The organism is Ruegeria sp. HKCCD6426, assembly GCF_057221115.1.
The window spans coordinates 115,344-173,014 of the sequence record NZ_JBWVBF010000005.1 but is presented as its reverse complement, the minus strand read 5'-3'; the positions used below and the strand labels follow the sequence as shown (position 1 = coordinate 173,014).

Genomic DNA, 57,671 nt, shown 5'->3' with positions numbered 1-57,671 from the left:
CAACCGAAGTCCGGAACCGCCTGACATTTGAATTGTCAAAGAACAGACGCTTTGTGAGCGCTTCAAAGTCTTCCATGTCGATGGCGGTGCAGATCAGACAAAAATCCGCTTCTCCCGTCACGTAGTAGCATTGCTGTACCATCGGTTCAGACTGGATGCGTCGGCTGAACGCATCAATCTGCTCCTGACGCTCTCGTTCAAGCTCGACCATCACAATGAACGCCATGGGTACGCCGATTTTCTTCGCATCGATGACGGCCACTTCACGTGAGATTGTGCCAGTTTCGCGCAGAGCCTTCAGCCGCCTTTGAACAGACGCCACCGACAGTCCTGTCTCGGCCGCCAACCCCTCTAGCCCACGCCTCGTGTCTGTTTGCATAAGGTTCAAAAGTTGTGCGTCATACTTGTCCATTTCAGGAAACTCCGATTTACAGCCGGTTAGTGAGAAAGTTTCTCGCAATATGGCACTCTGGCGATCGATTGCGATCAGATCATTTCGGTAGTCTCGCTGCTATGGAACAGAGAATCGTACTAAACCCGGAAAAACCGCGCTCGCTGTGGCGTACAAGCTCACTATATAAACCGACTCCGCTGGATAGTGTCGAATTTCGCGGCAGATCTTTGCTGATCAAAGATGAGACCGCGCGCATGGGCTTGGGTGCGTTCAAAGCGCTTGGTGGTATTTACGCAGTAGCGCAGATGATCGCCAATAAGGCCGGAGTCGGGTCCGATCAAAAATCTTATGACAGTGACGCCTATCGTCGGACGGCGAATGAGATGACATTTGTTTGTGCCAGTGCGGGCAATCATGGAATGGCCGTCGCGGCGGGTGCGAAACTGTTCGGAGCCAATGCTCGCATCCATTTGTCAGAAACCGTCCCGAAAGCGTTTGCCGCGATGTTAAGCGAACAGGGCGCCGAAATCATCCGATCCGGTCATGATTACGAGGCCAGTGTTGCGGCTGCAATATTGGACGCGGAAGACAGCGGTGCGGTTCATTTGGCCGATGGTTCCTGGCCTGGTTACAGCGAACCTCCGCGTCTGGTTATGGAGGGATATACCATCATGGCCGAAGAGATGCGCCAAACGTTCGAGGCGACAGGAGAATGGCCAAGTCACGTGTATTTGCAGGCAGGTGTTGGAGGGCTCGCAGCTGCGGTTGCCTACATGATCCGCAATTCGTGGTCCGTGCAGCCCCGCATTCTTGTGGTAGAGCCAGAGGCAGCGCCGTGTCTTCGCGATAGCGCCAAGGCCGGGCACACGGTGACGGTTGCCGGTCCGCAATCAAATATGGGTCGACTTGATTGCAAAACACCGTCGATGCTTGCCTTTGAAATTTTGCGTGAAGCCGCTGACGAATGGCTGATTGTAACCGATACCATGGCGACAGAAGCGGTGGGCGCAGCCAAAGAGATGGGTTACTCTACGACTCCATCCGGTGCTGCGGGATTGGCAGCTTGCCTGTCGGCCGACGCTTCTACACCGTTGGTTATTTTGTCTGAACAGGGACTGGAAGATGGTTGATCTGAAGGCGTTCCGCCGTGATCTGCATATGCACCCGGAGATTGGTTTTGATCTGGACCGGACTTCTAACCTAATCGCTGATCATCTTGAAGCTGCCGGTCTGGAGGTGGTTCGGGGTATCGGTAAATCCGGCTTGGTTGCCACGTTGCGCCGCGGGTCTTCCGAGAATGGCATAGGCCTTCGCGCTGACATGGACGCGTTGCCCATTGAAGAGGCGAATGAGTTTGGGCATCGCTCGACTGTTTCGGGCAAGTTTCACGGCTGTGGGCACGACGGACACAGCACAATGCTGATGGGTGCCGCTTTGGCTTTGGCAAAGGAAACCGCCCTGAATCGAACCGTTCACTTCATATTCCAGCCAAACGAGGAAAACGGTCTGGGTGCGGCTGCGATGATCAATGACGGCCTTTTTGACCGGTTCCCGATGAGTGCGATCTATGGCCTTCACAACATGCCGGGCATGGAGGTTGGATCTTTCGCGACGCAGTCCGGACCATTTTGCGCTTTTGAAGATAATTTTGAGATTGTCATTCAAGGACGCGGAGGACACGCCTCGATGCCCGAGAAAGGTGTTGATCCGATTGTCGTTGGTAGCGCTGTTGTGTTGCAATTGCAGACAATTGTGTCTCGCAACTTGCCACCAAGCGAGCATGCGGTGGTGTCGATAACCGAGTTTGTCACAGACGGCGCCCGAAACATCCTGCCGAGCAAAGTGACGATCAAGGGCGATTGCCGGGGTTTTTTAACGGACGTATCGGGAGTGATCGAAGCCCGCATGCGCGCTATTGTCGAAGGCGTCTGCCAGGCGCAGGGCGCAACAGGTCATGTCAGCTATTCAACGTCTTTCCAGCCGCTGGTGAATGAGGCCAAGGAGACCGATGCGATAGCAAAAGCAGCGCAGTTGGTCGGGTCGGTTGACGCAAACTATGGGCGTGTCGGGTTTTCTGAAGATTTCGCCGAGTTCCTGAAACACCGGCCGGGTGCATTTGTCCTTATGGGAAATGGAACCCAAGGGCACAATGCTGCACCTCTGCATAATCCATCTTATGATTTCAACGATGAAGCAATTGAGGCTGGGGTGGATTTCTGGTGCCACATTGCCAGATCTGCTGAGTAGTCAGTAACGTGGCCCAGGTCCGCTAGACACAGTGAACATGTGCGGGGGCTTGGGTGCCTGAGCGCGAAGCGGCATGCCTAAAGGCGTCGGGGCAAATTTATGCTAAACTCTCGGGATTGAAATCATCAGGAGGGTGAAGAATTGGCGTGGATCATGGCATATGCCGGGGCGGTACCAACGGAAAAGAAAGCGGAGCACCAGGCGCACGCCGCGCGAATGGCGAAGATTTTCCGAAAGCACGGTGCACAGCGAGTCGTCGAAACGTGGGGTGGTGCAGTTCCCCCCGGCGAGGTTACTTCGTTCCCGCTGGCCGTGCAGGCCGGCCCAGATGAGACGGTCGTGATGGGATGGCAGGAATGGCCCGATCAGGCGACACAGGAAGCGAGATTTGCAGAAGCCATGCAGGACCCAGAGATGGGCGACATGAAGGATGTTCCTATCAACGGAAAGACAATTATTTTTGCGGGGTTCGAGGTTCTGACCGACGTCTGAAATCTCTAAACGCTCCAGACAAGTAGACTAGCGTTTTTTATAAAGGTGGTTTCCAGTCAGTATCCTGCGCAGCCTTTTCCGGCCTACCATGTAGAATGAGACAGTCTGTCATAAGGGTCGATTACACGGCGTGCGGGAATAGTCTCAGGTCAACGCGCATTCGTCGAAGGGAAACAACGTTTACGGTCATCGCTGCAGTTCTGTTCCGAATTGGAACCACCTGGATTGCAATTGGGTTAGGAGTGGCTCAGGGCAGGTTTGCCCCGCGCCATTTTCTGTCAGGCGATCCGACTTAGCCCCCGTTTGAGTTGGCCAGTGGTGGCTGTGCGAAATCATTGGCTGGCGGCGTCAGGTCATGCCCGCTGGTGCCCGGCATCAGCTCAAAGCCCAAATCAAACTGATCCAGAGTTGAGGCCAACTGCGCCAAGACCTCGGCGTTCCCCTCCGCCTGTACGGTACCATCGGCCAACATGTCGGTCAGCTTGCGCTCACCGGTCATGGCTTTCTCCAGATCGGCACGGTTCAAGCTGATTGACAGGTCGGTTTTTTTGGGACACACCTTTGGCGCGCCGCGCTGAATGGCAAACTTGGAAACCATCCAAGCGCTCAGTTGGCTCTGGAAAAATTGTTGACGCTTCACCCGGGCTTTAAAGCGAAAGCACCTGATATCCTGTCTGTCTGGCAATTGGACGCAGAGTTTCAACGGAATCTGATGGCTGGTCTGCAAATGGCTGGGCTGTCTGAGCGCTGACCAATCCTCCAGAATCCGACGATGAGGTTTTCTGTATCGTGGTGGCAACGCCAAAGGCCAATGAAATTAGCGGCCTCACGCGGATTCAATTTTTTTCTAGGTTGGGAAGATTGACCCTGCGGCCTGCGCTATGCTGGCTGTCGGCAGTGTGCCAATGTCCGCTATATGAATCATGATCAAGGCAGATCCGTGAATGTTAACGCTTTTCCATAACGTTCAAGCAAGTCGGCATTTCACTTGCTCAGCGTTTTCGTCTGAATATGCGGGCTTGTTGCACCTTGCTGTAAGAGCGTCAAACCGGCAATACCAATTGCCTTCGCCAGACGTTTATGGAAGCGCGCCAAAGGGATTTGAATTGACTGATTGGCTGTCTAATCGGCTACCACCGGCACTAAATGATAAGGGGCTACCATGCGTGTCAGCGTAGGGATCGCAGTAACAATCCTCGTTGCCCTGTCAATCGGCGTGTCGACCTTCGTTGTGCATTCGCTGTGGTGGACAACTGCGCGTGAAAACAGTCGGATGCTTGCGGCTGAAATCAATAGCCAGATCGCCAATACTGTTCGAATCGAAGTCGGACTGACACTCAGTTCGGCTGAGGCCGCCTGGGCCGCTGTACGCACCATCTTTGTCCAGAATGTCATAGCAACGCGACAAGCCGACAAAAGAGAGTTTGTCTTTCTGTCGCAGTTGCAGGCCCAACCCAATATTTCGTGGATTATGTTCGGTTGGCCCGACGGGAATTATTTTGCCGCACACCGCCTCGGCGATGGTGGACTGGAAATGATTGAAATCGACAGCGAGATCCGAGATCGGATGCTGCGCCGGGACCGCTACATCTTCATTCCCGGCGACATCCAGTTTGAAGAACGGAACTTCACGCCTACAACCTACGACCCGCGTGATCACGCGTGGTTTGGAAATTCGATTGGGCGTGACTCGCCAGATTGGATCGAAGCTCGTGACTTACCAGGCAGCCAGAAGACAGTTTACGCTTTTGCCGGGCCAGTCGATGTGAACCGTAGACGGCAGGGTGTTTTGGCAGTTGTCATCGAAACTGATCGGCTGTCCCGATTCCTTGGCACGTTGCGGCCAGGCGAATTTGGCGCCGCGTTTATCCTTGATGCAGACGGGAAGGTGATTGCTGCTCCTGATCCGGATGCTGATGAGGTTACGCCCGCTCGGATGGGTGAAGGTGAGCTTTACGAGGTTGCTAAAAAGTCCGGCGAGCAATTGTTGGGTAAGTCCGGCGCGCGCGTCTCGATGAATTCAACCACAAGAATTGTCAATGAGGGCGTCCCCTATGCGGTGGCACTGACGCCTCTAGGCTTTTATGGTTGGCGCGTTGCTACGGTCATTCCGGAAGCAGCGTTCCTGTCAGGTATCGATAAAACGTTGGTGCGCCTGATTTACGTTCTTGTTGGAGTCGTTATTGGGGCCATCGGTTTGGCTATCTGGCTTGTCAGGCGGGTTGTATCGACACCATTGGCGGATATCGTCGAAGATCTGAACAAGGTCGAACGCTTTGACATCGAGCAGATTTCAAGCCGCCCGTCCAGATTGTCGGAACTTGCCAACCTTTCTGCCGCGACTGCAAACATGGCTGCCGGTCTTTCTGCTTTCCGCAAATACGTACCCACTGACCTTGTACGGACCTTGGTTTCAGAAGGCATCAACACTCAGCCCGGCGGGGAGATGAAACAGATATCGGTTTTGTTTTGTGACGTTGCCGGTTTTACAGGTCTGTCCGAAAGGCTTGGACCCCAGATTGTAGAACTGATGGAGCCTTTCTTTGACGCCGCTTCGTCTGCCATCGCTCGTAACGACGGTACGATCGACAAGTTTATGGGCGACGCTGTCATGGCGTTCTGGGGCGCTCCGCGACAGGATTCCAATCACGCCGAGAACGCTTGTCGCGCCGCGCTGGATCTCGTCGCTGCGGTTGCAGAAACCGATATCAGGGACGATACGGGAAGCGCTTTACGCGTGCGCATTGGACTGAACAGTGGCGAGGCGCTGGTCGGAAACATCGGCTCTGAGCAGCGGCTAAACTACACGGCAATCGGTGATGTTGTGAACGTTGCCAGCCGCTTGGAAGGCGCTAATAAAGCATATGACACATCGATCCTGATTGGCCCGGAAACGCGGCGGGCGGCGGGCGACGCGGTTATCGCAAGGCAATTGGACACCCTGGCTGTTTTTGGGCGAACCGGTGGCCTCGTTATATTTGAGTTGATCGCGATGGCCGATAGTTTCGACAAGTCTCACACCTGGATTGAGCACTATGAACAGGGGCTAACCTACTATCGGAACAGAAAATTTGAACAGGCGATCTCTGCATTTGAGGCGGCTGAAAATGAGCGTGGTGGAGATCCTGCCTCTGCGGTCATGAAAAGGCGCGCATCCGCCTTCCTGGATGCGCCTCCGCCGGACGACTGGATAGGCGTCGCGATCGCCGACACGAAGTGACCCAGCGAAGATCAGGTCTCATTTTGGCGCCCGGATGATCGCGATGCTAGCCGCTCGTTCGACCACCGTAGCTGGGAAAAAGCGGTTTAAATCCGCCATCTCGGCTTGTCACGGCCAGAACTTGGTTGTGTAAGCACTTCCGGGGTTTTCATCCGACGCTTACAGATAAGATTCCAGGGCTGTGAGCTTTGGGTTCTAGATTTATCGAAGCCGCAGTATTAGCGCATCGAGGTAAAGGTTGTGCCCAACCACTACGGGAGTTGAATACACAACCTTAGACGGCGCTTGTATCAGCGCCGCCGTTTTCTGAGGTCAAGCTTGAGCAGCGTTGTAAAGGCGCGGAGTCACAAGGCCTGTGCCGTTCAGTCCGCGAGCAGCTTTGGCCGCTGCCAGCACCGCTAGATCAACCAGCGGCTCGATGATGATGACAAGCATATAAGCACCACCGAAAGTCAGCACAGAGGCCATGGTCTCAGCGCCGAACCCCTGGCCATAGAAAGCCCAGAAAGCGACCCAGGCAACTACTCCGCCCTGATAGGCGCTGCTCAGCGCCAAAGCCTGACTGTACTTCAGATCAACATAAGCGGTACCCGGCGCGATGATACGCTTGGCCAGCGCCTGTAGCGCGAACAGCGGTACCAGCAATGTCGTCAGGTTGATGAAGTATTGCGGCAAATCGAACGGAGCAAAGAAAACGCCCTGAATCAGAAGCCCAGCTGCGAGGCCAAATGCCGCCGGTGCTGCACCCAACAGCAGGAACAGGGTGGAGCCGAGGATGAAATGGACTTCGGAAACACCAACTGGAAAATGCGGCAGGATCTCGAAAAATAGAAAAACACCAATTGTGGCGAGTGCGGAGCGCATGGCAAAAGACGCAAGACCATTTGCCCGCAGTGTGCTGAAGGTCTCCTTGGCGGCGTATGTGGCAGCCCCGGCGGCAGTTGCGTAAGACAGCACAATTTTGGCACCGTTTACGATGCCCGGTTCGATATGCATAAGTTCTCTCCCTGCCGCCTCACCCGGCGGCTGTTCAGGTCGCACCGGCAATTGATTCCGGCAATTAAGGTTTGGGCATCGCCCGATGTTAAACGGCAGGTCTCCTGACTCGCGGGTTACTGCTAAACCAACCTTCCCGGCCCGGTTTGGGGTCAGTGGTCTTTTGGCGTCGCTCTCCGCTCACAGTTGCGGGGGCAGTTACGGATTTGACACGTTTGGATGCGCCGCACCGTATTCCCTTTTAATCCCTTCGATTTTAGCCGCTGGGAACCGTAAACGAGAAACGGCTACAACGGACACATTGCTCCTGTCAATGAGGCCAGAGCTTTAGTTGCCGACTTTATTTAAAGGGGTAAAATGGGTGCAAATTAACCCATAGTCGGTCCAAAATTTTAAGTGCTGCCGGAAGCCTCTTGATACTCTGGGCGCCAGAGGAGTTAAATTTCACCAGTGGTTGCTGGAGCGAGTAGCCAGCCCGCCATGATTGGAGATCAGGATCGGAAAATGCTGACGAGACGCCATTTCATCCAGACGAGCATTGCACTGTTTTCGGCTTCGGTATCCAGCCCGGTTGTGGCCACTACCTGGCCAACCGTTTCGCAAAAGGCGGCCTGGGACGCCGCGATTACCCCACCGGGTTACAATCCGGCCACGTCCAACCCTTGGGGGGTGCATGAGCGTTTCCTGCCGCGAAGGGTTGTTGCAAATGACGGCCTTGTAGCTGGTGACATCCACGTGGACGCTGTTGCACGCTACCTTTACCATATCGAACAGGGTGGTACGGCGATGCGCTATGGCGTTGCCATTGCGCGCGGAGATTTATACGAACCTGGTACTTATGACATCCGCCGAAAGGTGAAATGGCCCCATTGGACGCCAACGGCTTCGATGATTGAGCGCAATCCGGAATACGCGCAGTACAGGAATGGTATGGAGCCGGGCCCGAACAATGCACTTGGTTCCCGAGCGTTCTACCTATTCGTCGGCAACCGCGATACTTACTTAAGGATTCACGGCACACCGCAACCCAAGAGCATTGGAGGTCGCGCGAGTTCTGGATGCGTCCGCATGATTATGGCCCATATTAACGATCTCTATCCGAATGTTAAAACCGGCTCGACGGCTTACCTGTATTCCGCCGAGAACAGAGTTAGCGCGCGGACTTAAACGACAACAACACTAGGGCAGCGTCAGCAATCCATGACCAGCGTGAAGGTCAGGCTTCACGCGCAACGCAGATCGGACCGCCGTTAGTTGCGCGCAAAGGTAACAGGGTTGTTTCCACAGGTCCGCGGTGTTCGTACCAAAAACAATTGTCCTGCGGCAAAAGACGCGCGGACGCCAAATCCTGTCCGGGTGCGGCCAAGGCCTCAACCGATTCAGGGATTTTTCCAATCTTGGTGGTTGAAGCACCAGTTCCGGACAATTGAGCGGAGCATCCAGCCGTGACTGAAAGCATCGCGATGATGGTCGCAAATTGTTTCTGCATGCGGACAGTCCGTCTTTGATCTTGATTCGTTTATAAAAAGGTCGCATCCGCCGGGATCAGTCGCAAGCCGCGATGGTCTTTCTTTGGAATGGAGACTGTTCAAAAAAATCGAAATTGGTCTTGAACCTCTAGTTGCTGCAGGTCCTATCTACCGAAGACCACAAAGAGACGTGAGGTCCATTCATGCCATCCGATAGCTGCCTTCCCGATAACACTCGTGCTGATGTCCAAGATACTTGCCAGCCCCAACAGTGCTGCGGCGGCGGGGCAGGCGAGGATGTCGTGCAGTCCGGATCAGCGCCTATAAATGGGAGAAGTTTTCAAATCTCGGGTCTGGACTGCGCTGAAGAAGTGGCAATCCTGAACCGGGTTGTGGGTCCGAAAGTTGGCGGAACCGAACATATCGCCTTTGATGTCATCAATGGCCGGATGACTTTGCTCGAGAGCGCGGGCAATATCTCGAACGACGAGGTCATGCAGTTGGTTGCTAGCACTGGGATGAGTGCAAAGCTCTGGAACGACGATGATGCAGCCCAGATTCAGGCGGCGCATATTGCCCGCCAGCGGCGGTTCACCGCTCTCAGCGGTGGGTTCTGGGCAGCGGGATTCACGTGGCACATCTTCGAGACTGGTATGGGCGGAGTGTTTGGTCTGTTCTCGGGGCACGCAGATGTAAAGATGCCATTGCCCGAGGCAGCCTTGTTTGCGGCCGCAATCCTGTTCGGTGTCTGGCTCGTGGCGCCCAAGGCTTGGTCTTCACTGCGACGGCTCTCGCCTGACATGAACCTGTTGATGGTGGTGGCTGTCTGTGGCGCAATTGGTCTTGGCGAATATTTCGAAGCGGCAACGGTTGCCTTTTTCTTTTCGCTTTCGCTCTACCTGGAAAGCTGGAGCGTTGGTCGTGCGCGTAAAGCGGTATCAGCGCTTCTGGATCTGGCACCGCCCACAGCACGTGTTATTCGCACCGATGGCCGCGAAGTGACAATTCCCGCGGCAGAGGTTGCTATCGGCGAACACTTCATCGTGCGCGGAGGCGACCGAGTTCCGCTTGATGGCGAAGTTATCGACGGTACCGGGGCTGTCGATCAGGCTCCGATTACCGGCGAAAGTGCACCAGTCCCGAAGGAGACAGGCGACGAGGTATATGCCGGCACCATAAATGGCGAAGGCACACTCAAAGTGCGCGCATCAAAAATTGCGTCTGACACCGTTTTGGCCAAGATCATCCGCATGGTTGGCGATGCGCAAGCCCGCCGTGCACCGGTCGAGCAATGGGTTACAAAATTTGCTCGCGTCTATACGCCTATCGTGATGATCCTCGCAGTTGCCATTGCCCTGATCCCGCCGCTTGTCTTGGGAGCATCATGGGGCTTCTGGTTTTACAACGCGCTTGTTCTTTTGGTCATCGCTTGTCCGTGTGCGTTGGTGATCTCTACGCCGGTTTCTATCGTTTCGGCGTTGACCGCATCGGCCCGGGCCGGGGTGCTGATCAAAGGCGGGGCCTATATCGAAGCGCCCGGCCGCACCACGGCTCTGGCAATGGACAAGACCGGGACAATTACGATGGGCGAACCCGAAGTGGCGCATATCCATCCTTTGGGAGGCGCGTCCGCGGCTGATCTGCTGAGCAGAGCGGCCAGCCTCGAGGTACGGTCCTCGCATCCGCTGGCACGCGCCATCCTGGCAAGAGCAGAGGTAGAAGGTATTTCCGTGTCCGCGGCAGATGACACCCGTACTGTGCCCGGCCGAGGCCTCGAAGGCCGTTTGGATGGCCGTTCAATTTGGCTCGGCTCCGATCGTTTTGCTATCGAAAAAGGACATGGCCACGAAATCCCATCAGATCTGCGTCACCGTTTGGAAAGCGCCGGTAGCACGCTTGTAGTTGTCGGCGATGAGGCTGGGATCGTCGGCATCCTAGAGATACGAGACCGAATTCGACCCGAGGTCAGAGGCATTGTGGCGCAGCTTCATGCACGGGGCGTGACGTCAATCATCATGCTTACAGGCGATAACGAGCGAACAGCGCTGGCGGTAGCGGCAGAGGTCGGTATCGATGAAGTGCGCGCCGAGCTTTTGCCCGAAGATAAGGTTATGGCGATTGAAGAGCTGGCCGCACGCCATGAGATGGTTGCCATGATCGGTGACGGTGTAAACGATGCACCGGCAATGGCGCGGTCGCACTATGCCATCGCCATGGGAGCAATTGGCTCTGACGCGGCGATTGAAACGGCGGACATTGCTTTAATGACAGACGACATTGGCAAAGTTCCATGGCTCATTGACCATTCTCGTCGAACCATGGCGGTCATTCGGCAGAACATCGGGTTTTCACTGGCGACAAAGGCGTTGTTTGTTGTGCTGGCCGGGTTTGGTGTGGCATCGATGTGGGGCGCCATTGCTGCAGATGTCGGTGTTTCCCTGCTTGTCGTTGCCAATGCCCTGCGGCTCTTAAAAACTGGCAATGGTCTGGCTGACCTGACGGATGCTCAAATGTCTGGTGCTCAAACCACCCAAAACGCGTTAGTTCACGGTGGATGAAGTGGAACAGCAGTTCGAGGGCCGCCAGATTGACAAGACTCGGTTGGCCACCAACGATGCAGGATCCTGTTGCGACCGGAAATATGTCGGGAGGCCAAGGGTTTTTCGTTAGTCCGTTTCCCTTGCGGGTATTTGCCATAAATCCTACAGAAACTGTAACTTTGAATGGAGGTGCATTTGCTCACAATTGGCACCCTTGGGAAAAAGACAGGGACCAAGGTACAGACGATACGCTATTACGAGCAGATCGGACTGATGCCCGAGCCGGGAAGAACCGAAGGCGGCCAGCGGCGTTATAGCAATACCGATCTGGACCGTCTGGCATTTATCCGGCATGCACGTCAGCTGGGCTTTTCGCTTGAGGCGATCCGCGAACTACTGGATCTGTCCGACGAACCAAATCGTCCGTGCGACGAAGCCGACAGTATTGCGCGTCGACAGCTGAAGCAGGTTGAGCAAAGACTGGAGCGCCTCGAAGCGCTACGCACCGAACTGAAGCGCATGGTACGCGAGTGTAGCGGCGGGAACACTGCCGAGTGTCGTGTTCTTGAGGTCTTGCGGGACCATTCCGAGTGTCTGACTAACCACGATGAAATAGGTGCCTGACTTCCAAGCACAGTTTAAAAAACCTAAAAAACTATTGATCCTAAAGTCGCTGGAGCAATTACCTATCTCTCCTAAACGATTCGAGGAGAGACTATTGCTTGCCAAAGACCCTCTGTTAGCCACTACGCCTCTTTTGGATTTTGAGGCGTTATCGATTGCAAGTCTCATAGCAGACCGCTGCTGACTTTATCGATGCTTTTTCCGGCATTGGATGGCTCTACGCGTTCGGGTCCTCCGCTCAGGGAAGCTCATAGCGCGTTGCGATTGCGCATTCGCATGAAGATGCAACATGACTTTGGCGGGATCGATGCAAATGTCGAACTACAGGAAACATTCCATTCCGAGTGTCAGAATGCGGAAAGTGGTGCCGATCCGGTGGTTCTTGACGAAAACCCTGCCGTGCGGCATGTGATGCTTCCGGGGGGAAATGGCACGTCCGCAATGGCCAGATAGCCTAGCGCGGCATGTATGAACAGGTTTTAGCGTCCAAGCAGTCCCGGTGGCTGCACGCTCCAGCACCGGAAGGTCTATTAGATATGTGCCCTGCACCCGTTGATGCAGATACCCCGCGCGGGTTTATCATCCCGATCGGAGGCGGTGAAGACCGCGTGAAGGAAATGCAGATTCACCGCAAGTTCGTGGAGCTGTCGGGTGGGGCGGATGCCGATATTGTTGTGATCCCGACGGCTTCGATGCTGGAAGAGACCGGGCCAGACTATAACCGCATTTTTTCCGAGCTCGGCGCGGGCAAAGTCGAGTTCTTGCCCATCTCGCGACGGGCCGATTGCGACAATCCTGATTTTGCCGGGATGCTGGACCGGGCGACCGGTATTTTCATGACGGGCGGCAATCAGTTACGACTTTCGGCGATTCTGGGCGGCACGCTCGTAGCGCAGAAAATCCGCCGCCAGAACGCAGCCGGTGTACCGGTCGCCGGAACGTCTGCGGGTGCCTCGATCATGTCCGAGCATATGGTGGCCGGCGGCAGCAGCAACTCGGCTCCGGCCGAAGGCAATATTACGCTGGCACCTGGCATGGGGCTGACAAACGCGGTCATAATCGACCAACATTTTACCCAGCGAAACCGGCTTGGACGCCTGTTAACGGCATCATCTTTCAATCCTTTTCTGATTGGTCTTGGTATTGATGAAGATACCGCCGCCTTTATCGGCCCCGACAACGTGTTCGAAGTTGTGGGCAGTGGAACGGTCACGGTCGTGGACGCCAGTCAGTTGACTCATTCCTCGATGTGGGACGCTCGGCGGGGCGAGGCGCTGAGCCTTTTGGGTCTTCGGCTTGACGTTCTGGGTGAAGGGTGCCGTTATGACCTGACGGCTCGACAGGCGTTTCCGCCGGATGAGCATGTGGCGTTCTGCACTTTGCCGGATTTATCCGTCGACGAGTCCGCCGAGGGGGGGGAACTGAAAAATTAATAAGCGAGGAGCTACATGAAAATAGTCTCAACCAATGTCTTCGTCGGTCCGAATGTCTGGGCAAGCTTTCCGGTTATACGACACGTCATTGATCTGGGAATATTGGAAGAGTGGCCCTCGGCCCGAATTGGTCCGGAATTCATAGATGCGCTCATCGCTGCGCTTCCTGGATTGGCTGAGCATGGATGCTCCTATCGGGAGCCGGGCGGATTTATCCGCCGTCTGCGTGAGGACGAAGGCACGTGGCTGGGTCATGTGCTGGAGCATTGTGCCATCGAAGTACAGAATGTGGCCGGCTCGGATGTTACCTTTGGCCGAACCCGGGGCACCGGTGAGCCGGGCCAATACAATATGGTTTATGAATATCGCCAGCGCGATGTGGGATTAGCTGCCGGCAAACTGGCGCTTCGGTTGCTGATGCATCTGCTGCCGCAAGACCTGAAGGATCAGGTTGACTACGATTTCGACGGTGAATTCGACTGGGAGGAGGAACTGCGCAGTTTTGTCCTGCGCGCGCAGCGCAAGGAATTCGGCCCTTCAACAGGGTCATTGGTCAAAGCAGCTGAAGAACGCGACATTCCTTGGATTCGCCTGAATGAAGGCTCGTTGGTGCAATTCGGGCATGGCAAGTTTCAGAAACGCATTCAGGCGACGATCACGTCGGAAACCAAACATATCTCGGTTGAAATCTCTTGTGACAAGGAAGACACCCACAATCTGCTGAACGATCTCGGCCTGCCCGTGCCGCAGCAGCGCATGGTTTATTCTGCGCGTGAGGCCATTCGTGCGGCTGAACGGATCGGGCATCCGGTCGTAGTGAAACCGCTAAACGCCAATCACGGGCGTGGCGTTTCGATCAATCTGAATACAGACGAAGAGGTTGAGGCCGGTTTTGCCGAAGCCAAGGAGCATTCCCGCAGCCGTGCCATTCTGGTTGAGAGTTTCATAACCGGGTTCGACCATCGGATGCTGGTGGTGGATAACAAGCTGGTTGCGGTCGCCAAGCGCGTTCCGGGCCACGTAGTTGGCGACGGCAAGCATACGATCGCCGAGCTTGTCGATATCGTAAATCAGGACCCACGCAGAGGTATCGGGCACGAAAAAGTGCTGACCATGCTGGAAATCGACAATCAAGCCAGACGCCTGATGGAAAGCGTGGGCGTAACAGAAGAAACAGTTCTGCCCGACGGCGAGGTTTTCTATCTGCGGTCCACGGCAAACCTGTCTACCGGCGGCACCGCCATCGACCTGACTGATGTTGTCCATCCAGACAATCGCGACATGGCCGAACGCGCAATCATGGCGGTCGGTCTGGACGTGGGTGGCGTTGATTTCCTGATCGACGACATCACCAAGTCTTATAAGGACATCGGAGGAGCAATTGTCGAAGTGAACGCTGCGCCCGGTTTCCGTATGCACGTTGCACCCTCGGAAGGGCAACCGCGTGACGTGGCAGGCAAAGTGATCGACATGCTGTTCCCCGGCAATGAACAGACCCGTATTCCAATCGCCGCGATCACCGGCACCAACGGCAAGACGACCACTTCGCGGATGCTTGGCCACATCATGAAGACCAGCAGCAAAACAGTCGGCATGACCTCGACTGATGGCGTCTATGTTGATGGCAAGCTGAGCGTCAAGGGTGACATGACCGGCCCGAAATCGGCGCAAATCGTCCTGCGTGACCCTATGGTTGATTTTGCCGTGATGGAAACCGCCCGCGGCGGGTTAGTGCGCTCCGGGCTGGGCTACCAACGCTCGAACGTGGCGGCTTGCCTGAATGTTTCGGCGGACCATCTGGGATTGGGTGGCATCAACACGGTTGAAGAACTGGCGGTGGTCAAACGTGTCGTCGTGGAAAGCGCCACCGATACAGCTGTGTTGAATGCCGATGACATCAATTGTCTGAAAATGGCTGATTACGCGAGCGCGGACCAGATTTTCTATGTCACGACCAACCCCGGCCACAGTCTGGTCAAAGAGCACATCAAGGCGGGCGGCAAGGCCATCGTGCTAGAAAAAGGCATGAATGGAGACATGCTGACTATTTACGACAAAGGACTTCATATCCCGGTCCTTTGGTCACATCTGATTCCAGCTACGTTGGAAGGAAAAGCAATCTTCAACGTGCAAAACGCCATGTTCGCCGCCGCGATGGCCTATAGTTTCGGGGTGGATCTGGACAATATTCGACACGGGCTGCGGACTTTCGATACAAGCTACTTCCAGGCACCGGGACGGATGAATGTCTATGACGAGCATCCCTTCAAAGTAATCCTGGATTACGGCCACAACCCGGCCGCCATGCAGGCAATGGCCGCGCTGGCTGATCAGTTGGAAGTCAAAGGTCGCAGGCTGTGCGTGGTATCGATGCCTGGCGACCGGCGAGACGAAGACGTGGCGGATGCCGGTGCCGCTCTGGCAGGACATTTCGATCACTTCATCTGTAAAGCTGACGACCGGCGCCGAGGACGTGGTCATGACGAGATCCCGCAGATGCTGCGGCAAGCACTCATCGGCGGTGGCACCCCGGACACGGCGATTTCGATCATTCCGGATGAAGTTGACGCGGTGAATGCAGCACTCAACATGGCAGCTCCGGGTGATCTTCTTGTGGTATTTGGCGATGATACGACGCGGTGCTGGAAGCAGATCATCTATTTCAATTCGGATGGCGAGCTGACGGAAGCAGAGACAAAGCCGACGGTAATCCCGGGTGACACTTCGTTCGAGGACATGTTCGACAGCGATCAGAGCCTGATCCGGGACGAGCGCGGTGTACGTCTGGCCCGCGAAATCAGTGAAGATGCGGACTGAGCGGGAGCATCAAGATGGACCGGATCGAAGAGCTTGAAACCGCGCTGACAATTGTTAGTGCGACCCCGGACAATATCCAAGTGGATGACGCCAGACGCCTGACCGGACCCGGCCTGTTGTGGGAAAAGCCCGGCGCGGTGATGGATGTCTTTTGCGAAGCAGACGAAGCGAAGCGCATCAGCGAACTATGGCAACGCCATGCCCGCCGTGTGCTCGACGCGCTCGGTTGGCAGAAGGAGGCGTTCACTTACCGTGTGTTCAAGGGTGGCGTAAACCTCGCGATCTCGGCGCCGATGGACCAACTTTATTCAGCGATCTTTGCTGCTCAGGCCGCCTGGCATTTTTGCGCCTCAGACTTCGCCGGGGCCGCATCGGGTGATTTTGAAGCGATGGTCGCTGATATCAAGTCGGTTATGGGCAATGAGGCCAATCCGGCGCTGATCGACCTGATCGACGAGGCGACGACGCGTGGCGTGGACGTTTTGTGTGACGACGATGAAGTCTCGATCGGCCATGGTGCCGGCAGTCAAACCTGGGCGTGGGACGCCTTGCCCGCTCCGGAAGACGTGGATTGGCATCGGCTGCACAACATACCTGTCGCCTTCATCACAGGAACCAACGGCAAGACGACCACGACCCGGCTGCTGGACGCAATTGCCCGCGCCTCAGGGAAGGTGGCCGGACTGACCTCGACCGAGTCTGTACGCGTGGGTGATGAGATACTCGACCGCGGCGATTATTCCGGTCCCGGCGGTGCCCGCATGCTGTTACGTGATCCAAGACTTGAGGTTGCCTGTCTGGAGGTTGCGCGCGGGGGTATCCTGAGGCGCGGTCTTCCAACCCGTGCGGCATCTGCCGCTGCGGTGACCAATGTCGCCAACGACCATCTTGGCCAATATGGCGTGAACACAGTACCGGAATTGGCCCAGGCAAAATTCGCCGTGCACCGTGCCTTGAAACCGGGCGGGGTATTGGCCTTGAATGCAGATGATCCTTTTGTCCGAGATCAGGCCAAACTGGTTACAGGCAACATCTGGTGGTTTTCTCTCGATCCGGATTGCAGTCTGGTCAGCTCGGCGCGTGACAATGGGCAATGTTGCGCATATCTACGCGATGAGACGATCGTATTCTTTGATGGATCGGCCGGGGTGCCGGTGCTGTCGGTTCATGAAGTGCCCCTGACCATGGGCGGCGCGGCGCGCTACAATGTCTCAAATGTTCTTGCGGCCTTGTGTCTTGCCCGCGCTCTTGATGTGCCTATCGATGCCATACGTACTGGGCTGTCTACGTTTAAACCTGACGCCAGAGACAATCCCGGTCGGTGCAACGAGTTTGCTTATAACGGCGCCAGAGTCTTCGTCGATTTTGCTCATAACCCGCATTCCATTTCCGCTGTCTGTGAAGCCCTGTCCGGCCTTGATGCGAAACGCCGATTCATCATGCTCAGCCATGCAGGCGACCGGTCGGATCAGGATATTCGAGAAGTAACGGAGACGGCGCTGAACTTCCAACCTGATGTCGTCGTCGCCGCTGAGTTGGAAGACTATCTGCGGGGACGGGAAACAGGAGAGATTCCGGACCTGATCGAAAAGACAGCAGCTGAACAGGGCTATGATGTGGAACACGTCCTGAGAGCCAGTTCGCCTTCAAAGGCCGCTTCCATGATCTTGGGGAAGTTGGAACCGGGCGATCTTGCCTTGTTACTGGTTCTGTCCGAAAGGGATGCTGTTCTCGGATTACTCGAAAGCTAACCGGCAGAGCCGGTTTCAGCGCGCGCCGCTTTGTTGTGTCACTATTCCAATCTCTGAAAACCACTCCCGGTCCCAGTGTTTACTCTATGAGAATTCAAAGTATCACGTTTTGAGTGCTCGATGCTTGGACCGGAAACACCTCGCTGAAAAGTCCGAATTCCGCGTCCGGCTAGTGCCTATCATGACAGCAGCCCAAGCATCGTGTCCGGGAGAAGTTGATAAACCCTCCTATACGTTGTTGCCGGTCAGGCCAGCCCGACATCCCGGGCAGAAGGGCTGTGTCGATATCATTTTACCATGTGGCTAATGCCGAGCACTTTCCGCCATCGCAAGTCAATCTGTTCGGCGTCGCGGCAACCCTCGTGTTCCGGGGCCATATTCAACCAGCCTGTAGCCCGGCAACAGAAGCTCTTAGTAATTCTTGTGAATAAGGATGCTCTGGATTTCCCATTCGCAAGGTGTCCGCAGTCATGACCTCTACAATTTCGCCATTTTGCATTACAGCCAATTTGTCACACATATGTGCAATTACCGGCAGATCGTGCGACACCATCAAATAGGTCAGTCCACGCTGTGCACGCAGGTTAGTTAGCAGGTTGAGTACTTCGGCTTGCACACTGACATCCAAAGCCGAAGTGGGCTCATCCAAGAGCAAAATGTCCGGCTCACCCGCCAGAGCCCGAGCGATTGCAACGCGTTGACGCTGTCCGCCGGACAGCTGGTGGGGATATCGGAAGCGAAACCGCTGACCAAGGCCGACATCGTTCAGCAAGGTCATCACACGTTCGTCAATATTGTCCATTCCGTGCAGACGCAGGGTTTCACTAAGGACCTGATCAACTGTATGGCGTGGATGCAACGAGGCATATGGGTCTTGAAAAACCATCTGAACCGTCCGAAAGAATGGGCGATCTCGTTTTGAGCCGGACAGATTGCGACCTTCGACGCAGATCGAGCCTGACCATTGCGGAGCGAGCCCGGTTATCGCCCTCAGGATTGTAGATTTGCCAGAACCACTTTCACCTACAAGGCCAAAGCTTTCTCCTTCCTTGACGGTAATGTCCGCGTCCCTGACCGCGTCCACGCGGTCATGCGACCCGCCGAACCAGACATTAAGATCTCTGATTTCCAGTGCCGCCATATTATCCTCTGACGCTTGGTGCGTCTGCCCAGGACGGGTCGCGATTCAGAACACTCAGATGGTCCTGTTTTTCGTCAAGCCGGGGCAGCGAATTCAACAGCCCCTGCGTGTATGGGTGTTGGGCTTCGCTCAATCTATTCGCTTGGCAGACTTCGACAATCCGCCCCGCGTACATAATCAGAACGCGGTCGCAGAATTCCGACACCAGGTTCAGGTCGTGGCTGATAAAGATCAGCCCCATTCCGCGTTCCCTGACAAGGTTATCCATAATGCCAAGCACCTGTCGCTGAACGCTGACATCAAGTGCCGATGTGGGCTCGTCCGCTATCAGAATCTTGGGGTCGGGGATCAGCATCATTGCAATCATGATGCGTTGCCCCATGCCCCCTGAAACTTCGTGCGGATAAGCCCGCATGACTCGCTCTGGATCGCGGATCGAAACATCATCCAACATCTGGATTGACTTCTTCCGAGCATCGGATTTTGAACCCGAGTTGTGCTGCAGATAGGCCTCCATGATCTGTTCACCGACCGTGACGACTGGATTTAGTGAGAATTTGGGATCCTGCATGACCATAGAGATTTGCTTGCCGCGAACCGACCGCATTTCTTGTTCGCTGATCTTCAGAAGGTCGCGGCCTTCAAGATTGATGTGGTTGGCCTCGACAATGCCGGGCTTTCGGATCAGCCGCAGAATGGCGCGGCCGGTCATGGACTTGCCAGAGCCGCTTTCCCCAACGATCCCCAACCTTTCACGTCCCAGCGAGAACGAAACGCCACGCACTGCGTCAAACACACCCTGACGGGTAGGGAAACGGACCCAAAGGTCTTCGACATCCAGCAAGGTCATTGACCACCATCCTTTGGATCCAGAACGTCCCTAAGACCATCACCCAGCAGATTGAATGCCAGCGAAACCGTGAAAATTGCCAGTCCCGGCACCGTGGCAACCCACCAATGATCCAAAATGAACCGGCGGCCTTCCGATATCATTGCCCCCCATTCCGGACTGGGCGGTTGCGCGCCCAGCCCCAGAAACCCCAATCCGGCCGCAGCCAGGATGATACCTGCCATATCCAAGGTTACACGTACGATCAGAGACGAAATACAAAGCGGCCAGATATGCCGTGTGATAATGCGCAACGGCCCGGCGCCCTGTAGGCGGATCGCGTTGATATAGTCCGTAGAACGAATAGTCAGAGTTTCGGCGCGGGCCATGCGGGCATAGGGAGGCCAGGCGGTCAACGATATCGCAAGGACTGCGTTTTCGATGCCTGCGCCAAGCGCAGCCACAAATGCAAGCGCCAGAACCAGGCGCGGAAAGGCTAGAAAGATGTCCGTGATGCGCATCAGGATCACATCGGCCCAACCGCCCGCATACCCTGCAACTGTGCCCACCAGAAGCCCGGCGACCGGAGCGATCAGCGCGACCAGTGCCACAATATAAAGCGTGATGCGTGCACCATAAATCAGCCGTGATAGGATATCCCGGCCAAGGCTGTCTGTGCCCAGCAGGTGCGACTCGGTCCCGATGGGCTGCAACCGACTGGAAAGATCCTGAACAAACGGATCCTGAGGGGCCAATACCGGGGCAAGGATTGCCGTGAAAATCAGCGCCACGAGTATAGTCAGCCCAACCATTGCCATGGAATTGGACCGCAAGGTCAACCAGCCTTTGTACAAGCTGGACAACCGGGCGTGGCGGCGAGAAGTGGGTGCGTCGGTCAACAGCCACTGTCGTAGGGTCATGTCGCTCATTTCGACCTCGGGTCAAAGAAACGGTAGAGCAAATCAGAGAATATGTTCAGGCAGATAAAGATCAGCCCGACCACCACCGTTCCGCCGAGAACGGCATTCATGTCAGCACTCAACAACGCCGTGGTGATATAGCTGCCAATTCCGGGCCAGCTGAAGATAATCTCGGTGAGAACCGATCCTTCCAGCAGATTTGCATAGCTCAGCGCGATAACCGTAATGAGCTGAACACGAATGTTCTTGAATGCATGGCGCCAGATCACCTGACGCTCGGACAGGCCTTTGACGCGTGCGGTAATTACATACTCTGCTGAAAGCTGTTCCAGCATGAAGGACCGCGTCATGCGGCTGATGTAAGCCAGCGAGTAGTAGCCCAGCAGCGCGGCCGGCAGAATGATATGGGACATAGCGTTTCGAAACACATCCCATTCCTGTGCCAATGCGCTATCCAACAGTATCAGCCCGGTGCGCGTCGGCACTATGTCCTCATAGAAAATATCCAAACGCCCAGGGCCACCAACCCAGCCGAGAATTCCGTAAAATACCAGCAGGCCCATCAGGCCCAGCCAAAAGATTGGCATGGAATAGCCCACAAGTGCGACCACTCGGGCAACTTGGTCGATCCAGGATCCACGTTTTACGGCGGCGACGACGCCTAGAGGCACGCCAAGAAATATACCGATCAGAACGCCCAATGTTGCCAATTCCAGGGTGGCTGGAAAGACGCGGGCAATGTCCTCGGAAACCGGGCGCGCATTTAGCAACGAATTGCCAAAATCGCCGTGCAGTACATCCCAAAGATAGTACCAGAATTGCACCAGCAGCGGTTTGTCGAGGCCAAGCTGCTGGTAGACCGCATCATAGGTCGATTGTGATGCACGCTCGCCCACAATAGCCAGTACCGGGTCGATCGGCATAACACGACCGATTATAAAGGTCACGAACAGAAGGCCCAGCATTGTGATCGCAATGGTCCCAAGAGTTTTCAGAATACTCTTGATCCAATGGATGAGAGGCGCCGAACGGCGCCCCCCTGATGTTCTTTCGGCAAGGGCCATTTACTTGGTTACCTGCCAATACGACGCTGATGTGATCGCCTGACCGGTCGAGAAATCCGTCACGTTTTCGCGCAATGCCGATTGTTCAATCTGCTGGAACATAACGACGAAGGGCGATGTTTCCCGGAATTCCGCCTGAATGGTTTTGTACATATCAGCGCGTTTATCGGTGTCATTTTCGACAACGGCCGCAGCAGTTTTTTCAGTCAGCCCACCAGTGTCCCAGGAATTTCGCCAGGCTAACAGTCCCGTCGCGTTAGCTTCGTCCGAGTTGTCCGGATTGTAGGCGAATGTACCAGCATTTGTCTGCGGGTCGGGGTAATCTGGACCCCATGCACCAAGATAGACGTCCAGTTCCCGTGAACGATACCGCGCCAAAATCTGCTTGGCGGTTCCGACCGTGATGTTCATCTTGATACCAACCTGCCCAAGCGCATTTTGCATGGCCTGAGCAATCTCGATCCGCTCTTGCGCTTCGCGAACACCGACCTCGATCTCAAGCCCGTTTACACCTGCATCGTCCAGCAATGCCTTGGCCTTTTCGATGTCAAAGTTAAATGGGTTCTCATCCGAGGCGCCAAGGTAGGTCTGAGGCAAGAAATTCTGATGGATCGTGTACTGACCTTTCAGGAAGCTGTCGCGCATCCCCTCATAGTCTATGAGGTATTTGAATGCCTGACGAACCTGAGGTTTACTCAGTTCGGGGTGTTTCTGGTTAAGCGAGACATACATCAGACGGCCTTTCAGCTCGTCTGCTATCTTGACCCCTGCTGCTGATGAAACACCGGCTACGTCTTCTGGATTCAGGTTGCGGGCAACGTCAATATCACCGCGTTCCAGTAGCAAGCGTTGACTGGCGCTTTCCTGAACATGTCGCACAACCACGCGCTCCATCGCTGGCGCGCCCAGGTAGAAATCAGGGTTCGATTTCAGCGTCACGCTTTCGTTTGGCTTCCAACTGACTAGGCTGTAGGCACCCGAACCAGCGGTGTTGGTTTTGAGCCATTCATTGCCCAGATCACCATCCTTGTCGTTCTCCATGACCGTCTTCTTGTCGACGATTCCGCCAATAGTTGAGGTCAGGCAGTTTAGAACAAATGATGTGGCATAAGGTTTGTCCGTGGTGATGGTCAGGGTATCACCGTCCGCTACGATTGTTTGCTCGACATTGTCCGGTGTGAACCCGAACTGCGTCATGATAAAGGCCGGTGTTTTGTTCAGGATGATTGCGCGGCGTAATGAGAACTGCACATCCTCGGCTGTCACCGGGTTTCCAGAGTGAAACGTCAACCCCTCACGGATTTTGAAGGTGATGGATTTACCATCCTCGGACACGTCCCAGCTTTCTGCAACATCCGGCTGGAACCCGGCATCCAGGTTCAACGGATCGAAATTCACCAGTTTCTGATAAACGTTCCGACTGACGTCCGATCCCGCGAACTCAAAGCTCTCGGCAGGATCCAGCGTCGTGATGTCGTCGATACGGTTTGCGATGACCAGCATGTTTGGTGGCGTTTCTGCCATCGCCGAAGTCGAGGTAACGGCCAGCGCCAAACCGAGCGCCGCACCAGTAAGCAATCTATTAAATGCGTTCATTTTGTCCTCTCTGTCACTATGTCTTTCATTGGCGGTCACGATCCCCAGGTCTTTTCCAGAACACGCAACCAGTTTTCATGGCACAGCTTCTTGATGAGCTCTTCGCCATAGCCATGGCGCACCATGGCATCTCTTAGTCGGGGCAGCATTGAGATGTCGGTTACGTCGTCCGGCACCACGGCCCCGTCATAGTCCGACCCGAGGCCAACCCGGTCTTCACCCAGTATTCCGATCAGGTGGTCAAGGTGCCGCAGAACCTGCGCCAACGGCACATCGGATAGCATCCGCCCGTCTTGACGCAGAAATGCAGCGGCGAAGTTCAGGCCCACCATCCCGTCGCTCTCTGCAATCGTTCGCAATTGATCATCGGTCAAATTGCGCGCGTGCGGGCAAATGGCATGCGCGTTTGAGTGGGTGGCCACCAGTGGTGCATCCGAATAGCGCGCGACATCCCAGAACCCTTTTTCATTGAGGTGGGACAAGTCCAACATGATGCCAAGCGCGTTGCAGCGGCGCACCAATCTCAAGCCATGATCGGTCAACCCCTCGCCGGTGTCAGGTTCCGACGGGTACCTAAAGGGAACTCCATGGCCAAATATGTTTGGCCTGCTCCAGACCGGTCCGATGGACCGCAGCCCCGCTGCGTAAAACACATCAAGTGCGTGCAGATCGGTGTCGATGGCTTCGGCGCCTTCGATATGAAAAATTGCGGCTATTTGGTTTTGCGCCATGCAATTGCGAATATCTTTCGCCGTTCGGACCACACGCAGGCCGTTCAGACGCTCCAGCTCGAACAAAATGGCTGCCTGACTCAACGCAGCAGGCAAGGCGTCTTCAGCTTCGATCTGATCCGGCAACGGCAGGTCGTATTCTGGGTGGACCATTTCTTCCATCTTTGCATCCGCATCCATCGGGGACGGAACCCAGACAGCAAAAAACCCTCCACCGAACCCGCCGGCGCGGGCCTTTGGCAGGTCGATGGCACCGTTGCGACCCGACAGGAACTGCGTTGCTTCAGGCAAACCGCCAGCCTTGGCAAGTTTTGACAGAACATCGTTGTGCCCATCAAAGATCAGGGGGAAGGAATTCGCCATCGTGTCGCTTTTATAAGTCTCAATTCGACACACGCTAGCAGACAAGATCTCATTGTTGATATTTAAAACGATGAGTTTTACTCATTGAACTAGTCGTTTTCATGAGGCCGCGCAGCAATGGGAAAGCCCCGAAGTTGGCATTCGTTGCCCGAGTATCAGGCGCTTCGTGCGCTCATGCAGGCCGGTACGACAGCTGCAGCAGCGCGGCAGCTCGGGTTGTCGCAATCTGCAATCAGCCGATCAATCGGTAGCCTCGAGTCACGTTTGGGAAAAACACTATTCGAACGTGATGCAGGCAGGTTACGCCCCACACAAGAGGCCGTTCGTCTGAATCTCCGCCTGGATCCGCTGTTCGAGGCACTGGATCGGATTGATGGCCCAAGCGAGACTGTGCAGGAAACCCTTCGGCTCGTCGCCCCGCCCAGCTATGCCCACCGTTACCTCGTTTCCCTTATTGCCAGCTTCCTACGGAGTAATCCGGGTTTTTTTGTTAATCTGGAAGTAACGACGTCGGAAATGGTAACACTTGGTGTTCTGGAAAACCGTTTTGATCTCGCTGTAACTGGTATCGAGCAAAGCCGTGCAGGAATTAAGCTTATTCCATTCCGCGCGTCGCCCGCGGTTTGCGTAATGCGCCCTGAACATGAGCTTTCGCAGCGCGACTCACTCACACCATCGGATTTGCATCAACAGGACCTGATTGCCTTGACTTATCGGCATGGTCGGCGCGGGCAGTTGGACCGTCTGTTGCATCAAGCCCGTTCGGAGCCAAGGATTGTCGCCGAAGTTTCGACCTCTTTCGCGGCGGCGGACATGGCGCGTGAAGGTCTGGGCCTAGCCGTCATTAACCCGTTTCCGGTCTACATGTACCGCGCGCCCGATTTGTCTTTTGTGCGGTTCGATTCACCTTTGCGGTATCGCGGGCATTTCGTCGTGTCAGACCAGCGACCGATACCAAGGATCGCACGGGCATTCATGCGGCATCTTCGCCTGAATACCCCACCCGATCCATTCTCAGAGCGAGGCTAACACTGCTTCGAGCCAGGTCCTTCTACCAGAGAACTTGAAGGATCGCCTCTTGCTTAAAAGCTTTAAGCTCAAAATATTTTAACTTGAAGCGTTGCCCGACTCGCTCTACCGTTCCTGTCATCGACACTGATAGGAGAACGCCAGCAATGCGCATTGCATGTCTCGGTGGTGGCCCAGCCGGTCTCTATTTTGGGATCTCGATGAAGCTTCGCGATCCGAACGCAGAGGTTGTTGTGTTCGAGCGAAACCGCTCGGATGACACGTTTGGTTGGGGTGTCGTACTGTCGGATGAAACGCTGGATAACCTAGAGCGGAACGATCCGGTCAGTGCTGAAACCATCCGCAGCCACTTTGCGTATTGGGATGATGTGGCGCTTGTTCACAAGGGGCAAAGAACGGTTTCTAGCGGGCATGGATTCTGCGGCATCGGACGCAAGCAACTTCTGCTGATTTTGCAAAAGCGAGCGCGCCTGCTGGGTGTGGACGTGCGCTTTGAAACCGAAGTCGAGACAGCTTCTGCGTATATGGACGACTTCGACGTTGTCATTGGCGCGGACGGTTTAAACTCAAAAACGCGGATAGAGTTTGCTGAGGTTTTCAAACCCGATATTGATCAGCGAATGTGCCAGTTCGTATGGCTGGGAACGCATCAGAAGTTCGACGATGCGTTTACCTTTATCTTTGAAAACACGGATAAAGGCTGGGTTTGGGCGCATGCCTATCAGTTTGACCCGGACACGGCGACTTTCATCGTCGAGTGCACACAGAAAACATTTGACGCCTACGGCTTTGGTGAAATGGGCCAGCAGAAGTCAATTGCCGTATGTGAGGAGATTTTCAAAGAGCATCTGGGCGGTCACAACCTGATGACCAATGCAAACCATATTCGTGGTTCGGCGTGGCTGAGATTCCCGCGCGTTTTGTGTGAAAAATGGAGCTACAAGAACGTAGTTCTTCTGGGCGACGCAGCCGCGACCGCTCATTTTTCAATCGGATCGGGTAGCAAGCTGGCGATGGAAAGTGCAATTGCACTGGCCGACTACATCGTTGGAGAGGATACGCTCGAGGTGGCTTTCTCCCGGTATGAAGACGAACGCCGTCTGGAAGTCTTACGGTTGCAATCGGCTGCCCGCAACTCCTTGGAGTGGTTCGAGGATGTCGAGCGTTATCTGGATCTCGATCCGGTTCAGCTGAATTACTCCATGCTGACGCGGTCCCAGCGAATTAGCCACGAGAACCTGCGTGAACGGGACGCCGATTGGCTGGGAAGCGCCGAGTCATGGTTCATGGAGCAAGCAGGGGAGAGTGTGAATAGCCCCGCCCGCGCGCCGATGTTCGCACCTTTCCGCTTGCGCAACATGCGACTGAAGAATCGGATCGTCGTTTCGCCCATGGCGCAGTACAAGGCGGTCGACGGCTGTCCGACGGATTGGCACCTGATCCACTACGGGGAACGCGCCAAAGGTGGTGCGGGCTTGATCTATACCGAAATGACCTGTGTCTCGGCTGCCGGGCGTATCACGCCAGGGTGTCCAGGGCTGTACGCCCCCGAACATGAGGCCGCGTGGCGGCGCCTGACAAAATTCGTGCATTCGGAAACGGACGCGAAAATCTGTTGTCAAATTGGCCATTCCGGTCGCAAAGGTTCCACCCAGATTGGTTGGGAGGGTATGGATCAGCCCTTGAGTTCGGGCAACTGGCCCCTGCTGTCTGCTTCTGCAATCCCATGGTCTGATAACAATGCAGTTCCCAAAGCGATGGATCGAGGGGACATGGACGCTGTGAAGGCCGAGTTTGTCGCCGCGGCTGAGATGGCCAACCGCGCGGGTTTTGACATGATCGAACTGCATGCGGCTCATGGCTATCTGATCTCATCTTTCATCTCGCCACTGTCGAACAAGCGCGATGACGAGTACGGTGGCAAACTGGAAAACCGCATGCGTTATCCGCTGGAGGTATTTTCAGCGATGCGTGCTGTCTGGCCGGAAGAGAAACCGATGGCCGTGCGCATTTCGGCCAACGACTGGGCTGGTGAAGACGGAGTGACAGCAGAAGAGGCCGTTGAAATTGCGGCAATGTTTGAGGCGGCAGGCGCAGACATTCTGGATGTATCCGCCGGCCAGACGTCGGCGCAGGCCAAACCCGTTTATGGCCGTATGTTCCAGACGCCGTTTTCCGACCGTATCCGAAATGAGCGCGGCATCAAGACAATGGCAGTCGGCAATATTTACGAGCCTGACCACGTGAATTCGATCCTGATGGCGGGCCGTGCCGATCTGGTCTGTCTGGCCCGTCCACATCTTAGCGATCCCTACTGGACCTTGCATGCAGCCACGGCGATTGGAGATCGGCAGGAGCAATGGCCTAAACCTTATGAAGCAGGTCGTGATCAGACCTGGCGACTTGCAGACCGAGAAGCAGAGATGGTGGGCAAGGTATGAACCATGTTGTGATCTCTGGCGGTGGAACGGGTGTCGGGGCCGACATCGCGCAGAGTTTTGCCAGGCAAGGATCCGAGGTCACGATATTGGGGCGGACCGAAGCCACGTTACAGGCTCAGGCTCTACCCTATCAGATCTGTGACGTAACCGATGTAATGCAGGTTAAATCTGCTTTCGATGCGGCACGGGCCGAACGTGGGCCAATCTCAGCGGTGATTGCGAACGCGGGTGCTGCAACCTCGGTTCCGTTTCAGAAAATGACATCAGATGACCTGCGCGCGATGACCGAGGTTAACCTCGTAGGTGTATTCAATGTTTGGCAAGCCGGATTGCAGGATATGCTGGTCGCAGGCAAGGGGCGACTGGTGGCCATTGCATCAACTGCCGGGCTGAAGGGCTATCCATATGTTTCCGGCTATTGCGCTGCAAAGCACGGGGTTGTTGGCCTCACTCGATCCCTTGCGGTCGAGCTGGCAAAAACGGGTGTAACCGTAAACGCGGTCTGTCCCGGCTTCATTGAAACACCTATGCTGGAACGGTCGATCGAAACTATCGTTGAGAAAACCGGAAAGAGTTCGGAACAGGCGGCCGCATTGCTCCATCAAGGCAACCCGCAACGTCGCTTTATCCAGACCGATGAGGTAACAAGCGCAGTGATGTGGTTGTGCTCTGACGCAGCAAAATCAGTGAATGGGCATACGCTCAGCCTTTCAGGAGGTGAGATATGAACCAAAATCTCGCTCAATTGCCGCTGGAAGATTCCTCGAAAGAAAGGCTGCGTCTGTGGCTGCGTTTGCTCAAGACCACACGGTTCATAGAAGCAATATTACGAGAGAATTTTCGCGACCAGTTCAATACGACCCTGCCCAGATTTGATGTCATGGCTGCGCTTTCACGCTTTGAAGACGGATTGAAGATGAGCGAAATCTCGGGCGTGCTGCGGGTATCGAATGGCAATGTCACCGGCATCGTGGACCGTCTTGCGGAAGACGGATTTTTGGTTCGGATGTCGGTGCCTGGTGATCGGCGCGCGCATCGAGTGTTGATGACCCAGAAGGGGCGCGAGGAGTTTGCCCGCCAGGCCGACGCTCATGAGGCGTGGATCAATGAACTGTTGGGTCAATTTTCCGCTGAAGAGGCCCGCGCGATTACCACAGAATTCAGCATGCCAGAGGTTTCCGATGCGAAGTGACGTCAAACATTTTCAGTGCGAGGTTAACGCGCGTGTCGCGACCGTCAGGCTCGATCGGCCCGATCGCAAGAACCCCTTGACGTTCGAGAGCTATGCCGAACTGCGCGATTGGTTTCGGGATCTGGTCTATGCGGATGATGTGGATGCGGTTGTGTTCGCGTCGAACGGTGGCAACTTCAGCTCGGGGGGTGATGTGCATGATATTATCGGCCCGCTGACGCGCATGACCATGAAGGACTTGCTGGCGTTCACACGTATGACCGGAGATCTGGTCAAGGCGATTGTAAACTGTGGCAAGCCGGTGATTGCCGCTGTGGACGGTATTTGTGTTGGGGCAGGGGCGATCATAGCGATGGCCTCGGACCTGCGCATTGCGACGCCCGAAGCGAAATGTGCGTTTCTCTTTACGCGTGTCGGGTTGGCCGGGTGCGACATGGGGGCTTGTGCGATCCTTCCTAGGATCATCGGGCAGGGGCGCGCGGCTGAGTTGCTTTACACTGGCAGGTCGATGAGCGCCGAAGAGGGCGCCGCATGGGGCTTTTACAACCGGATTGTTGGTGCCGACCAGTTGGATGCAGAAGTGCAGCAAATGGCCAACCGTATCGCAGCGGGGCCAAATTTTGCACATATGATGACCAAGACAATGTTGGCGCAGGAATGGTCAATGTCGATCGAACAGGCGATCGAGGCCGAAGCGCAGGCACAGGCCATCTGTATGCAGACAGGCGATTTCGAGCGGGCTTACAAAGCCTTCGTCGCCAAGGAAAAACCGGTATTCGAGGGCGACTGATGGCGGATAAAACTTTCCTTTCCTGGCCGTTTTTCGAAGACCGCCACCGCGATTGGGCCAGACGGGTTGAAGAGGTGGCGCAAGGGCTCGCAATTGATCATGCGGATACAGATGCTGCATGCCGCACGCTGGTTAAGGAATTGGGCGCCGCAGGGGTCTTGCAGCCAACGGCAAATGAAAACGGCGCTCTTGATGTGCGAACGCTTTGCTTGTCTCGCGAGATTTTGGCACGGCATGACGGTTTGGCCGATTTCTCGTTTGCGATGCAGGGACTGGGAACGGGTGCGCTTTCCTTTTTTGGAACCGACGAACAAAAGTCTGCGTGGCTGCCGCTAACGCGCAGTGGTCAGGCAATTTCGGCGTTTGCTCTGACCGAACCGCAATCGGGATCGGATGTGGCGAATTCCACCATGACAGCCACACGCGATGGCGATCAGTTTGTTCTGAGCGGCGAGAAGACCTGGATATCAAATGGTGGAATTGCAGATATCTACACACTCTTCGCCCGCACCGGAGAGGCGCCGGGAGCAAAAGGACTTTCAGCGTTCGTTGCAACACCCGATCTTCCCGGCTTCAAAATTGTCGAGCGGCTGGACACCATCGCACCGCACCCACTTGCAACGCTGCACTTTGATGACGTTCGTATTCCGGCCTCGGCAATGATCGGGCCGCCTGGGGCAGGGTTCAAAATTGCCATGTCGGTGCTGGATGTGTTTCGGTCCACGGTCGCTGCGGCGGCCCTTGGGTTTGCACGTCGCGCGTTGGACGAAGCCCTTGCACGCGTCTCTGATCGACATGTCCAGGGCGCACCGCTATTCGATTTGCAAATGGTGCAGGGTCATGTCGCTGAAATGGCACTGGATATCGACGCAAGCGCCTTGCTGGTCTACCGAGCAGCGTGGACGAAAGACAGTGGTGCCACCCGCGTTTCACGCGAGGCTGCTATGGCCAAACTGTTCTCGACCGATCAGGCGCAAAAGGTCATCGACACAGCGGTTCAGCTGTTTGGAGGCGACGGGGTGCGGTCTGGCACTGCCGTTGAAACGCTTTATCGCGAGATCCGCGCGCTTCGCATCTACGAGGGCGCGTCCGACGTGCAAAAGGTCATCATTGCGCGACAGGCTATGATGGCACATCAGGGAGGTTCGTAGTGCTCAGCCAATCAGCTCATATAGACACGTTTGCGCGTGACCATCTGCCCCCGTTCGACCAATGGCCGGATTTCCTGCTTGAGGGATTTGAATATCCGGAAATCCTGAACGCGGGCTACGAGCTTACGGATGCGATGGTCGAGAAAGGATTTGGCGACAACACAGCGCTGATTGGTAATGGACGCCAGCGTACCTACAAAGAGCTTGCCGATTGGACAAACCGTCTGGCCCATGTGTTGGTCGAGGATCTTAGGGTCCAGCCCGGCAACCGTGTTCTGATCCGTTCCGCCAACAACCCGGCCATGGTCGCGTGCTGGCTGGCCGCGACAAAGGTCGGCGCGGTTGTAGTCAACACGATGCCGATGTTGCGGGCTGGTGAACTGAGCCAGTACATCGATAAGGCTGAAATCCAGTTTGCCCTTTGCGATACACGCCTGATGGAAGAAATGGAGCTTTGTGCAAAGGACAGCCAGTTTTTGACGAAGGTGATCGGTTTCGATGGCACCTCTAATCATGAGGCGGAACTGGATCGGTTGGCGCTTGAAAAACCGGTGAAGTTCGATTGCGTGCAAACCGGGCGCGATGACGTTGCGCTTTTGGGATTCACTTCTGGTTCTACCGGTGAGCCCAAGGCGACTATGCACTTTCACCGCGACCTGCTGATCATCGCCGACGGATATGCGCGCGAAGTTTTGGGGGTGACGCCGGATGATGTTTTTGTCGGATCTCCCCCCCTTGCGTTTACATTCGGCCTTGGAGGACTCGCGGTATTTCCGCTGCGGTTTGGTGCGACGGCGACTTTACTGGAACAGGCGTCGCCTCCGGGCATGATCGAGATCATCGAGAAATATAGGGCTACGGTCTGCTTTACGGCTCCGACGGCGTACCGCGTGATGCTGCAGGCAATGGAAAAAGGCGCTGATTTGTCCAGCCTGCGCGCCGCGGTTTCAGCCGGAGAGACTTTGCCTAAACCGATCTATGATGATTGGATTGAGCAGACGGGCAAACCGATGCTCGACGGAATTGGCGCGACCGAATTGCTCCATATCTTTATCTCAAACAGGTTCGATGATCACAGGCCTGCCAGCACCGGTAAGCCGGTAACAGGTTACGAGGCAATGGTGCTGCGAGAAGATGGGTCTGAGGCAGATATCGACGAAGTCGGCAGATTGGTTGTCCGAGGGCCTACGGGTTGTCGGTATCTGAACGACGAACGTCAGGCAGACTATGTGACGGATGGATGGAATATTACCGGCGACAGTTTTTGCAAAGACGCCGACGGCCGTTTTCATTTTGCCGCACGCAATGACGATATGATCCTCTCCTCAGGCTACAACATAGCCGGGCCAGAGGTTGAAGCGGCACTTCTATCTCATGAGGCCGTGGCCGAATGTGCCGTAATCGGAGCGCCGGACGAAGAACGAGGGAACATCGTCGAGGCGCATGTGGTTCTGACCAAACAGGCCGAAGCTTCTGATGAGATCGTCAAAGCGCTTCAGGACCATGTCAAATCTGTCATCGCTCCTTACAAGTATCCGCGCTCTGTCCGGTTCTGCAGAAGTCTTCCTAAAACTCAGACAGGGAAAGTGCAACGGTTCAAGCTGAGATCCACTACAGAAGGTTCGCAATGAAGTTTCGAATAACCGTCCGAAATCGAGTCTGAAACGGGTGTTCAGAACGCCCGAGTTTTGTATGAAGTAATAAGACCAACAAGGGAGAAACAAATGAAAAAATTTCTATTGGCCGCTGCTGCATCGGCCCTTTGCGCAACAGGCGCACTGGCTGAGGTCAAAGTAGGGATGATCACGACTTTGTCCGGCGGGGGTGCGGGTCTTGGGATCGACGTCCGTGATGGATTCATGCTGGCGATCGCACAATCTGGTCGTGACGACATCGAAGTCGTGATCGAAGATGATCAGCGCAAACCAGACATCGCGGTGCAGCTTTCCGACAAAATGATCCAGTCTGAACGCGTTGACGTGATGACAGGGATCATCTGGTCCAACCTCGCGATGGCGGTTGTCCCTGCTGCCGTAAACCAGAATGTCTTCTACCTGTCTCCCAATGCCGGTCCTTCTCCACTTGCGGGTAAGGGCTGCCACCAGAACTATTTCAACGTCGCATGGCAGAACGACAATTTGCACGAAGCGGCAGGGGCTTATGCCAACGATGCGGGTTACAAAAAAACCTTCATCATGGCGCCTAATTATCCCGCAGGAACCGACGCGCTGACTGGATATAAACGGTTTTTCAAAGGTGACCTGGCTGGTGAAGTGTATACCAAACTTGGTCAGACAGACTATGCAGCAGAGATTGCGCAGATACGGGCGAGCGATGCGGACAGCGTCTTTTTCTTCCTGCCCGGCGGTATGGGGATCTCGTTCCTCAAGCAATACGCTGACAGCGGCGTCGATCTTCCTGTTGTTGGGCCTGCCTTCAGCTTTGATCAGGGAATCCTTCAAGCCGTTGGGGATGCAGCGCTTGGTGTTGTGAACACGTCGCAGTGGAACAAGGATATCGAAAATCCAACCAATGCAGCCTTTGTCGAAAGCTTCCAGGCGGAATACGGCCGCTTGCCATCGCTTTATGCAAGCCAAGGGTTTGACACCGCAAACCTGCTGTTGTCTGCGCTTGAGAAAGCAGAACCTTCGGATGCTGATGCATTCCGAGATGCACTGCGAGCTGCTGACTTCGACAGCACACGCGGGGATTTCGCCTTCGGTCCGAACCACCACCCGGTTCAAACAATCTATGCACGTGAGGTGATCAAGGAAGGCGATGTCTTCACCAACAAGATCATCGGCGCGGCGCTGGAAAGCCACTCGGACGCCTACGCGGCCGATTGCAAAATGTGATCGATCCCTGCCTGCCTTCTCGCTGAAGGCAGGCAGATACCCGGAGTTTCCATGTCCTCGATCCTGATTATCGAGCAGATCCTCAACGGACTGCAGTTTGGCGTTATGCTCTTTTTGATGGCTGCGGGCCTGACGCTGATCTTCGGCGTTATGGGTCTGATCAATCTGGCCCATGGCTCGCTATACATGGTCGGAGCCTTCGCTGCGGCTGCTGTTGCAGGTGCGACAGGTTCATTCGTTCTGGGCCTCATAGCGGCGCTTTCCGCTGCAGCACTAGCGGGCGCGATTATCGAAATGGCCGTCATTCGGCGGCTGTATGACGCCGCGCATCTGGATCAGGTCTTGGCCACCTTTGCGCTGATCTTGATATTTTCAGAGGGTACGCGTTGGGTTTTTGGCTCCTTCCCGCTGTTTCTGAATATACCGGAGGCGCTGTCCGGTCCCGTGACATTGCCCGGCGGAATTGAATATCCGCTGTATCGCCTGACCCTTATCATGATCGGGATGGCGGTTGCAGGCGGGCTTTGGTTGCTCATTGAACGTACCCGCATTGGTATTCAGATACGCGCTGGCGAAAATGATCGGGAGATGATCGCCGCATTGGGAGTCGATATCTCAAAGCTCTACACTCTGGTCTTTGCTCTTGGTGCAGCCCTCGCCGGTCTGGCTGGTGCACTGGTGGGCGCAATTCAGTCGGTTCAGGTCGGTATGGGTGAGCCGGTGCTCATTCTGGCCTTTGTCGTCATCGTCATTGGCGGTATCGGATCGATCCGGGGGGCATTTATCGGGGCCCTTCTGGTCGGGCTTACTGATACATTGGGCGGCGTGTTTCTGCCTGAATTGTTCAAACTGTTCATGGATACGGGCGCAGCGCAGAAAAGTGGCTCGGCGATTGCATCGATGGGAATTTACATACTGATGGGTCTGGTGCTGATCTGGCGTCCCACCGGTTTGTTCGGAGCACGCGCATGAGGCTTGATGAACGATATATCAACACCCTCGTGCTGATCGGGCTGTTGGCACTGCCGCTTTGGGCCTTGGCAATGGACGAGCCGTTTACGATCACTCTGGTGACGCGTGCGGTGATCCTTGCTCTGGCAGCGGTCGGATTGAACCTCATTCTGGGCATCGGTGGGATGGTCAGCTTTGGCCACGCCGTTTTCTTTGGGGTAGGTGGCTATTCCATGGGCGTCCTTGCCTACCATGCGCAGACCTACACCGCGCTGGATCTTGGGTTCTTCGAGACGGGTGGCACCAACTCAATGCCCGTCATCTGGATTGTTGCGATGATCCTGTCGGCGATTGTTGCGTTCTTTATCGGCCTTCTGTCCCTGCGAACATCCGGGGTCTACTTCATCATGATTACGCTCGCCTTTGGGCAGATGTTCTATTATTTCGCGATCTCCTGGGCGCAGTACGGGGGCGAAGACGGGCTTTCGATCTATGTTCGCAACGGCTTCCCAGGTTTGAATACGCTGGTTCCGATCCAGTTCTTCGGCATCTGTTTTGTCCTGTTATGCATCGTGCTCTTTTTCTTCGCGCGGCTTCAGGCGTCACCCTTTGGCCTGGCACTGAACGCAGCCCGTCAGACCAATGCGCGGGTTGAGACTGTTGGGTTGAACCCGATGCGCCTGAAGCTGCTGGCTTTTGTGATCTCTGGCGCGATCACCGGGCTGGCGGGGGCGTTGTTTGCCGACCTGAACCGCTTTGTGTCACCCACGATGTTCAGCTGGCAATTGTCCGGAGAACTGATCGTTCTGATTATTATCGGCGGGGTCGGTCGTCTGATGGGGCCTGTCATCGGTGCCTGTGTTTTTGTGTCGCTTGAACATTTTCTTGGTGAGCTTACCGAGTTCTGGCATGTCTATTTGGGCATCATTCTTCTTTGCATAGTTTTGTTTGGGCGCGGAGGATTGACCGGCCTGCTGACCGGCAAGGAGGGCGCGCATGTCTGAGCCGATCCTTGCAACCCATGGCCTGAACAAGAGCTTCGGGGCACTCAAGGCAACGAACGATGTGTCGATTGACCTGAAGGCCAATGAAATCCACGCGATAATCGGGCCTAATGGGGCGGGTAAATCAACGCTAATCAAGCAGATTTGCGGTGGGATCAAACCGGATTCCGGGCGCGTCATGTTTTGCGGGCAGGATGTGTCCAACAAGACAACGCAGGCACGCGCGCGGGCAGGTTTGGGTCGGACATTCCAGATTTCTGACTTATGCATGGAAGATACCGTTTTGGAAAATGTCGTTCTGGGCGCGATGGGTTCCGAAGGGTCGGCCTGGCGGTTTTGGCGCGGTGCTCTGAAAACAAAAGCCCTTTGCGAAAAAGCCGAAGCAGCCTTGACCCGCGTCGGCCTTGTTGACGAGCGCGAGATGCGTTGTGCCAACCTCAGCCATGGGCAGCGGCGGCAGCTGGAAGTTGCGGTTGCGCTGACGCTTTCACCGCAGGCTTTCATCATGGACGAACCGATGGCGGGGTTGGGCGCTGAAGGTTCCAAACGTTTGACCGGTTTTCTGGATGGTTTGCGTGAGGAAGCTCCGATCCTGCTGGTAGAACATGACATGGATGCGGTCTTCGCCTTGGCGGATCGGATCAGCGTGTTGGTCTATGGCAAAGTCATAGCCACCGGGACAGCCGATGAGATACGCAGCAGCCGCGAGGTGCGCGAAGCCTATCTGGGGGATGAGGCATGAGCTTTCTGACCGTCCAGAACCTCACAGCCACATATGGTGTAAGCCAGGCCTTGTTCGGTGTTGACCTGACTATGGCCGAAGGCGAGGTGACAGCCCTGATGGGGCGCAATGGAATGGGAAAAACAACCACCGTCAAAGCGATCTGCCAAATGATCAGGTCCAAAGGGACACTTACCTTGGATGGGCAGAATTTGCATGACATTCCCAGTCACAAGGTCGCCCGCAAAGGGGTTGGCCTTGTTCCCGAGGGGCGCCGTTGTTTTGCCGATTTGACCGTGCGCGAAAATCTGATTGCCGCGGCTCGGCCCGGAGACTGGACCATGACCAAAGTGACGGAGCTGTTCCCAAGGCTGGGTGAGCGGGAAGGTCAGCGCGCTGTGTCTCTTTCCGGCGGCGAACAGCAGATGCTTGCAATTGGTCGTGCGCTGATGACCAACCCACGCCTGCTGATACTTGATGAGGCGACCGAGGGCCTTGCCCCTATCATACGGCAAGAGATCTGGGCCGCACTGCGCCGCCTAAAGCAGGAAACCAGCGTTGCGATCCTGCTAATCGACAAATCTCTCAGGGAGCTGGCATCAGTTTCGGACAAAGCCGTTATTCTGGAGCGCGGTAAGACAGTTTGGTCTGGCGATATGGCTGGTCTTACCCCCGAAATCTCCGAAAAGTATGTGGGGGTCTGATGACATTTGAGTTCCACCAGAAAGTACTGTTCAAGCACTGCGATCCTGCCGGGATCGTTTTCTATCCACGATATTTTGAGATGATGAACGATTGCGTCGAAGCATTTTTCGACGAAGTGCTGAATTCGCCGTTTGAGCAGATGCATCAGCACGGTGGAGTACCAACGGCCCAGATCGAAACCCGGTTTTCTGCGCCCAGCAGACACGGTGATCAACTGTTCCTGCGGCTTATCATAACGAAGACAGGCCGCAGTTCTGCCGGCTACACTATGACTGCACATTGCGGAGATGAACTGCGCTTTACGACGACGGCTACGCTTGTGCATGTCGCCACAAACGGTCGTTCGTTGGCGTGGCCGGAAACACTTCGCACCAGATTAACCGCATTCAAGGACCAAGCGTCATGAGCCATCAAACGATCCATCCAAGTGGCTGGCTGCCCGCTAAAGGCTATGCCAACGGCGTCCTGACCAAGGACGGAACTTTGCATATCGGCGGCCAGATCGGCTGGGATGCCAACAAGAAGTTTGTCGAAGGCGGGTTTATCGAACAGATGAAGCAGGCGCTTTGCAACATCGCGGCTATTGTCGAAGAAGCAGGTGGGCAAGTGAGCGACGTGACCCGGCTGACCTGGTTCGTGACTGACAAAAACGAATATCTCGCACGGCAGGCCGAAGTTGGTGCAGCTTACCGTGAGGTGTTCGGCAGGCACTTCCCAGCCATGTCGATGATTATCGTTGCTGGGTTGGTAGAAGATGAAGCATTGGTCGAGATCGAAGCAACGGCGCATCTGACATAACCAGGCCGGTTGCGTGAGTTTACGAAGCGAAATTGGTAACCCTGATGTCGGCGTCGGAACTTATGCGACCCGATCCAAATTGCTGTAAACTGGCTGGAAAGCAAAGTAACTCAACTTTTTAGCCATCTGAGTGGGAGCACCGTCCAATGTCCCGGATCAAAGTGAACCTCATTGGCGCCGGGCGTGTTGGAAAGACGCTGATCAGTCTTATCGGCGAGGATCCGAACTGTGAAATTCAATCTGTCCTGAGCGCAAGTCACCGATCCGCAATTGAAGCAGTACAATTGGCTGGGGCAGGACAGGCGATTGGGGGATTTAACGAGCTGAAGGCAGCCGACCTTTGGATCCTGGCCGTCCCCGATGGTCAAATTGCGTCTGTGGCCGCTGAACTCACTAAAGCGCGACGCGGCAAGGAAGACGATACTTCGATTGCCATCCATTGCAGCGGCTTTTTCCCCGCATCGGAAATGGCCCCCTTGCGCGACTTGCAATGGCGTCTGGCCAGTGTTCATCCGGCAATGTCCTTCGCCGATCCAGCGATAGCCAGGAAACAGTTCAGGGGTGCTCTTTGTGGGCTGGAAGGCGATAAGGACGCCAAAACCTTTGTTCGGCTTGTTTTCGAAAAGTTGGGTGCTCAGTGCTTTGACATTCAGTCGGAAACGAAAAGTCTTTACCATGCAGCTGCCGTTTTTTCGAACAATTTCACTGTTGTCTTGCAGGCTATTGCTCGCGAGGCCTGGGCTGAAGCCGGCGTGCCCGAGGAAATCGCAAAACAACTAAACGAGACCTTAATGCAAGGTGCCACCGAAAATGTGTCGGCGTTTGGTCCACAACAAGCACTGACCGGACCGGCCTCTAGAGGCGATGAGATTGTCATGGCGCAACAAGGCTACGACGTCTGTGCCTGGCACCCGGCTGCTGGATCAATCTACAAGGAAATGAGCGCATTGGCGCGCATCCTCAAGCAAACCGGCAATACGCTAAAAGAAACGTGACGTGGTGTGAGCCTGTGCGGCCGCTATCTGATTGCGGGAGTTAGCGGCGTTCAACGAGAAAGTTGAATGTGCAGCAGAAGTTTTGACCGGGATTCTGGGTTCTAAGGATTCCAGATTGACTCTCTTTCGAACTGTATACAGTAATGTCTACAAGTTTCCGATTGTAAGGCAGAACCCAATGCACACCTGTCACGGCGGTAAAACCGTATACGGCGCCAATCTTGGCATTCTTATGCTTGAAACTCAGTTCCCTAGGATTCCTGGTGACATCGGCAATGCCACAACCTGGCCCTTTCCGGTGCAATACCGGATTGTTCGCAGCGCTACGCCGGACCGGGTGGTGCGCAACGATGCCCGTGAACTGGTTGGTAATTTCATCGAAGCAGCAAAGGATCTAGTCGCGAGTGGTTGTGATGGTATCACCACCAATTGTGGCTTTCTGTCGATCGTGCAGGATCAACTGGCGCAGGCAGTTCCCGTCCCCGTCGCAACTTCGTCTTTGATGCAGACGCAAATGGTGCAGGCGATGCTTCCTCCGGGCAAGCGCCCCGGTATTCTGACAATCTCAAAGGAGACACTAACCCCCGCGCATCTGGAAGCGGCAAATGTTCCACTTGATACACCGGTTGTTGGTACCGAGGGTGGCAGCGTGTTCACACGCGATATTCTGGGCGATGCTCCCGAAATCGACTTTGCGGCTTGCCGAGAAGACATGCTGGCGGCAGCACGGCAACTGGTTACAGAGCATGAAGATGTCGGAGCCATCATTCTGGAATGCACCAATATGACGCCCTACGCTGCCGATGTGCGCAAACTGACGGGCCTGCCGGTGTTCTCGATCTACAGCTTCGTTCGCTGGTTCCATCAGGCGTTGGTTCCGGACCGCTTTCCAGCAGAGCTTGATGATCCATTGCTTGGTCTGGCCGGAAGAAAACCCTGACGGTGCATTCTCCGCACCACTAGACGAGCGGCCTCAAAGCTAGCCACCGGGGACATATAGTTGTGAATAGGCAACGCGGACCAATTCAACGGTTTGCTCGCTGCGCCGTTCGATATGGCCTCGTAACGCCGCCACTGCGCGATCTAGGGTGCGTTCCTTGACGGCGTCCAGAATGGCTCGATGGGCGGACATTGATGCCTGATCGGTATCTGTATCATCGCGCCGGTCCCGTAGCAGGCGCAAGTTGATGATCCTTACATACCGGATGCGTTCGTTGACGTTACACAGCAGTTTGATCAGTTCCTGATTGCCGGAAAGCGATGCCATTTTGATGTGGAACTCTTCATCCATTCGCAGCAATTCGTCCAGATCAGTGCAAGCCGAGTAGGATTTTTCTATCTCGTCCAGATAGGCCACCACCGAGTCGATATCCTCATCTGCAGCGGATTCGATTGCGCGTATCAGCGCCTCGGTCTCAAGCGCGCACCTTAGCTGATAAAGCTCAAAAACCTTTTCTGGGCTCAGTGGTCGGCAGAAGAACCCCTTGCCTAGCTCAAAGGTTAAAAAACCTTCTGATACCAATCGATTAAGCGCTTCGCGCAATGGTGTTCGACTGACGCACAAACGTTTCGTCAACGCAGTTTCGTTCAACCGCTCGCCCGGCTTGAACTCGAAATTTATCGCCATTTTGCGCAGCGCCTCATAGGCTCTTTCCACGCTGCCTTCCGATTTGGACATTGTACTCTCTGGTAAGTCTCGGTTGCCCTGTTTTAGCAGAGACAGCCGCAAAATAAACAATTGTCTTCACAGAATTCTACAAGACTGTATACAGTTCAGAATATAGTACACACCCAAATGATTCTGGGTACGGTGAGGGATGATGAACTCCAAGGGCGAACAAGTAGTCGTTATCGGTGCCGGGATCGTGGGCGTGTCGACTGCCATCTGGTTGCGGCGAAAGGGTGTTGATGTCACCATCATAGATCGCAACCCGCCCGGGGACGAAAAGGCTGCATCCTATGGCAACGCCGGAGTTTTAGCGGCCTGTTCGGTGGCGCCTGTAACAGCGCCTGGCCTGATGTTCAAAGGTCCGCGTATGGCGATGGACCCGAATTTTCCGCTGTTTCTGCGCTGGTCTTATGTACCGCGTCTAATACCATGGTTGCTGCGGTATATGTCGAACGCCAATGACAAGGATACACAGCGCATTGCAAAGGGGCTTACCCCGCTGACAAGCGACACGGTCGAACAGCATCTGTCATTGACCAAGGACACTGATGCGGCGGAATGGATACAGACCAGCGATTATAGCTTTGTCTACCCCTCACGGGCGGCGTTCGAGGCCGACGACTACACCTGGATGTTGCGCAAAGTAGCGGGGTTTGAGCCCGAGATTCTGGAGGGCAGCGCAGTTCGGGAATTTGAACCCAATCTATCCCCGGAATTGAACTTGCTTGCAGTTATGCATGACCACGGGTTCAGCCGTAATCCGGGTGCCTATATTGCCGCTCTGGCTACCGAAGCCGAAAAGCTGGGTGCTGTTTTTCGCCAAACAGAGGTTGTCGACTTCGAGCTGACTGATGGCCAGGTTACGTCTGTTGTGACCAGCGATGGGAAGTTGAGCTGCACCAAAGTGGTTCTGGCAACCGGTGTTTGGTCTAAGAAGTTGGCCAGAAAGCTTGGGATTTCAGTACCGATTGAAAGTGAGCGCGGCTACCATATGGAATTTACCGCGCCTGAAAATGGGCCGGCGACGCCGATGATGGTGGCAACAGGAAAATTTGTGGCCACGCCGATGGAGGGCAGGCTGCGCTGTGCTGGGGTGGTGGAGTTCGGAGGTCTGGAGGCGGGTCCATCGAAAGCACCGCTCAATCTGCTCAGGCGCAAAGTATTGGAGAGTTTTCCTGACCTGAAATTTGAAAGCGAAAGTAGCTGGTTGGGTCATCGTCCAGCACCTTCAGACAGTCTGCCGCTGATCGGTGAAATTGGAAACACCGGCGTTTTGGCCGGATTTGGTCACCATCATATTGGCCTTACGGCCGGGCCCAAAACTGGTCGGATTCTGGCAGGGCTGATCACCAATGATCGCACCAATATTGATCTGAGCACATATGACCCGATGCGGTTCTAACTGAATAATCAAGAACGCTCTGCCATCAGAGCGCAAAATCAAGGCAACAAGGGAGCCAAACATGTCAACCACACTTACCAAGCTCGCCGCCAGCGTCGCTGTCCTAACCGCATCAAGCGTTGCTGTATCGGCGGAAACCTGGGATATGCCGATGGCGTATTCGGCCACCAATTTCCACTCGGCAACCGGTGCGGAATTCGCAGAATGCGTGACCATCGGAACGGGTGGTGCACTCACCATTCAGACCCACCCCGGGGGTTCGCTTTATGCGGGCGCTGAAATCAAACGTGCCATTCAAACCGGTCAGGTGAATATCGGCGAACGCTTGCTGTCCGGTCACCAGAATGAAAACCCGCTGTTTGGCTTTGACTCCGTACCGTTCCTGGCAACCTCATTCGAAGCCTCCGAGAAGCTTTGGGAAGCCGCCAAAGGACCCCTGACGGAATTGCTGGCCGAGCAAAACCTGCACCTTCTATATTCCGTTCCGTGGCCTGGGCAGGGGCTTTATTTTGACCGTGAAGTGAATTCTCTGGCCGATGCTGAGGGTCTGAAGTTCCGCGCTTACAACTCCGCTTCTGCCCGGCTGGCTGAACTGGCCGGTATGTTGCCGGTACAGATCGAAGCAGCCGAAATCAGCCAGGCCTTCGCCACCGGCGTTGCACAAGGCATGGTTTCGTCGGGGTCCACCGGATACGACCGTAAGGTCTGGGAGAGCCTCTCGCACTATTATGGTGTGGATGCATGGATGCCCCGCAACTATGTGATGGTGAACACGGATGCCTGGAATGGTCTGGATGAGGCCACCAAGAATGTGGTGAACGGATGTGCGGTTTTAGCTGAATATGCCGGAGACTGGCGCTCGATCCAGTACACTGAATTCACAGTCAACGAACTGGCTAAAAACGGGATGACCACTGGTCCGGCCGGTGATGCGCTTTCAGCCGAGCTGCGTGCAATTGGTGAAACCATGACTGCCGAGTGGCTGGAATCCGCAGGGGACCAGGGCAAGCAAATCGTCGATGCCTTCAAGGCGGCTCAATAATCCAACCGCAATGAAATTGTCCCGGCGTCGGATCGGCGCTGGGGCTCATGAAAAGGAGGATAGCCGTGGCGTTTTTCAGTCTTTTGCGTACCGTTTTGGACGCCATCTATCGCTGGGCCGGATACGTTGCCGCTGTCTTTTTGATCCTGATCCTGTGTTTCGTTTCCATGCAGATGGTGTCTCGCTGGGTCGGTGAGATTGTTGTCGGCGGACCCGATTTTACCGGGTATTGCATGGCTGCGGCGTCGTTCCTGGCTTTGCCTTATGCACTGAACAGCGGCAGTCACATCAGGGTCAGCTTGCTGCTCAACGTGATGGGGCGATACCGCAGATATGGCGAGATCTGGTGCTGGGCGATTGCCAGCTATCTGACTTTCCTGTTCGCCCGATACGCGATCAAGCTGACCTACGAAAGCTATCGCTTTAACGACATCAGTCAGGGACAGGATGCCTGGCCGATCTGGATTCCACAGATGTCGATGGTAATCGGCACCGTGCTGTTGGCGATCTGCGCTTTGGATAACCTGATCTGCACCCTCTTCGCGGGTAAAGACAACATTCGATCCGTTGGGGTCGATGCACACGCGGAGTGACACAATGGATCAAGTCTACCTCGTACTCATTTTCCTGTTTGCCTTGTTTTTGTTGCTTGGAACAGGTGTTTGGGTCGCTCTTGCGCTTTTCGGTGTAGCCTATCTTGGGCTTGAGATGTTCACCACGCGGCCGGCGGGCGACGCGATGCTGACCCGGATCTGGACTGGCTCGTCCAGCTGGACTCTGACGGCGCTGCCGCTGTTTATCTGGATGGGAGAAATCCTGTTCCGAAGTCGATTATCACAGGATATGTTCCGCGGTCTCAGCCCCTGGATGCAGCGGATGCCTGGCGGGCTGGTGCACGTGAATATTGTCGGGTGTACGATATTCGCCGCTGTCTCGGGCTCCTCTGCCGCCACGCTCACCACAGTCGGTAAGATGTCGATTCCGGAACTTCGGGCGCGTAAGTATCCTGAATATATGATTATCGGCACGCTGACCGGTGCGGCAACGCTAGGCCTGATGATCCCGCCGTCGCTGACTTTGATCGTCTACGGAGTCGCGGTTGAACAGTCGATCTCGAAGCTGTTCATGGCAGGCATTTTGCCCGGTATCGTTCTGGCCGGAATGTTTATGGCCTATGTTGCCGGCTGGTCGTTCATCCGGCCCAAGGAAGTGCCCGAGATTGCGGACAAGATGACCTTTGGGCAAAAGCTGAATGAAAGCCGGTTCCTGATCCCGATCATCCTGCTGATTTTGGTCGTCATCGGCTCGATGTATGGCGGTTTTGCCACGGCGACCGAAGCCGCAGCAATCGGAGTCATAGGCGCCTTCATTCTGGCTGCCTTGCAAGGATCGCTGACCAGAGAGGCGTTTATCGAAAGCCTACTGGGTGCGACCCGGACATCGGCGATGATCGCCTTCATCCTGATGGGTGCGATTGCGCTGACCCTGGCCATGGGCTTTACTGGCCTGCCGCGCGCGTTGGCGGAATTCATCGAAGGTCTGAACCTGTCGCGCTTTTCGTTGCTGCTTGCCTTGATGCTGTTTTACATCGTGTTGGGCATGTTCCTCGACGGTATCTCATCGGTGGTTCTGACCATGGCAATCGTTCAGCCAATGGTCGAAGGAGCCGGCATCGATCTGATCTGGTTCGGTATCTTCATCGTGGTGGTTGTAGAAATGGCGCAGATCACCCCGCCCATCGGCTTCAATCTGTTCGTCATGCAGGGGATTACCCGACATGAAATGGGGTACATCGCCAAAACAGCGCTGCCGCTGTTTCTGATCATGGTGGTAATGGTGTTCGTCCTGATCGGCTTCCCCGAACTGGCGACTTACTTGCCTGACAACATGGTAAACTCGGTTGGCCGTTAACGGGCCAACCCCCTTTTCCCGGTGTACGGGTATCAAGAGGGTGGTAAAATGACCAAAGGCATTATTCTTGCCGCCGTGGACCTGGTCCACAAGGATGCAGACAGCCTCGTTGTGAAAGAGGCGATCTCGCTGGCGCGAAGCCATGACAGCAAGGTTGAATTGGTGTTCGTTATTCCTGACCAGCAGAACAGCTATGTTCAGGAGTACATTCCCGTCGATATGCGGGAAAAAGTGCTCGTAGAAGCGCTGAACGACCTTCAGAGCTATGGCCTGACCTTTAACTGGCAAGGTGTAGATCACAACACGCAGGTTCTGCGCGGGGTGGTCTATGAGAAACTGATTGAACACGCAGACGAAGTCGGCGCCAGTTTTGTGGTTATCGGCGCCAGCCGGCCTTCCGTGACAGATCTGTTTATCGGCCCGAATGCTGCACGCGTGTCCCGTTATGCATCCTGCAGTGTTTTGGTCGTCCGGCCGCAATAAGTCGCACCCCGCCAAGTCTTGATGGAGAACAGTGTGAGCGATCACAAGATAGAAGAAATTCGCGTTCACCGAATTTCAATCCCAGCTAAGGCCGTCCATTCCCACGGTAGTGGCGACGTGGCAGGTATCAACGTTGCGATTGTGGAAATCGTGACGGATACAGGTATCACCGGTTGGGGTGAAGCCTCACCCTGGCCGGTTTTTACTGGTACCGCCGAAGGCAATGCCGCAGCGCTGCACGTTCATCTGCGTCCGCATTTGATCGGTCAGGACCCTGTGCAGGTCGAAAAACACATGAACATTGCCGATAAGGTTGTGGTCGGCCATCCTGAAGCCAAGGCCGCGCTTGAAATGGCGCTGCTGGACATTACCGGTCAGATCACCGGGCTTTCAGTCTGTGAACTGGTTGGTGGACGGATGCGTGACAGTATGGGCATGAGCTTTTCGGTCGCAAACCCGGACTTTGCCTCCGATCTCGATGACATTTCTGCGATGTGGGAAGACGGGGTTCGTATCTTCAAGTTCAAGACCGGGTTCGCAGGCCACAAGTTCGATCTGATGCGCTGTGAAAAACTGCGTGAAATCTACGGTGACGAAGCCGACATCCGCATCGACTACAATCAGGGATTGCCAGCTTATGATGCAGTGCGATGCATTCGTGATCTGGAGGCGTTCCGCCCGACATTTGTTGAACAGCCGGTCAAGATGCACGAACGCGAGGTGCTGGCACATATCACTCACGTGATCGACACACCGATCATGGCAGATGAGAGTGTGTTCGACCCCAAGGGTGCGGTTTTCGGTGTACAGCATAAGATCGCGGACATCTTCTCGTTGAAGATCATGAAATCCGGCGGCATCCGCCGCGCGCTGGAAGTAGCAGCAATTGCACGTGCGGCTGGTGTAGAAATCTATGGGGGCTGCATGTTCGAAACCGGACTGGCTCATGCGGCAGGCGCGCATTTGATGGCTGCGGTGCCAGACCTGCTGCTGCAATGCGAATTCTACATGGCAACTTACTACGCTGCCGAAGACATCCTGACCGAACCCTTTCCCGTCAAAAATGGCAGGGTTCACGTTCCCACCGGTCCCGGTCTGGGCGTGAAGGTCGACCCCGAAATGCTTGAGAAATACGCCGTGGATACTCCACTGGCCTAAATAAAAAACTGCGAAAATTCTGTATACAGTTACGTATGCAGATCGCCACTGAAAGGTGCAAACCAATGGATTATTCAGAAGCCAAGCGCATGAATGGCGCACAGATCATTCTTAAAATGCTGGAGCTTCATGGCGTCAAACATGTGTTTGGTTTGCCCGGCGAAACCACCATCGGATGGTACAAGGAATGGCGTGAGCACAGCGACATCGAATTCGTGCTTACCCGTGACGAACGCACGGCCTCGTATGCCGCAGAATCTTATGCCAAAATCACCGGGCGCCCTTGTGTACTTGAGGCACCAAGCCCTGGTGTAACTCATTGTTCCCCGGGCATAACCGAGGCCTACCTCAGCTCGGTTCCAGTAATCTTTTTCAGCTCGGACATCCCGATCAATCAGGACAAAAAACACGGGCTTACGGGTGTCGATCAGACCAAGCTGTACGATAGCATCTGTAAAGAGTCTTTTGTGCTGACCAACGCCAGAGAAATCCCATTCCTGATGCGCCGAGCGTTCCGCGTTGCAACCTCGGGTCGGCCGGCCCCTGTTCATATCCGCGTACCAATCAATATTTTTGGTGAAGAGGCGGACGTTGAGGATCTCTATGCCGAACCCGATTACAGCTTCTACCCGGCCCATCGCCCGGTGGCTGATCATGGAAAGATCCGGGCGGCCATCGACGTGCTGCTTTCATCGAAAAAGCCTGCCATTGTTTGCGGGCAGGGTGCACTGATCTCCAAGGCAACCGACGCGATTCTGGAACTTGCAGAGTTGCTGCAAATTCCGGTCGGGACAACAACCCCTGGCAAAGGCACCATCCCCGAAGACCATCCGCTCGCGCTGCGCGTGATCGGCGGTCGTGGCGGCATGGAGTATTCCAACAAATACGTACTCGAAGCTGACACCATTTTTTTCATCGGATCGAACACGGATAGCGCAGCGACCGATCATTGGAAGCTCTATGGTGACCCAAAGACGAAGGCTTTCCTGCATCTGGATATTGCCGAAGCCCACGTAGGTAACAACTTTCCGGTTAAGGTTGGCATGGTTGGCGATGCCCGCGCCAGCGTGGAATACATGGTCGAGATTATTAAGTCGGATTACCCCGATACACTGCGTGAAAAGGTTGATTTGAACCCGATCAAGCAGACCGCTTTGGACAAGGTGTTCAACTCGAATATACCGATGCCGGAAGGGACGATCTCGCCGGTTAAACTGTCTCAGGTTCTGGACAAGATCATGCCTGACGATGCCGTCGTGACCTCAGAGCCGGGCGTTAGTGCAATCTACCCTTCTGCCTTGCTGACCTTCCGAAAGCCCGGGCGCCGTTACATCACCAACTATTCGATGGGTGCCCTGGGGTATTCGGTCCCTGCTGCTTTGGGCGCGGCGTATGCCAATGACGGTCCCGTTATTTCTTTCACTGGCGACGGTTCGTTTGGATTTGTGATAGGCGACATGGAAACCCTGAAACGCAGTGGCAAGAACGTCACTGTGATCCTGACCCGAAATGACACATTTGGCTGGATCCGGGGTGAGGCCATCTTGTTGGATGACATAGATGAGCCCTGGTCGACCGACTTTGGGCGCGTTGACTATGTCAAAGTGGCGGAAGGCTTTGGTTTCAAGACTGCGCGCATTACGTGTGAGGCAGATATCGAGCCGATCCTATCCGAGGCAATCGCAAATCCCGGTGCAAATTTCATCGAGATTATGGTGCCCTCGCAGGACAAGATTGTTCCCTTTGTGCCCAATTGGGTTCGAGCCGCACGAGCTAAAAACCTGCCGTATTTCTACTGATAAGCTTGGCTGCGGGGCGCGAATTGTATTTCGGCCCCGCACCAATCACTTCCGCCTCACTTCAGGCTATTGATCGAAGTGGTCGTTCGGTAGGCGTATTTCACAAAAATTGGTTACCGGACGATCTTTGGATGGCTTCTGATGTGTAGAGCCGGGCTTTGAGCCTTAATTAGTTCATTTTGGGAATGACAACCTACAGCCTGTATGAATAGTTGTAGCGAATGAATTACGTTACCGATTGAATTTTTTACCAGAAGTTGAGGAGAGACATAATGCGTATTGGTGTTGTTGGTGCAGGCAAGATCGGCAAGTTGCGAGTGCAGTCGATCATTGCGGACCCCACCGCCGAACTTGTTGCAGTTGTCGATGTGAACCAGCAAGCCGCAGAAGCGGCAGTTGCAGGCACCAACGCAACAGCGCATTCGGATCTCGATCCATTCCTCGAAACAGAAATGGATGCAGTGATCGTGTCCATCCCACCACATCTGCATGAAGCGGCTTGTGTGGCCGCCTTTGCTCGGGGTTTGCATGTGTTGTGCGAAAAGCCGCTTTCGAACACGGTCGAAGGCGGCCAGCGCATTGTAGACGCCGCCAAGGCCGCGGATCGGGTCCTCGCTGTCGGATTCAACCTACGCTATTACCCGTTCGTCAGTTTTGCGCGTGAAGCAGTTGACGCGGGAAAGATCGGAAAGATCGACCATGTGCGCATTTATGGAGGTCATAATGGTCTCCACAATTTTGGGCATGAGTGGGAATACAAGATGCCGGAGTCAGGCGGTGGCGCCATGATGGATATCGGCATACACATGACTGATCTTGCACGTTATTTCCTGGGTGAGATCACGTCCGTTTATGGGGTGATGACCGAGAATATCTGGCATGTGAATGGCTCCGAAGACAACGCGATGGCAGTTTTCAGAAACCCAGATGGCATCACCGCCACCTATCACGCGACTTGGGCTGAATGGAAAGGCTACAAATCCTTTGTCGAAATTTACGGGGACAAGGGCATGGTACGGGGGGCGTATGCGCCGATGCAGAGCCTTCTGATTTCAAAGCCCACGACAGATGGGCCGGAAACACGGCAGCGTAAATTCTATCCCGAAATCATGATCCGAGAGAAGTTGAAGACCTGGCAATCCACCTGCCTGTTGTCCTTCCAGGAGGAATTGCGGGATTTTCAGCACATGATTGAGGGTCAGCTTGACGTGCCGCTGGCAGATGGCCATGCCGGATTAAGAGCGTTACAGGTTGCGGCAGCGGTCCGCGAAAGCACTGGTAGTGGACAGGTCGTGGCCTTGGAGAACATCGGGAACATGCGAAATTGAGGCGGTCATAAGAATGGTCCAAAAACGCCAACAAAGAGTAACTGGCACTTTATCGTTTTGACTTCCTGAGGCTTTTTCGACCCACTTTCTGTGATTGGCCCGCTGCGCGGCGGAAAAGGGTGGAACTAACCTGGGCTAACGCGAATTAGGCCGTGTTGCCTGATGCATCGTCATGGCAGCGGCGGAAACTATCTTCACCCAGCTTGGCCGCGTGATCCCAGCTGAACCCGGCGGCGCGAGGTAATGCAGCGGCAGTCAATGTCCGGCGCAGATCTGCGTCACCAATGAACTTAAGTATCGTGTCGCGGATCGCTCCTAGATCCTCGGGGTCATAGTAAATCCCCGCATCACCCACCACTTCGGGCAGGCTGCCTCGATCAGAGGACAACACAGGAACACCGCAGGACATCGCTTCGACCGCTGGCAGTCCAAACCCTTCCCACAGCGATGGGAAAACCAGAGCCGCAGTAGACGCGAAAAGCTCGACCAATTCTGCGTCTGGTACATAACCGGTAAAGGTCACATGTTGTTCGAGTGGCGGGTTATCCCGGACAAATGCCATCAATTCGGGCACATTGTCCCAAAAACCCTTACCGGATGTCGATCCGACAATGGCTAGATGCACCTCCGGGCGCTCCTGCACGATTTGCGGCATCGCCTTGAGCAGGCCCAGAATGTTTTTGTGCGCATTCATGCCGCCTACATAGACTAGCAATTCCGCATTCTCTGGAATCCCATGTTTTTCACGCGCGGCCATGGCAACGCCTTTGTCCTTGATCGGGCGAAACACCGGATCAGCGGCTTCGGTGACAACGTCAATCTTGCTACGCGGGATGTTCAGGTACGACTCCATATCGGCAGCAGATGTTTCAGAGACCGTCATAGCCCGCGTCATTTGCTGCTTGGCCAGCCAGGTCTTAAGTTGCCACAACCGATGGTTGGTTTTGGTTGGAAACAACAGATGCGGAATCCGTTCGGCAGTCGTGTCGTGAAAACAAGTCACGCAGGGAACCCGCGACAACAGCGGGAAATAGGAATAGACGGCCGGGAAATAGAAAATATCAAACTGCATGCGCCGTACCAGCTTGCCCATGGTCCAAAGATACCCAGCCGAGCGTGACGTGTCGCCCACCGCTGTTTCGTTCAACCCTTTGCCGGTGGCGGCTGTTGCCACTTCCACCCCGTCCGGCACGGGCCAGTCAGAAGCCGGCGTCTGATCGAACACCAGCGTGTAGCGAAATCCGTTATCCCGAGCTGCCAATGCCGTGATGAATTCCCGAGTAAAGCGGCCAAATCCTCGATCGTTAGACCAGGTTGTGGCGTCGATACCGATGTGGAGGGTTGAATTTGACATATGAAATCCTGTTGAAAAAACGAGAACTGGTAACAGCACTTGGCCGGACTTTATCGAATTGACCGTACTTGTATAGCCACTTGGCCGTCCAATGACCGATCATCGGGCCTTTCTACATGACCAAAACTCATCCCGGCCTTGCCATGAGCTTGGGCGATGCGAATGATGGACTTAAGCGGCGGACATCGCCCAGCAGTCAAATAGAAAGACCACACCATGTCGATCATCGACACCGCACGCGAGCGGCTGGCTCATATCATGTCCGACCGGGGCCCCAAGCTGTTTCGGGACTTTGTGTCACTGGTCAGCGGACAGTCAGTCAGCATGGTGATCGGATTTGTCGCTTTTGCGTATTTGGCGCGCGTGCTGGACGCCACCGAGTATGGTGCGATCGAACTGGCAATTTCGATCGCCGCATTCTCAGCTATCGTCATTGAATGTGGTGCCGGAACCATCGGTGTGCGCGAACTCACGCGAACACCCGAGCTTGCAGAGGAACTGGCGACGCAGGTGCCGGTGGCAAGGTTGGCGCTGGCGTCGATTGTGATCCCGGTCGTGGGAATTGCCGGGTACTACACCAGCCAGGACCCTGAAATCACACTGCTCATCTGGATTTACGCGCTGTCCCTTCTGGCAGTGCCATTCAAGCAGGAATGGCTATTGCAGGGGTATGAGAAAATGAGCATCGCCGCATTGGCACAACCGATCCGGACCGCGATTTTTGCCGGTGGAGTGTTTGTGTTCGTGGCTCCGGGAAGCAGCATGTTGACCGTGGGGTGGATCGAATTGGTCGCAGTCATAGCAGTATCTGCGTTCTATCTGATTGCTCAATACACATGGACTGTGCCTTTCCGGTTTGGCTGGCCTCCACGCGCCGCCCTGTTTTTCTTGAAAGAAGGCTTTTCAGTTGGTTTGGCCAACATGTTGTGGGCATTCATGCTTTACGTGCCGATGTTCCTGTTGGTCAGCCTGACGGATAACACCGGTCCGGCCTGGCTGGGTGCCGCGCAGCGGATCGTAATTTCGCTCATGACGCTGAGCTTTGTATATCACTTCAATCTTTATCCCGTGATTACCCGGACGGTACTGAATGATCGCAAGGTATGGGGCCAGGTTATGCAATCCTCAGTGCATCTGGTTGCCTGGGCGGGGATTGCGCTGGCGCTGCTTCTGACCATTCTGAGTACACAGATCATGGGGTTGGTTTTTGGCTCAACTTATCGCACCGCTGGCCCGGTGTTGGCGGTGCTTGCCTGGGCCGTTCCGATCCGGATGTTGTCGGGCCATGCACGATGGTCACTGATTGGCTGCGCGCAGCAGAAGTACCTTCTATGGGCCGAGATTGCCGGGTCGATTGTATTGGTTGGCACAGGTGTCGCCTGCATTCCGTTTCTTGGGGCGCCCGGTGCGGCGCTGGCGCTTTGCGCGGGCCTTCTGGCCAGCGGAATTGTCACTCAGGTCGCGGCCCGCCGTCTGATCGGTTCCATGATGCTGCTCAAGTCTGTCGTACTGCCGCTGGTAGCCGCCTGCGTGGGCTTGGGGCTGTCCCAATTGCTTTCGGATGACCCAAAGTTGCAATTTTTGATTTGCGCCGGTGTCTATTGCGCCGCAGGTCTGACCCAGATCACACCTCTTTACCAGGATTTGCAGCGGATAGCTTACGCCAAAGAGACCCCCGCCTGATTCGTGTTCTCACGCCAAACATCAGCATCTTCGGAAACAATGATCTAATATGAGTGGCATTAAGCCGAAAGTCGGGCCAAAAGGAAAATGCAGTACAGCAGCTGCCCAATTGCTGAGGAAGTCAATAGTCTCCCCGGTTTTGGCTTACGCTTGCGTTGAGGAAATGAAATCTGCAGTCCACAGGTTGATCGACATGCTCAGGCCCTTTCAGGCCAGGCCAAACTTGCGGCGCTCCAAGTAGATTGACGGTACCTGCAAGAGCTTTGAACCGCAGGTACCGGGTGCTTGACAACTCATAGCCGGGCTTGCACACAGATATCAGTGCGCAGCTCAGTTTGTTTTTAGTGTTTTTTTACCAGTGCAGGAGTACGGCATGCCAGCACCTGACCTCTCAATCATCATTCCATCGGTGAACAGTTATGATGATCTGAGAAGCTGTTTAGACGCACTCGCTGCGCAACGTTCGGCCCAACTGGAAGTGATCGTCGTCGACCGGCTGGGCGAAGCTGTGCGGCAAGCCGCTCAGCACGATTTTCCAAGCACTGTAATTCTACCGGTGGCTGAAGGAACAACGATCCCGGAAATGCGGGCGGTCGGTATTGCTGCTGCGACGGCGCCGGCTGTCGCAGTGATCGAGGATCACGTGATCGTTCCACCTGATTGGGCTCGCCAAATGTTGGATGCACTGAACGAAGGTCATGACGTTGTCGGCGGCGCAATCGAAAACGCCGCCACAGAGACATTGATGGACTGGGCCGCATTTCTCTGCGAATACAGCGCCTCACTGCCGCCTTTGCCATCGGGTCCGTCGGGTGGGGTGCCTGGAAACAACGTGATCTATCGCAAATCCGTTCTGGATCGCTATGGCGATATTCTGGCGCAGCACAGATGGGAAAACCACCTGCATGACGCGATGAAAGCCGACGGCATCGAACTGATCATGCGACCTGACATCGTTGTCGGGCACAAGATGCATTACACGTTCTGGCTCTATTTCTCGCAGCGCTTTCTTTATTCGCGGTCCTACGCTGGCGCCCGGGTGGATGGTGCTCCGTTATCGCGTCGTCTGGCCATGGGGGCGGCTGCCTTTGCTCTGCCCCCTTTGATGTTTTACCGGACTGTCCAGCGTATAGTATCCAAGGGCACACATATCGGACATCTCGTCAAATCGCTGCCATTGCTTGTTCCGTTTTGCTTGTCCTGGGGGGCCGGAGAGGTGACCGGGTACTGGTTCGGTCCGGGCAATGCGTTGAGCAAAGTCAGGTAGGGCAGCGCAACCATGTCAAACACTCCTGACTTGAGCATTGTAATGACGATTGTCGATGGCGGGGCGGTGCTGACGCGCTGTCTGGACGCGTTGGCCGCTCAACAGGGTGACGCCAAGTTCGAAGTGCTGGTTCCCTATGACCATATGTCGGCAGAGGCAGGACAATTGGCCAACAGTTATCCCCAATTTGACTTCATCGACCTTGGGGAAATTCTGGACGGCATCATTCCAAAGAACCCGCTGGAGATGCATGCATTCTACGACACCCGCCGTTCCGAGGCGATGAAGAGGGCGCGTGGTCGACTAATTGGTATCATCGAGGATCGCGGCGTCCCTGATCCGAATTGGGCTACAACGATGATCCGCCTGCACGACGAACACCACCACGGTGTGATTGGTGGAGCTGTGACCAACGGCGTGAACCGCCTGTGGAACTGGGCCATTTTCTTTTGCGATTTTGGTCGCTACCAGCCGCCTCTGTCCGAGGAGAACCCGGAATATGTGACCGACACGAACATTGTCTACAAGAGAGACGCAATAATGTCGGTCAGGGAATTATGGGACGTCAAATATCTGGAAGCGCAGGTGAACTGGACGTTGCGGGATGCCGGGGCAGGTTTAATGCTGTCTGATGCGGCCATCACCGAACAAATGCGGCCAAAAGTCAGCGTTGGAACCCTTGCCGGTGAACGGTTTCATTGGGCACGTATGTTCGGTCAGGTGCGGGCGCGCGAAATCACCCGTGGCCAACGGTTGAAACTGTGCTTGGCCATGCCGCTGCTGCCTTTCGTGCTGTTTCTCCGACACTTCCGTCGCCAGGTGGCAAAGGGTCGTTATGTTGGCAAGTATATTGCTGCAGCACCTTTGACTTTGTTCTTGCTGGTTTGCTGGTCGGCCGGTGAATTCGTCGGCTATGCTGAAACCAAACCGAGATCTGACTGAAATCAAGAAACTAGGATCGTGATGACCCCTTTCCCCCTAGACCTCATCCTACATGACGGTTGGACGCCCGAGGAGCTGGCCGCGCAATTGCAGGCCATCCGACCGGGTGAGAAAGTGGCTCTGAACATCCTTCCGAACGCTGATTTCGCCAGTAGCACACTGATCTCAATACTGGCAGACCTCACCAGACTGGAAAGCATAACGCTGCGAATGGATCCAGACATGGTGGCGCCGGGCGAAATTGCCAAACTGAGCTCCTTTGCACAATCGCGCAGTATCAACTTCACGGCGGATTTTGTTTTAAAGGAGACTCATGACGTACCGGCGCATGTCCTCGGTCAAGCTGGCCCGCTGAGTCAGATCGTTTCAGCAACGTTAGCTCTGCTAGAACACCATTGCGCCGTACGTTGGCTGATCCCGTTGACGCCGCCTTTGGTTTATCGGCTGGAATTTCTGGCCTCACTGGCGAATGCGAACAATGCCACAACAGTGCTACTGCCGCCGTCGGCGCTTGGGCAGGCCGACATTGGCTTATTGGGCGAAGACCGGTTGTTTGCTTGGGATTTTGTGGCCTACCGTCTGCTGGGCGAAGAACTTGAGCAACTTGAGCGTAGCCGCATCGCCCCATTGCAGCGGCTTTGCAAGTTACTGTCGGATAATCCCAGTCCGGAGACTGACGCTCCTTGGGGCCAATTGGACAGCGCTAAGGGATTTTCCGAAAGGCACTGCTCCCTGGGTGATCTTGGCGCGGCGTTGCTAAGGCCAGGCCCCGAAGGTCCCAGCGGGCCCGCTGCAACAGACGTGTTGAAGACAAAGATTGCCGATGTTGCCGACGTGTTGGGCTGCGGTGTTCCCGCGCATTTGCGGGCAAGCAGCGTGTCTACAACCGGATCCGGCGGGGATGACCCCGAAATGCCATATATATTGTTGATTGGCGCCTATGGGGGTGAGCATATCGGCGATGCCGCTATTTTAGGTGGTGTCCTGCACCGGATTCACAAACGACATGGCACTGTCCGCGCAATCTTGATGACGCAACGGCCATATCATACTCGCCATCTGATCCCGATGCTGGATGTGCCTGTCGAAATCGAAGTGCAGGAATACACAGGCGCGAATATCCGCGCCGCGGTGTCTTCGATCGATGGTGTTGTGTTTGCCGGAGGACCTCTGACCGATCTGCCCAAACAGCTGGTACGCCATCTGGAAACCGTAACCCGTGCCAAACGGCGTGGTTTGCCCTTCGTCATGGAAGGCATCGGCCCCGGGACTTTTGTGCGCAAACCATCGGAAATCACCGCCCGGCGACTGGTTAAACTGGCCGACCGGATTACGATCCGGACGCGTGACGATGCCCGCCGCCAGATTATTCAGGGATGTGAAATTGAAATCGGCCGCGACCCGGCTTTCGATTATCTGGAAACTCGGGGCGAACTACTGACCCGTTTGCCCGCCCACGAGCCTGAGCAGATTGATACCTTGTTGACCGGAACAGAGGGTCGGCCAGTGGTCGGGATCAATATCCGGCCTATTGGTTCGCTGTTTACTCCCGCCGAACCGGGGCGTGACCCTGCCGCCCATACCCGCGCGGTCGAGGATCGGTGCGAACGCGAGCTGGCGCAGGGGATGATGGACTACGCCCGCAATTCCGGCGCCAATCCGTGTTTCGTGTTCTTTCCAATGAATGCGATCCAGTTCGGCATGTCGGATCTGCGCAGCGCCTGGAGGATCATTCAATATCTTGAGCCGGGAACCGATTTCCGTATTTGGCAGGCGGATGCGTCCCTTGATGGGACCGTTGCCCTTTTGCGCAAGATGGATGCCGTCATCGCAATGCGTTTTCACGCGGCTATATTCGCACTCAGTCAGGACTGTCCGGTGATCGGTATCGATTATCGCATCGGCAAGAAAGACAAGGTGGCCGCCGTGCTTGCCGATGCCGGAGTCGAGGAAAACTGCCGCCGGATCGACGAACTGCGTGCTGATTGGTTGACCGAACGGTTACAGGCCCTTTGCCCGGCAAAAGCGACTGAAAAGGCCACATGATGTTTTAGGAGTAGGCACAGCCCATTGCCAGGATCACAGGAGAGGGCCAGTGGTACCTGTTGGCCGGTGGGCCAAGGGACTGCCTGTTCCGCAAGATCGACGTCACAACCCAGCGCGGTCTCTACGATATGTCACGGCTGCCTATCAGCTGCCCAATCTCCAATTGTCCTAGTGCAATAGTGTTACGCCGCCGAACAATTCAGCTTGTAATGGAATTAAGTGATCTCAATGGCTTAACCCAGGCGCTTTTTGAATCTGAGCGTCGCCGCAAGTAACCCGAGGATTGCGAAACCGATCATCCATAGAATTTCCCAGCGGAGCGCATAAA

At 55.2% G+C, this 57,671-nt stretch carries 52 protein-coding genes and 1 riboswitch (2 of these 53 cut by a window edge); of the genes, 39 read left to right on the top strand and 13 right to left on the bottom strand.

Translation table 11 applies throughout. The features are described 5' to 3' along the window. On the bottom strand, positions 1-412 hold the 5' portion of the coding sequence (locus AC2TDA_RS15750; RefSeq protein ID WP_480847283.1) for an Lrp/AsnC family transcriptional regulator. It extends 77 nt beyond the left edge of the window; the window shows 412 of its 489 coding nt (coding positions 1-412); the start codon lies at positions 410-412; its stop codon lies off the left edge, out of view. Between the two features lie 101 nt (positions 413-513). Here AC2TDA_RS15750 and AC2TDA_RS15745 point away from each other — a divergent pair, with 101 nt between their 5' ends. The 3 genes from AC2TDA_RS15745 to AC2TDA_RS15735 all read left to right on the top strand — a co-directional run bounded on the left by AC2TDA_RS15745 (position 514) and on the right by AC2TDA_RS15735 (position 3,133). After that, entirely contained in the window at positions 514-1,524 is a 1,011-nt protein-coding gene (locus tag AC2TDA_RS15745) for a pyridoxal-phosphate dependent enzyme (RefSeq protein WP_480847285.1), read from the top strand. Next, entirely contained in the window at positions 1,517-2,641 is a 1,125-nt protein-coding gene (locus AC2TDA_RS15740) for an amidohydrolase (protein ID WP_480879625.1), read from the top strand. Before AC2TDA_RS15745 ends, AC2TDA_RS15740 begins: the two co-directional genes overlap by 8 nt. Positions 2,642-2,794: 153 nt before the next feature. After that, the gene (locus AC2TDA_RS15735; RefSeq protein ID WP_480896868.1) at positions 2,795-3,133 is read left to right on the top strand and encodes a DUF1428 domain-containing protein; all 339 of its coding nucleotides are present in this window, start codon (positions 2,795-2,797) and stop codon (positions 3,131-3,133) included. Between the two features lie 292 nt (positions 3,134-3,425). On the opposite strand, the gene AC2TDA_RS15730 is transcribed toward AC2TDA_RS15735, so the two are convergent. Beyond that, complete coding sequence (locus tag AC2TDA_RS15730) at positions 3,426-3,731, bottom strand: alkyl sulfatase C-terminal domain-containing protein (protein ID WP_480879624.1); 306 nt, start codon at positions 3,729-3,731, stop codon at positions 3,426-3,428. A gap of 564 nt (positions 3,732-4,295) precedes the next feature. Between AC2TDA_RS15730 and AC2TDA_RS15725 the strand changes: the two genes are divergently transcribed. After that, positions 4,296-6,353, top strand: coding sequence for an adenylate/guanylate cyclase domain-containing protein (locus AC2TDA_RS15725; RefSeq protein ID WP_480879623.1), 2,058 nt, complete (start codon positions 4,296-4,298; stop codon positions 6,351-6,353). Positions 6,354-6,665: 312 nt separating this feature from the next. Here AC2TDA_RS15725 and AC2TDA_RS15720 read toward each other — a convergent pair whose 3' ends face one another. After that, a complete protein-coding gene (locus AC2TDA_RS15720) occupies positions 6,666-7,349 on the bottom strand; it encodes an energy-coupling factor ABC transporter permease (protein WP_480847292.1) in 684 nt (227 codons plus the stop codon). 77 nt (positions 7,350-7,426) lie between these two features. Continuing rightward, a riboswitch (cobalamin riboswitch) is annotated at positions 7,427-7,639 on the bottom strand. Between the two features lie 214 nt (positions 7,640-7,853). Here AC2TDA_RS15720 and AC2TDA_RS15715 point away from each other — a divergent pair. Then, positions 7,854-8,516, top strand: a complete 663-nt coding sequence (locus tag AC2TDA_RS15715; RefSeq protein WP_480879621.1) for a L,D-transpeptidase — start codon at positions 7,854-7,856, stop codon at positions 8,514-8,516. A 49-nt stretch (positions 8,517-8,565) separates the two neighbouring features. On the opposite strand, the gene AC2TDA_RS15710 is transcribed toward AC2TDA_RS15715, so the two are convergent. Then, complete coding sequence (locus AC2TDA_RS15710) at positions 8,566-8,838, bottom strand: hypothetical protein (RefSeq protein ID WP_480879619.1); 273 nt, start codon at positions 8,836-8,838, stop codon at positions 8,566-8,568. Positions 8,839-9,021: 183 nt separating this feature from the next. Between AC2TDA_RS15710 and AC2TDA_RS15705 the strand changes: the two genes are divergently transcribed. The 6 genes from AC2TDA_RS15705 (at position 9,022) to AC2TDA_RS15680 (ending at position 17,983) form a co-directional block, all read left to right on the top strand. Further along, positions 9,022-11,376, top strand: coding sequence for a heavy metal translocating P-type ATPase (locus AC2TDA_RS15705; RefSeq protein WP_480879617.1), 2,355 nt, complete (start codon positions 9,022-9,024; stop codon positions 11,374-11,376). A gap of 177 nt (positions 11,377-11,553) precedes the next feature. Next, a complete protein-coding gene (locus AC2TDA_RS15700; RefSeq protein WP_480879616.1) occupies positions 11,554-11,982 on the top strand; it encodes a MerR family transcriptional regulator in 429 nt (142 codons plus the stop codon). 276 nt (positions 11,983-12,258) lie between these two features. Beyond that, complete coding sequence (locus AC2TDA_RS15695; protein WP_480879615.1) at positions 12,259-12,435, top strand: hypothetical protein; 177 nt, start codon at positions 12,259-12,261, stop codon at positions 12,433-12,435. An 83-nt stretch (positions 12,436-12,518) separates the two neighbouring features. Continuing rightward, positions 12,519-13,415 carry a cyanophycinase gene (locus tag AC2TDA_RS15690; protein WP_480879614.1) on the top strand — a complete coding sequence of 299 codons (897 nt, stop codon included), beginning with the start codon at positions 12,519-12,521 and terminating at the stop codon, positions 13,413-13,415. Between the two features lie 15 nt (positions 13,416-13,430). Beyond that, positions 13,431-16,232: a cyanophycin synthetase gene (gene cphA / locus AC2TDA_RS15685; RefSeq protein ID WP_480879613.1), complete on the top strand. Its 2,802-nt coding sequence runs from the start codon at positions 13,431-13,433 to the stop codon at positions 16,230-16,232. 14 nt (positions 16,233-16,246) lie between these two features. Continuing rightward, a complete protein-coding gene (locus AC2TDA_RS15680) occupies positions 16,247-17,983 on the top strand; it encodes a Mur ligase family protein (protein ID WP_480879612.1) in 1,737 nt (578 codons plus the stop codon). Between the two features lie 379 nt (positions 17,984-18,362). Here the strand turns inward: AC2TDA_RS15680 and AC2TDA_RS15675 are convergent, their stop codons facing one another. From AC2TDA_RS15675 to AC2TDA_RS15650, 6 genes are read right to left on the bottom strand one after another with little or no spacing between them, the layout of a single operon-like run. Continuing rightward, entirely contained in the window at positions 18,363-19,124 is a 762-nt protein-coding gene (locus AC2TDA_RS15675; protein WP_480879611.1) for an ABC transporter ATP-binding protein, read from the bottom strand. Position 19,125: 1 nt separating this feature from the next. Continuing rightward, positions 19,126-19,974 (bottom strand): ABC transporter ATP-binding protein, encoded by an 849-nt coding sequence (locus tag AC2TDA_RS15670; RefSeq protein WP_480879610.1) that lies wholly within the window; start codon positions 19,972-19,974, stop codon positions 19,126-19,128. Then, positions 19,971-20,882: a nickel transporter permease gene (gene nikC / locus AC2TDA_RS15665; protein ID WP_480847307.1), complete on the bottom strand. Its 912-nt coding sequence runs from the start codon at positions 20,880-20,882 to the stop codon at positions 19,971-19,973. The genes AC2TDA_RS15670 and nikC overlap by 4 nt, the downstream gene beginning before the upstream one ends. After that, a complete protein-coding gene (locus AC2TDA_RS15660; RefSeq protein WP_480879609.1) occupies positions 20,879-21,937 on the bottom strand; it encodes an ABC transporter permease in 1,059 nt (352 codons plus the stop codon). The genes nikC and AC2TDA_RS15660 overlap by 4 nt, the downstream gene beginning before the upstream one ends. Continuing rightward, entirely contained in the window at positions 21,938-23,533 is a 1,596-nt protein-coding gene (locus AC2TDA_RS15655; RefSeq protein ID WP_480879608.1) for an ABC transporter substrate-binding protein, read from the bottom strand. It lies immediately after the preceding gene. A gap of 35 nt (positions 23,534-23,568) precedes the next feature. Beyond that, positions 23,569-24,627 carry a dipeptidase gene (locus AC2TDA_RS15650; RefSeq protein ID WP_480879607.1) on the bottom strand — a complete coding sequence of 353 codons (1,059 nt, stop codon included), beginning with the start codon at positions 24,625-24,627 and terminating at the stop codon, positions 23,569-23,571. A gap of 117 nt (positions 24,628-24,744) precedes the next feature. On the opposite strand from AC2TDA_RS15650, the gene AC2TDA_RS15645 reads away from it, so the two are divergent. The 16 genes from AC2TDA_RS15645 (at position 24,745) to AC2TDA_RS15570 (ending at position 40,199) form a co-directional block, all read left to right on the top strand. Next, positions 24,745-25,656: a LysR family transcriptional regulator gene (locus AC2TDA_RS15645; protein WP_480847313.1), complete on the top strand. Its 912-nt coding sequence runs from the start codon at positions 24,745-24,747 to the stop codon at positions 25,654-25,656. Between the two features lie 146 nt (positions 25,657-25,802). Continuing rightward, on the top strand, positions 25,803-28,097 hold the full coding sequence (locus tag AC2TDA_RS15640; RefSeq protein ID WP_480879606.1) for a bifunctional salicylyl-CoA 5-hydroxylase/oxidoreductase: 2,295 nt from the start codon (positions 25,803-25,805) through the stop codon (positions 28,095-28,097). Next, positions 28,094-28,825 (top strand): SDR family NAD(P)-dependent oxidoreductase, encoded by a 732-nt coding sequence (locus AC2TDA_RS15635; protein WP_480879605.1) that lies wholly within the window; start codon positions 28,094-28,096, stop codon positions 28,823-28,825. The genes AC2TDA_RS15640 and AC2TDA_RS15635 overlap by 4 nt, the downstream gene beginning before the upstream one ends. Next, a complete protein-coding gene (locus AC2TDA_RS15630) occupies positions 28,822-29,289 on the top strand; it encodes a MarR family winged helix-turn-helix transcriptional regulator (protein ID WP_480879604.1) in 468 nt (155 codons plus the stop codon). The genes AC2TDA_RS15635 and AC2TDA_RS15630 overlap by 4 nt, the downstream gene beginning before the upstream one ends. Further along, positions 29,279-30,079: an enoyl-CoA hydratase family protein gene (locus tag AC2TDA_RS15625; RefSeq protein WP_480879603.1), complete on the top strand. Its 801-nt coding sequence runs from the start codon at positions 29,279-29,281 to the stop codon at positions 30,077-30,079. The genes AC2TDA_RS15630 and AC2TDA_RS15625 overlap by 11 nt, the downstream gene beginning before the upstream one ends. Further along, positions 30,079-31,230, top strand: a complete 1,152-nt coding sequence (locus AC2TDA_RS15620; RefSeq protein ID WP_480879602.1) for an acyl-CoA dehydrogenase family protein — start codon at positions 30,079-30,081, stop codon at positions 31,228-31,230. The genes AC2TDA_RS15625 and AC2TDA_RS15620 overlap by 1 nt, the downstream gene beginning before the upstream one ends. After that, the gene (locus tag AC2TDA_RS15615) at positions 31,230-32,861 is read left to right on the top strand and encodes an AMP-binding protein (RefSeq protein ID WP_480879601.1); all 1,632 of its coding nucleotides are present in this window, start codon (positions 31,230-31,232) and stop codon (positions 32,859-32,861) included. The genes AC2TDA_RS15620 and AC2TDA_RS15615 overlap by 1 nt, the downstream gene beginning before the upstream one ends. A gap of 93 nt (positions 32,862-32,954) precedes the next feature. Then, on the top strand, positions 32,955-34,085 hold the full coding sequence (locus tag AC2TDA_RS15610; RefSeq protein ID WP_480879600.1) for an ABC transporter substrate-binding protein: 1,131 nt from the start codon (positions 32,955-32,957) through the stop codon (positions 34,083-34,085). Between the two features lie 51 nt (positions 34,086-34,136). Then, positions 34,137-35,057 (top strand): branched-chain amino acid ABC transporter permease, encoded by a 921-nt coding sequence (locus tag AC2TDA_RS15605; protein WP_480847324.1) that lies wholly within the window; start codon positions 34,137-34,139, stop codon positions 35,055-35,057. Then, complete coding sequence (locus tag AC2TDA_RS15600; RefSeq protein WP_480879599.1) at positions 35,054-36,040, top strand: branched-chain amino acid ABC transporter permease; 987 nt, start codon at positions 35,054-35,056, stop codon at positions 36,038-36,040. The genes AC2TDA_RS15605 and AC2TDA_RS15600 overlap by 4 nt, the downstream gene beginning before the upstream one ends. Beyond that, entirely contained in the window at positions 36,033-36,782 is a 750-nt protein-coding gene (locus tag AC2TDA_RS15595) for an ABC transporter ATP-binding protein (protein ID WP_480879598.1), read from the top strand. The genes AC2TDA_RS15600 and AC2TDA_RS15595 overlap by 8 nt, the downstream gene beginning before the upstream one ends. Next, positions 36,779-37,465, top strand: coding sequence for an ABC transporter ATP-binding protein (locus tag AC2TDA_RS15590; protein WP_480879597.1), 687 nt, complete (start codon positions 36,779-36,781; stop codon positions 37,463-37,465). The genes AC2TDA_RS15595 and AC2TDA_RS15590 overlap by 4 nt, the downstream gene beginning before the upstream one ends. After that, the gene (locus tag AC2TDA_RS15585; RefSeq protein ID WP_480879596.1) at positions 37,465-37,872 is read left to right on the top strand and encodes an acyl-CoA thioesterase; all 408 of its coding nucleotides are present in this window, start codon (positions 37,465-37,467) and stop codon (positions 37,870-37,872) included. The genes AC2TDA_RS15590 and AC2TDA_RS15585 overlap by 1 nt, the downstream gene beginning before the upstream one ends. Continuing rightward, the gene (locus AC2TDA_RS15580) at positions 37,869-38,264 is read left to right on the top strand and encodes a RidA family protein (protein ID WP_480847333.1); all 396 of its coding nucleotides are present in this window, start codon (positions 37,869-37,871) and stop codon (positions 38,262-38,264) included. The genes AC2TDA_RS15585 and AC2TDA_RS15580 overlap by 4 nt, the downstream gene beginning before the upstream one ends. Positions 38,265-38,410: 146 nt before the next feature. Continuing rightward, complete coding sequence (locus AC2TDA_RS15575) at positions 38,411-39,259, top strand: Rossmann-like and DUF2520 domain-containing protein (protein ID WP_480879595.1); 849 nt, start codon at positions 38,411-38,413, stop codon at positions 39,257-39,259. 178 nt (positions 39,260-39,437) lie between these two features. Further along, positions 39,438-40,199: an aspartate/glutamate racemase family protein gene (locus AC2TDA_RS15570; RefSeq protein WP_480879594.1), complete on the top strand. Its 762-nt coding sequence runs from the start codon at positions 39,438-39,440 to the stop codon at positions 40,197-40,199. A 39-nt stretch (positions 40,200-40,238) separates the two neighbouring features. Here AC2TDA_RS15570 and AC2TDA_RS15565 read toward each other — a convergent pair whose 3' ends face one another. Continuing rightward, a complete protein-coding gene (locus AC2TDA_RS15565) occupies positions 40,239-40,937 on the bottom strand; it encodes a GntR family transcriptional regulator (RefSeq protein ID WP_480879592.1) in 699 nt (232 codons plus the stop codon). Between the two features lie 142 nt (positions 40,938-41,079). Here AC2TDA_RS15565 and AC2TDA_RS15560 point away from each other — a divergent pair, with 142 nt between their 5' ends. The 8 genes from AC2TDA_RS15560 to AC2TDA_RS15525 all read left to right on the top strand — a co-directional run bounded on the left by AC2TDA_RS15560 (position 41,080) and on the right by AC2TDA_RS15525 (position 50,051). Then, positions 41,080-42,330 carry an NAD(P)/FAD-dependent oxidoreductase gene (locus AC2TDA_RS15560; protein WP_480847337.1) on the top strand — a complete coding sequence of 417 codons (1,251 nt, stop codon included), beginning with the start codon at positions 41,080-41,082 and terminating at the stop codon, positions 42,328-42,330. 61 nt (positions 42,331-42,391) lie between these two features. Then, positions 42,392-43,372, top strand: coding sequence for a TRAP transporter substrate-binding protein (locus AC2TDA_RS15555; RefSeq protein ID WP_480879590.1), 981 nt, complete (start codon positions 42,392-42,394; stop codon positions 43,370-43,372). Positions 43,373-43,437: 65 nt separating this feature from the next. After that, the gene (locus AC2TDA_RS15550; RefSeq protein ID WP_480879589.1) at positions 43,438-43,965 is read left to right on the top strand and encodes a TRAP transporter small permease; all 528 of its coding nucleotides are present in this window, start codon (positions 43,438-43,440) and stop codon (positions 43,963-43,965) included. 4 nt (positions 43,966-43,969) lie between these two features. Continuing rightward, entirely contained in the window at positions 43,970-45,283 is a 1,314-nt protein-coding gene (locus AC2TDA_RS15545) for a TRAP transporter large permease (RefSeq protein WP_480879588.1), read from the top strand. A gap of 48 nt (positions 45,284-45,331) precedes the next feature. After that, positions 45,332-45,766, top strand: coding sequence for a universal stress protein (locus AC2TDA_RS15540; protein ID WP_480879587.1), 435 nt, complete (start codon positions 45,332-45,334; stop codon positions 45,764-45,766). 33 nt (positions 45,767-45,799) lie between these two features. Further along, entirely contained in the window at positions 45,800-46,924 is a 1,125-nt protein-coding gene (locus AC2TDA_RS15535; protein ID WP_480879586.1) for an enolase C-terminal domain-like protein, read from the top strand. A 65-nt stretch (positions 46,925-46,989) separates the two neighbouring features. Beyond that, positions 46,990-48,723 carry a thiamine pyrophosphate-binding protein gene (locus AC2TDA_RS15530; RefSeq protein WP_480879585.1) on the top strand — a complete coding sequence of 578 codons (1,734 nt, stop codon included), beginning with the start codon at positions 46,990-46,992 and terminating at the stop codon, positions 48,721-48,723. 272 nt (positions 48,724-48,995) lie between these two features. Then, on the top strand, positions 48,996-50,051 hold the full coding sequence (locus AC2TDA_RS15525) for a Gfo/Idh/MocA family protein (RefSeq protein ID WP_480847345.1): 1,056 nt from the start codon (positions 48,996-48,998) through the stop codon (positions 50,049-50,051). A 145-nt stretch (positions 50,052-50,196) separates the two neighbouring features. Here AC2TDA_RS15525 and AC2TDA_RS15520 read toward each other — a convergent pair whose 3' ends face one another. Next, entirely contained in the window at positions 50,197-51,405 is a 1,209-nt protein-coding gene (locus AC2TDA_RS15520; RefSeq protein WP_480879584.1) for a glycosyltransferase family 4 protein, read from the bottom strand. Between the two features lie 216 nt (positions 51,406-51,621). Between AC2TDA_RS15520 and AC2TDA_RS15515 the strand changes: the two genes are divergently transcribed. The 4 genes from AC2TDA_RS15515 to AC2TDA_RS15500 all read left to right on the top strand — a co-directional run bounded on the left by AC2TDA_RS15515 (position 51,622) and on the right by AC2TDA_RS15500 (position 57,343). Then, entirely contained in the window at positions 51,622-53,088 is a 1,467-nt protein-coding gene (locus AC2TDA_RS15515) for an oligosaccharide flippase family protein (protein ID WP_480879583.1), read from the top strand. 373 nt (positions 53,089-53,461) lie between these two features. Next, positions 53,462-54,355, top strand: coding sequence for a glycosyltransferase family 2 protein (locus AC2TDA_RS15510; RefSeq protein ID WP_480879582.1), 894 nt, complete (start codon positions 53,462-53,464; stop codon positions 54,353-54,355). Positions 54,356-54,397: 42 nt separating this feature from the next. Further along, positions 54,398-55,297, top strand: coding sequence for a glycosyltransferase family 2 protein (locus tag AC2TDA_RS15505; protein ID WP_480879581.1), 900 nt, complete (start codon positions 54,398-54,400; stop codon positions 55,295-55,297). 21 nt (positions 55,298-55,318) lie between these two features. Then, positions 55,319-57,343 (top strand): polysaccharide pyruvyl transferase family protein, encoded by a 2,025-nt coding sequence (locus AC2TDA_RS15500; protein ID WP_480879580.1) that lies wholly within the window; start codon positions 55,319-55,321, stop codon positions 57,341-57,343. Positions 57,344-57,576: 233 nt separating this feature from the next. On the opposite strand, the gene AC2TDA_RS15495 is transcribed toward AC2TDA_RS15500, so the two are convergent. Next, positions 57,577-57,671, bottom strand: partial view of an ABC transporter permease gene (locus tag AC2TDA_RS15495; RefSeq protein ID WP_480879579.1) — the end only. Its footprint extends 1,051 nt past the window's final position; only the last 95 of its 1,146 coding nucleotides appear in the window; the start codon falls outside the window, past its right edge — the gene reads right to left on this strand; the stop codon is at positions 57,577-57,579.

What these genes read in the sequence shown, in the direction of transcription:
- AC2TDA_RS15745 (WP_480847285.1), top strand. Translation starts at nt 514, where the DNA reads ATGGAACAGAGAATCGTACTAAACCCGGAAAAACCGCGCTCGCTGTGG.
- AC2TDA_RS15740 (WP_480879625.1), top strand. Translation starts at nt 1,517, where the DNA reads ATGGTTGATCTGAAGGCGTTCCGCCGTGATCTGCATATGCACCCGGAG.
- AC2TDA_RS15735 (WP_480896868.1), top strand. Translation starts at nt 2,795, where the DNA reads ATGGCATATGCCGGGGCGGTACCAACGGAAAAGAAAGCGGAGCACCAG.
- AC2TDA_RS15730 (WP_480879624.1), bottom strand. Translation starts at nt 3,731, where the DNA reads ATGGTTTCCAAGTTTGCCATTCAGCGCGGCGCGCCAAAGGTGTGTCCC.
- AC2TDA_RS15725 (WP_480879623.1), top strand. Translation starts at nt 4,296, where the DNA reads ATGCGTGTCAGCGTAGGGATCGCAGTAACAATCCTCGTTGCCCTGTCA.
- AC2TDA_RS15720 (WP_480847292.1), bottom strand. Translation starts at nt 7,349, where the DNA reads ATGCATATCGAACCGGGCATCGTAAACGGTGCCAAAATTGTGCTGTCT.
- AC2TDA_RS15715 (WP_480879621.1), top strand. Translation starts at nt 7,854, where the DNA reads ATGCTGACGAGACGCCATTTCATCCAGACGAGCATTGCACTGTTTTCG.
- AC2TDA_RS15710 (WP_480879619.1), bottom strand. Translation starts at nt 8,838, where the DNA reads ATGCAGAAACAATTTGCGACCATCATCGCGATGCTTTCAGTCACGGCT.
- AC2TDA_RS15705 (WP_480879617.1), top strand. Translation starts at nt 9,022, where the DNA reads ATGCCATCCGATAGCTGCCTTCCCGATAACACTCGTGCTGATGTCCAA.
- AC2TDA_RS15695 (WP_480879615.1), top strand. Translation starts at nt 12,259, where the DNA reads ATGAAGATGCAACATGACTTTGGCGGGATCGATGCAAATGTCGAACTA.
- AC2TDA_RS15690 (WP_480879614.1), top strand. Translation starts at nt 12,519, where the DNA reads ATGTGCCCTGCACCCGTTGATGCAGATACCCCGCGCGGGTTTATCATC.
- cphA (WP_480879613.1), top strand. Translation starts at nt 13,431, where the DNA reads ATGAAAATAGTCTCAACCAATGTCTTCGTCGGTCCGAATGTCTGGGCA.
- AC2TDA_RS15680 (WP_480879612.1), top strand. Translation starts at nt 16,247, where the DNA reads ATGGACCGGATCGAAGAGCTTGAAACCGCGCTGACAATTGTTAGTGCG.
- AC2TDA_RS15675 (WP_480879611.1), bottom strand. Translation starts at nt 19,124, where the DNA reads ATGGCGGCACTGGAAATCAGAGATCTTAATGTCTGGTTCGGCGGGTCG.
- AC2TDA_RS15670 (WP_480879610.1), bottom strand. Translation starts at nt 19,974, where the DNA reads ATGACCTTGCTGGATGTCGAAGACCTTTGGGTCCGTTTCCCTACCCGT.
- nikC (WP_480847307.1), bottom strand. Translation starts at nt 20,882, where the DNA reads ATGAGCGACATGACCCTACGACAGTGGCTGTTGACCGACGCACCCACT.
- AC2TDA_RS15660 (WP_480879609.1), bottom strand. Translation starts at nt 21,937, where the DNA reads ATGGCCCTTGCCGAAAGAACATCAGGGGGGCGCCGTTCGGCGCCTCTC.
- AC2TDA_RS15655 (WP_480879608.1), bottom strand. Translation starts at nt 23,533, where the DNA reads ATGAACGCATTTAATAGATTGCTTACTGGTGCGGCGCTCGGTTTGGCG.
- AC2TDA_RS15650 (WP_480879607.1), bottom strand. Translation starts at nt 24,627, where the DNA reads ATGGCGAATTCCTTCCCCCTGATCTTTGATGGGCACAACGATGTTCTG.
- AC2TDA_RS15645 (WP_480847313.1), top strand. Translation starts at nt 24,745, where the DNA reads ATGGGAAAGCCCCGAAGTTGGCATTCGTTGCCCGAGTATCAGGCGCTT.
- AC2TDA_RS15640 (WP_480879606.1), top strand. Translation starts at nt 25,803, where the DNA reads ATGCGCATTGCATGTCTCGGTGGTGGCCCAGCCGGTCTCTATTTTGGG.
- AC2TDA_RS15635 (WP_480879605.1), top strand. Translation starts at nt 28,094, where the DNA reads ATGAACCATGTTGTGATCTCTGGCGGTGGAACGGGTGTCGGGGCCGAC.
- AC2TDA_RS15630 (WP_480879604.1), top strand. Translation starts at nt 28,822, where the DNA reads ATGAACCAAAATCTCGCTCAATTGCCGCTGGAAGATTCCTCGAAAGAA.
- AC2TDA_RS15625 (WP_480879603.1), top strand. Translation starts at nt 29,279, where the DNA reads ATGCGAAGTGACGTCAAACATTTTCAGTGCGAGGTTAACGCGCGTGTC.
- AC2TDA_RS15620 (WP_480879602.1), top strand. Translation starts at nt 30,079, where the DNA reads ATGGCGGATAAAACTTTCCTTTCCTGGCCGTTTTTCGAAGACCGCCAC.
- AC2TDA_RS15610 (WP_480879600.1), top strand. Translation starts at nt 32,955, where the DNA reads ATGAAAAAATTTCTATTGGCCGCTGCTGCATCGGCCCTTTGCGCAACA.
- AC2TDA_RS15605 (WP_480847324.1), top strand. Translation starts at nt 34,137, where the DNA reads ATGTCCTCGATCCTGATTATCGAGCAGATCCTCAACGGACTGCAGTTT.
- AC2TDA_RS15600 (WP_480879599.1), top strand. Translation starts at nt 35,054, where the DNA reads ATGAGGCTTGATGAACGATATATCAACACCCTCGTGCTGATCGGGCTG.
- AC2TDA_RS15595 (WP_480879598.1), top strand. Translation starts at nt 36,033, where the DNA reads ATGTCTGAGCCGATCCTTGCAACCCATGGCCTGAACAAGAGCTTCGGG.
- AC2TDA_RS15590 (WP_480879597.1), top strand. Translation starts at nt 36,779, where the DNA reads ATGAGCTTTCTGACCGTCCAGAACCTCACAGCCACATATGGTGTAAGC.
- AC2TDA_RS15585 (WP_480879596.1), top strand. Translation starts at nt 37,465, where the DNA reads ATGACATTTGAGTTCCACCAGAAAGTACTGTTCAAGCACTGCGATCCT.
- AC2TDA_RS15580 (WP_480847333.1), top strand. Translation starts at nt 37,869, where the DNA reads ATGAGCCATCAAACGATCCATCCAAGTGGCTGGCTGCCCGCTAAAGGC.
- AC2TDA_RS15575 (WP_480879595.1), top strand. Translation starts at nt 38,411, where the DNA reads ATGTCCCGGATCAAAGTGAACCTCATTGGCGCCGGGCGTGTTGGAAAG.
- AC2TDA_RS15570 (WP_480879594.1), top strand. Translation starts at nt 39,438, where the DNA reads ATGCACACCTGTCACGGCGGTAAAACCGTATACGGCGCCAATCTTGGC.
- AC2TDA_RS15565 (WP_480879592.1), bottom strand. Translation starts at nt 40,937, where the DNA reads ATGTCCAAATCGGAAGGCAGCGTGGAAAGAGCCTATGAGGCGCTGCGC.
- AC2TDA_RS15560 (WP_480847337.1), top strand. Translation starts at nt 41,080, where the DNA reads ATGAACTCCAAGGGCGAACAAGTAGTCGTTATCGGTGCCGGGATCGTG.
- AC2TDA_RS15555 (WP_480879590.1), top strand. Translation starts at nt 42,392, where the DNA reads ATGTCAACCACACTTACCAAGCTCGCCGCCAGCGTCGCTGTCCTAACC.
- AC2TDA_RS15545 (WP_480879588.1), top strand. Translation starts at nt 43,970, where the DNA reads ATGGATCAAGTCTACCTCGTACTCATTTTCCTGTTTGCCTTGTTTTTG.
- AC2TDA_RS15540 (WP_480879587.1), top strand. Translation starts at nt 45,332, where the DNA reads ATGACCAAAGGCATTATTCTTGCCGCCGTGGACCTGGTCCACAAGGAT.
- AC2TDA_RS15530 (WP_480879585.1), top strand. Translation starts at nt 46,990, where the DNA reads ATGGATTATTCAGAAGCCAAGCGCATGAATGGCGCACAGATCATTCTT.
- AC2TDA_RS15525 (WP_480847345.1), top strand. Translation starts at nt 48,996, where the DNA reads ATGCGTATTGGTGTTGTTGGTGCAGGCAAGATCGGCAAGTTGCGAGTG.
- AC2TDA_RS15520 (WP_480879584.1), bottom strand. Translation starts at nt 51,405, where the DNA reads ATGTCAAATTCAACCCTCCACATCGGTATCGACGCCACAACCTGGTCT.
- AC2TDA_RS15515 (WP_480879583.1), top strand. Translation starts at nt 51,622, where the DNA reads ATGTCGATCATCGACACCGCACGCGAGCGGCTGGCTCATATCATGTCC.
- AC2TDA_RS15510 (WP_480879582.1), top strand. Translation starts at nt 53,462, where the DNA reads ATGCCAGCACCTGACCTCTCAATCATCATTCCATCGGTGAACAGTTAT.
- AC2TDA_RS15505 (WP_480879581.1), top strand. Translation starts at nt 54,398, where the DNA reads ATGACGATTGTCGATGGCGGGGCGGTGCTGACGCGCTGTCTGGACGCG.
- AC2TDA_RS15500 (WP_480879580.1), top strand. Translation starts at nt 55,319, where the DNA reads ATGACCCCTTTCCCCCTAGACCTCATCCTACATGACGGTTGGACGCCC.